32 protein-coding genes (1 of these 32 only partly in view) are annotated in these 46,460 nt (G+C 71.2%); 7 read left to right on the top strand and 25 right to left on the bottom strand.

The window, feature by feature from the left end; all coding sequences use genetic code 11:
* Position 1: 1 nt before the first annotated feature.
* The 6 genes from BKI49_RS28320 to BKI49_RS28295 all read right to left on the bottom strand — a co-directional run bounded on the left by BKI49_RS28320 (position 2) and on the right by BKI49_RS28295 (position 10,096).
* Positions 2 to 1,537 carry an RNA polymerase sigma factor gene (locus BKI49_RS28320; protein WP_095937102.1) on the bottom strand — a complete coding sequence of 512 codons (1,536 nt, stop codon included), beginning with the start codon at positions 1,535 to 1,537 and terminating at the stop codon, positions 2 to 4.
* 416 nt (positions 1,538 to 1,953) lie between these two features.
* Positions 1,954 to 2,841 carry a FadR/GntR family transcriptional regulator gene (locus tag BKI49_RS28315; protein ID WP_095937092.1) on the bottom strand — a complete coding sequence of 296 codons (888 nt, stop codon included), beginning with the start codon at positions 2,839 to 2,841 and terminating at the stop codon, positions 1,954 to 1,956.
* Positions 2,842 to 3,003: 162 nt separating this feature from the next.
* Positions 3,004 to 4,803 carry an ABC transporter ATP-binding protein gene (locus BKI49_RS28310; RefSeq protein WP_095937091.1) on the bottom strand — a complete coding sequence of 600 codons (1,800 nt, stop codon included), beginning with the start codon at positions 4,801 to 4,803 and terminating at the stop codon, positions 3,004 to 3,006.
* A gap of 125 nt (positions 4,804 to 4,928) precedes the next feature.
* The gene (locus tag BKI49_RS28305; RefSeq protein WP_028802298.1) at positions 4,929 to 5,687 is read right to left on the bottom strand and encodes an NUDIX hydrolase; all 759 of its coding nucleotides are present in this window, start codon (positions 5,685 to 5,687) and stop codon (positions 4,929 to 4,931) included.
* A gap of 130 nt (positions 5,688 to 5,817) precedes the next feature.
* Positions 5,818 to 7,950, bottom strand: coding sequence for a glycogen debranching N-terminal domain-containing protein (locus tag BKI49_RS28300; RefSeq protein WP_257004991.1), 2,133 nt, complete (start codon positions 7,948 to 7,950; stop codon positions 5,818 to 5,820).
* A gap of 502 nt (positions 7,951 to 8,452) precedes the next feature.
* Positions 8,453 to 10,096, bottom strand: coding sequence for a DUF4192 domain-containing protein (locus BKI49_RS28295; protein WP_257004990.1), 1,644 nt, complete (start codon positions 10,094 to 10,096; stop codon positions 8,453 to 8,455).
* Positions 10,097 to 10,571: 475 nt separating this feature from the next.
* Between BKI49_RS28295 and BKI49_RS28290 the strand changes: the two genes are divergently transcribed.
* Both BKI49_RS28290 and BKI49_RS28285 read left to right on the top strand, forming a co-directional pair.
* Positions 10,572 to 12,776 (top strand): RecQ family ATP-dependent DNA helicase, encoded by a 2,205-nt coding sequence (locus BKI49_RS28290; RefSeq protein WP_257004989.1) that lies wholly within the window; start codon positions 10,572 to 10,574, stop codon positions 12,774 to 12,776.
* Between the two features lie 223 nt (positions 12,777 to 12,999).
* Complete coding sequence (locus tag BKI49_RS28285) at positions 13,000 to 13,623, top strand: hypothetical protein (RefSeq protein ID WP_095937088.1); 624 nt, start codon at positions 13,000 to 13,002, stop codon at positions 13,621 to 13,623.
* Between the two features lie 560 nt (positions 13,624 to 14,183).
* Here BKI49_RS28285 and BKI49_RS28280 read toward each other — a convergent pair.
* The 3 genes from BKI49_RS28280 to BKI49_RS28270 all read right to left on the bottom strand — a co-directional run bounded on the left by BKI49_RS28280 (position 14,184) and on the right by BKI49_RS28270 (position 16,355).
* Complete coding sequence (locus tag BKI49_RS28280) at positions 14,184 to 14,810, bottom strand: hypothetical protein (protein WP_095937087.1); 627 nt, start codon at positions 14,808 to 14,810, stop codon at positions 14,184 to 14,186.
* Between the two features lie 68 nt (positions 14,811 to 14,878).
* Complete coding sequence (locus BKI49_RS28275; protein WP_095937086.1) at positions 14,879 to 15,580, bottom strand: ribonuclease HII; 702 nt, start codon at positions 15,578 to 15,580, stop codon at positions 14,879 to 14,881.
* 151 nt (positions 15,581 to 15,731) lie between these two features.
* Positions 15,732 to 16,355, bottom strand: coding sequence for a TetR/AcrR family transcriptional regulator (locus BKI49_RS28270; RefSeq protein ID WP_095937085.1), 624 nt, complete (start codon positions 16,353 to 16,355; stop codon positions 15,732 to 15,734).
* A gap of 172 nt (positions 16,356 to 16,527) precedes the next feature.
* On the opposite strand from BKI49_RS28270, the gene BKI49_RS28265 reads away from it, so the two are divergent.
* Positions 16,528 to 18,075 (top strand): MFS transporter, encoded by a 1,548-nt coding sequence (locus BKI49_RS28265; protein ID WP_095937084.1) that lies wholly within the window; start codon positions 16,528 to 16,530, stop codon positions 18,073 to 18,075.
* A 339-nt stretch (positions 18,076 to 18,414) separates the two neighbouring features.
* Here the strand turns inward: BKI49_RS28265 and BKI49_RS28260 are convergent, their stop codons facing one another.
* The 4 genes from BKI49_RS28260 to BKI49_RS28245 all read right to left on the bottom strand — a co-directional run bounded on the left by BKI49_RS28260 (position 18,415) and on the right by BKI49_RS28245 (position 22,894).
* Complete coding sequence (locus BKI49_RS28260) at positions 18,415 to 20,157, bottom strand: DUF4153 domain-containing protein (protein WP_373557598.1); 1,743 nt, start codon at positions 20,155 to 20,157, stop codon at positions 18,415 to 18,417.
* A gap of 425 nt (positions 20,158 to 20,582) precedes the next feature.
* Positions 20,583 to 21,512, bottom strand: a complete 930-nt coding sequence (locus BKI49_RS28255; protein ID WP_095937083.1) for an ADP-ribosylglycohydrolase family protein — start codon at positions 21,510 to 21,512, stop codon at positions 20,583 to 20,585.
* 12 nt (positions 21,513 to 21,524) lie between these two features.
* Positions 21,525 to 22,184, bottom strand: a complete 660-nt coding sequence (locus BKI49_RS28250; RefSeq protein WP_028802307.1) for a histidine phosphatase family protein — start codon at positions 22,182 to 22,184, stop codon at positions 21,525 to 21,527.
* A gap of 104 nt (positions 22,185 to 22,288) precedes the next feature.
* Positions 22,289 to 22,894 (bottom strand): YdbC family protein, encoded by a 606-nt coding sequence (locus tag BKI49_RS28245; RefSeq protein WP_028802308.1) that lies wholly within the window; start codon positions 22,892 to 22,894, stop codon positions 22,289 to 22,291.
* Positions 22,895 to 23,049: 155 nt separating this feature from the next.
* Here BKI49_RS28245 and BKI49_RS28240 point away from each other — a divergent pair, with 155 nt between their 5' ends.
* Positions 23,050 to 23,583 (top strand): TerD family protein, encoded by a 534-nt coding sequence (locus BKI49_RS28240; RefSeq protein ID WP_095937082.1) that lies wholly within the window; start codon positions 23,050 to 23,052, stop codon positions 23,581 to 23,583.
* 163 nt (positions 23,584 to 23,746) lie between these two features.
* Here BKI49_RS28240 and BKI49_RS28235 read toward each other — a convergent pair whose 3' ends face one another.
* The 3 genes from BKI49_RS28235 to nrdR form a co-directional block, all read right to left on the bottom strand.
* The gene (locus BKI49_RS28235; RefSeq protein WP_257004988.1) at positions 23,747 to 24,709 is read right to left on the bottom strand and encodes a hypothetical protein; all 963 of its coding nucleotides are present in this window, start codon (positions 24,707 to 24,709) and stop codon (positions 23,747 to 23,749) included.
* A gap of 404 nt (positions 24,710 to 25,113) precedes the next feature.
* The gene (locus BKI49_RS28230) at positions 25,114 to 28,014 is read right to left on the bottom strand and encodes a vitamin B12-dependent ribonucleotide reductase (protein WP_095937081.1); all 2,901 of its coding nucleotides are present in this window, start codon (positions 28,012 to 28,014) and stop codon (positions 25,114 to 25,116) included.
* A gap of 150 nt (positions 28,015 to 28,164) precedes the next feature.
* Positions 28,165 to 28,719 (bottom strand): transcriptional regulator NrdR, encoded by a 555-nt coding sequence (nrdR, locus tag BKI49_RS28225; RefSeq protein ID WP_095937080.1) that lies wholly within the window; start codon positions 28,717 to 28,719, stop codon positions 28,165 to 28,167.
* Positions 28,720 to 29,238: 519 nt separating this feature from the next.
* Between nrdR and lexA the strand changes: the two genes are divergently transcribed.
* Complete coding sequence (gene lexA / locus BKI49_RS28220) at positions 29,239 to 30,015, top strand: transcriptional repressor LexA (protein ID WP_095937079.1); 777 nt, start codon at positions 29,239 to 29,241, stop codon at positions 30,013 to 30,015.
* 197 nt (positions 30,016 to 30,212) lie between these two features.
* Here lexA and BKI49_RS28215 read toward each other — a convergent pair whose 3' ends face one another.
* From BKI49_RS28215 to BKI49_RS28185, 7 genes are all read right to left on the bottom strand, one after another.
* Complete coding sequence (locus BKI49_RS28215) at positions 30,213 to 30,659, bottom strand: anthrone oxygenase family protein (protein WP_095937098.1); 447 nt, start codon at positions 30,657 to 30,659, stop codon at positions 30,213 to 30,215.
* Positions 30,660 to 31,087: 428 nt separating this feature from the next.
* Entirely contained in the window at positions 31,088 to 33,064 is a 1,977-nt protein-coding gene (locus tag BKI49_RS28210; protein WP_095937078.1) for an ATP-dependent DNA helicase, read from the bottom strand.
* Positions 33,065 to 33,152: 88 nt separating this feature from the next.
* Positions 33,153 to 35,165: an IucA/IucC family protein gene (locus tag BKI49_RS28205; RefSeq protein WP_257004986.1), complete on the bottom strand. Its 2,013-nt coding sequence runs from the start codon at positions 35,163 to 35,165 to the stop codon at positions 33,153 to 33,155.
* A gap of 57 nt (positions 35,166 to 35,222) precedes the next feature.
* The gene (locus BKI49_RS28200; RefSeq protein ID WP_095937077.1) at positions 35,223 to 36,116 is read right to left on the bottom strand and encodes a GNAT family N-acetyltransferase; all 894 of its coding nucleotides are present in this window, start codon (positions 36,114 to 36,116) and stop codon (positions 35,223 to 35,225) included.
* 39 nt (positions 36,117 to 36,155) lie between these two features.
* Positions 36,156 to 38,231: an IucA/IucC family protein gene (locus tag BKI49_RS28195; protein WP_373557597.1), complete on the bottom strand. Its 2,076-nt coding sequence runs from the start codon at positions 38,229 to 38,231 to the stop codon at positions 36,156 to 36,158.
* Complete coding sequence (locus BKI49_RS28190; RefSeq protein ID WP_095937076.1) at positions 38,228 to 38,629, bottom strand: hypothetical protein; 402 nt, start codon at positions 38,627 to 38,629, stop codon at positions 38,228 to 38,230. Before BKI49_RS28190 ends, BKI49_RS28195 begins: the two co-directional genes overlap by 4 nt.
* A gap of 524 nt (positions 38,630 to 39,153) precedes the next feature.
* Positions 39,154 to 40,599, bottom strand: coding sequence for a diaminobutyrate--2-oxoglutarate transaminase family protein (locus tag BKI49_RS28185; protein WP_257004994.1), 1,446 nt, complete (start codon positions 40,597 to 40,599; stop codon positions 39,154 to 39,156).
* A gap of 502 nt (positions 40,600 to 41,101) precedes the next feature.
* On the opposite strand from BKI49_RS28185, the gene BKI49_RS28180 reads away from it, so the two are divergent.
* A complete protein-coding gene (locus BKI49_RS28180; protein WP_095937074.1) occupies positions 41,102 to 42,331 on the top strand; it encodes a trypsin-like serine peptidase in 1,230 nt (409 codons plus the stop codon).
* Positions 42,332 to 42,517: 186 nt separating this feature from the next.
* Positions 42,518 to 43,693: a trypsin-like serine peptidase gene (locus BKI49_RS28175; protein ID WP_095937073.1), complete on the top strand. Its 1,176-nt coding sequence runs from the start codon at positions 42,518 to 42,520 to the stop codon at positions 43,691 to 43,693.
* A 224-nt stretch (positions 43,694 to 43,917) separates the two neighbouring features.
* Here BKI49_RS28175 and hflX read toward each other — a convergent pair whose 3' ends face one another.
* Entirely contained in the window at positions 43,918 to 45,411 is a 1,494-nt protein-coding gene (gene hflX / locus BKI49_RS28170; RefSeq protein ID WP_095937072.1) for a GTPase HflX, read from the bottom strand.
* Positions 45,412 to 45,580: 169 nt separating this feature from the next.
* Positions 45,581 to 46,460 carry the 3' portion of a M1 family metallopeptidase gene (locus BKI49_RS28165; protein ID WP_095937071.1) on the bottom strand. It continues 617 nt past the right edge of the window, so 880 of the gene's 1,497 nt are visible here — the last part of the coding sequence; the start codon falls outside the window, past its right edge — the gene reads right to left on this strand; its stop codon occupies positions 45,581 to 45,583.

Genomic DNA, 46,460 nt, shown 5'->3' with positions numbered 1-46,460 from the left:
CCTAGTCGAGGTAGTCGCGCAGCACCTGGGAGCGCGACGGGTGACGCAGCTTCGACATCGTCTTGGACTCGATCTGGCGGATGCGCTCACGCGTGACGCCGTACACCTTGCCGATCTCGTCGAGGGTCTTCGGCTGACCGTCGGTGAGACCGAAACGCATGGAGACGACGCCGGCCTCGCGCTCGGACAGGGTGTCCAGCACGGAGTGCAGCTGCTCCTGCAGAAGCGTGAAGCTGACCGCGTCGGCCGGGACGACGGCCTCGGAGTCCTCGATGAGGTCACCGAACTCGCTGTCGCCGTCCTCGCCCAGCGGGGTGTGCAGGGAGATGGGCTCGCGGCCGTACTTCTGGACCTCGATGACCTTCTCGGGGGTCATGTCGAGCTCCTTGGCCAGCTCCTCCGGGGTGGGCTCGCGGCCCAGGTCCTGGAGCATCTGGCGCTGCACGCGCGCGAGCTTGTTGATGACCTCGACCATGTGCACCGGGATACGGATGGTGCGGGCCTGGTCGGCCATGGCGCGGGTGATCGCCTGACGGATCCACCAGGTGGCGTACGTGGAGAACTTGTAGCCCTTGGTGTAGTCGAACTTCTCGACCGCGCGGATCAGACCGAGGTTGCCCTCCTGGATGAGGTCCAGGAAGAGCATGCCGCGGCCGGTGTAGCGCTTGGCCAGGGAGACCACCAGACGGAGGTTGGCCTCCAGGAGGTGGTTCTTGGCGCGACGACCGTCCTCGGCGATGATCTCCAGCTCGCGCTTGAGCTTCGGGGCGAGCTTGTCCGCGTTGGCCAGCTTGTCCTCGGCGAACAGACCGGCCTCGATGCGCTTGGCGAGCTCGACCTCCTGCTCGGCGTTGAGCAGCGGGACCTTACCGATCTGCTTGAGGTAGTCCTTGACCGGGTCGGCGGTGGCACCGGCAGCGGCGACCTGCTGCGCGGGCGCGTCGTCCTCGTCCTCGTCGGACAGGACGAAGCCCTGGGCACCGTCCTCGGTGGGCTCCTCGGCTCCGGGCTTGCCCGGGGTCTCCTCGGCCGCCTCGTCGTCGATCAGCTCGACGTCGTCCTTCTTGGCGGTCGTCTTCTTGGCCGCCGTCTTCTTGGCGACCGTCTTCTTCGCGACCGCCTTCTTGGCGGTCGTCTTCTTGGCAGCGACCTTCTTGGCGGACGCGTCCTCAGCCGGATCGTCGGCGGCGGGCACGGCCGGGGCGGCGGGGGCGGCGGCCTTCTTGGCGGTCACCGTCTTCGCGGCCACCGTCTTGGTGGCGGTGCGCTTGGCCGGACTCTTCGCTGCGACGCTCTTTCGGGTGCGCTTGGGCTCCGCGGCACTGACCATCAGCGTCACACCCTCTTCCTCGAGGATCTGGTTGAGGCTGCGCAGTACGTTCTTCCACTGAGTGGCCGGAATCTGGTCAGCTTCGAAGGCCCGACGCACGTCATCGCCGGCGATCTGCCCCTCAGCCTTTCCCCGCTCAATGAGCGCCATGACAGAGACGGATTCGGCGATCTCCGGCGGGAGCGTACGGGATGTGCTGGCCGACACGAACAACCTCTCGGAACGTTGAAAAACGGCTTCCGGCCCCGTCCACTGCGGACAGGAACCGACGACCGCCGACTGGGGATGGGCCGACGGCGCGGGCGGGGGCCGGGAAGAGGCACAGCGCCGCAAGCGGCGTCTGTATTCCCTCCTCGGCTGTCACCTCTTAGGTCATCGCGCTGTTCCGAGGAGCGTTACGCCCAATCTGCGTGGCCCGAGTCACACCCCGTAAGCGGTCAAAAGCTGCCAGATACGGTCAGACGAGGTCAGCCGATGGTCCGCGACCACCTCGCGCCGCCGGACCTCGCCGGATCCGGGAGGGATCCGGCGAGGTCCCGATGGGCGAGGGGGTCCGCCGACCGGGCGATGCCGCTCGAGGGCGCACGACGCACATCGCCGGCCGCGCCGCCCCCGGTGCGCGATCAGTGTTCGCGCGGCGCGGGCACCACACGCTCCACCTCGGGGTGGACGGTGAGCAGTTGGCGCATGGCCGTCTCGGCCGCCGCGCCGTCGCCCGAGGCGAGGGCGTCGACGATGCGGGCGTGGTGGCCCAGGCTGGAGTCGTTCGGCCGGTCACAGCCGGTGACGGGTCCGCCGGAGACCTGGAGCGCGGCCGACACGATCCCGGAGAGGTGCTCCAGCATCCGGTTGCCCGCGAGCTGGATGAGCAGCGAGTGGAACTCGGCGTCGGCCCGGGAGAAGGTGAGCGAGTCGCCCTGCCCCATGGCGTGGCTCATGATCTCGACCATGTCGCTGAGCCGCTGCTGCACCTCCTCACGCCCGTGCCCGGCGGCGAGGCGGGCGGCGAGCGGCTCGATCGTCCAGCGCAGCTCGCTCAGCTCGCGCCGCTGGTCGTCGCGCTGCGGACCGAAGGCGCGCCATTCGATGATGTCCGGGTCGAGGAGGTTCCAGTCGCTGACGGGGCGCACCCGCGTGCCGACGTTCGGGCGGGCGCTGACCAGTCCCTTCGCCTCCAGGACGCGGAGCGACTCGCGGACGACGGTGCGGGAGACCTCGAACCGCTGGCCGATCTCCTCGGGGACGAGCGGCCGGTCCGCGCCCAGGTCGCCGGAGACGATCATCTGTCCCAGTTGCTGGACGAGTTGGCCGTGCAGCCCGCGTCCGCGGCTTCCGGCGGCGCGCCGACCCACGCGGCCGAGCTCGGGGTCCGCGCTCTCCCACGCGGGTGCACCCACGCGGTCGACACCGGGGGTCTCGGCGTAGGGGTAGCGGTCGATTTCGCCCGGTCCGGCGAGGCCGGAGTCGGCGGAGCGGGCGGCGGTCATCATGGTCTGCGCAAGGGTACTCACGTGACCTTTGTCGGCGTCGCCTCCAACTCCCTTGAGGTCTTTGGTGAAAAGCACACGAAAGGGTGATCGCTCACCCCGTCGCAATTGACGCCTTATCGGAAAGAAATGGGCGTTCTTCGGGGAGTTGTGCGCACACCGGGAACGGAAGGGCGCGGACGGTCGTCATCGGACCCTGCTCCGCAGCGTGGTGAGCAGATATGCGCAGAGCAGGGCGGCGAGCGACAACATCAGGGCACCGCCCACGGGTTGGGCGACCATCCGCACGCCGGCCGTCAGGAAACGCTCGCCTCCGAACGGCCACTGCATCATCACCAGCTCACGCAGCCTCAAGGGGAATCCGGCGGCGGTCCGCACGGACGGCCCCTCCCAGACCTTCTGTACGAGCGGTACGACGAGGACCGGTACGGCGAGCACCGCGGCCAGCCCGGCGGTCGTGGACCGGAAGAGACCGGCGGCCAGCACCCCCGCCCAGGCACAGCCCACCACCAGCCCGGTCCAACTCACGGTCAGGGACAGCCAGTCCGCGGGGATCGCGGTGAGCTCCCGCCCGTAGACGAGGTAGAGCATCTCGAGGTCGCACCCGACGGTGAGGAAGGCCAGGGCCAGTGCGGTGACCGAGGCGAGCAGAAGTTTGGCCGCGAGCAGCCCCAGACGGCGGGGGACGGTGCCGCGGTGCGTGGCCAGCGCGGGGTGACGGAACTCCTCGCCGAAGGCCACCGCGCCCAGCAGCCCGGCGCCGAGCGCGGCGGGCGGCAGGGGAAATTCTCGCGGCCACGCGGCCAGCAGGCGCGGCTGGGGCGTGTGGCCGATCCTGGCCAGGATGACGGACAGGAGGGCCGAGGTGACGAGAACCGCTGCCGCGGTGAGGTAGCCGGTACCCACCCCCGCGGCGCGCCGCAGTTCGTAGCGCAGCGGACGAAGCGGGCTCGGGGCCTGGCGTACCGCGATGGGAGGCGGCAGGGGGGAGACGGCGTTCGAGGACGGCGTCCCGGCCGGTCCCGAGGCGTCGCCGTCACCCACGACGCCTCCCCCATCGCCGCCGGGGCCGTCGCTGCCGCCGCCGTCGCCCTCCGCCTGCGCGCGGACCGGCTTCATGTCGCCGATCTCGTCGGCGAGTTGATGGACGAGGATGCCGTGCCGGAAAGCCGTTTCGCCGACGTCGGCGCATGTGCTGCCGTACACGGAGAGCCGGTTGCCGTCCTCCCGCACGACCTCCACGGAACGCTGGGCGGAGCGGGCCTCTTTGGTCAGCAGCGCGCCGAGCCGGGCGGCGTGCGGGCTGCGGACCGCAACCCTGGGCCGGAGCCGGGTGCGGGCGAAGTCCGCGACCTCCTGGTCGGCGACGACCCGGCCCTGCTCCAGCGTGACGATCCGGTCGGCCGTGCGTGCGGCCTCCTTGGGGTCGTTCGTGGTGAACAGCACCGTGCCGCCCTGGGCGGCGTGGGCGCGCAGAATCCCGTGCAGCCAACGGGCTTCACGGGCGGAGAGCCCGTCGGAGGGTTCGTCGAGGACGAGCGTGTGCGGATCCGACAGGAGCGCGCACGCAAGCCCGAGGCGGCGGTCCATGCCGCGCGACAGGGTGCCCAGGCGCTCGTCACGGAGGCCGGCGAGCCCGACGACTTCGAGCACCTCGTCCGCGCGGCGCACGGGCACCCCGGCAGCCGCGCACAGCATGCGGAGTTGGCCGCTCACCGTGCGCGCCGGGTGGCCGGGCACCTCGCCCATGAGCACGCCGACCTCACGCGAGGGGTGGGCGATGCGATGCAGCGGCCGGCCCCTGAAGCAGGCGACGCCGCGGCCCTGTTGGAGTTCGAGCATGAGCTTCAGCACCGTCGTCTTGCCCGCACCGGGGGCCCCGAGGACCGCTGTGACACGGCCCGCGAGCGCCTCGAAGGACACGTCGTCGACGGCGGCCCGAAGCTCCTTACGGGGGTTGCTGGTCAGTCCGATGGCCTGGATCACTCACAGCAAGATAGCGTGACAATTCGGGTTTTCCGGGCACCTTGCGGCCTGTCTCGAGCGGGGCTCGACAACTCGCACCGCCACCCCCTCGCCGCGGCGCCCCGACCTGCTTCTCCAGGCCGCGCTCAGACCTCGGGGCGCAGCATCGGCGGATTGAGCAGCGTGGCGCCGCCCGCGCGGAAGAGCTGGGCCGGGCGACCGCCCTGGCGCGTGGTCGTACCGCCCGTGGGCACCAAGAAGCCGGGCGTGCCCGTCACCTTGCGGTGGAAGTTGCGCGGGTCGAGTGCCACACCCCACACCGCTTCGTAGACGCGGCGCAGCTCACCCACGGTGAACTCGGTCGGGCAGAACGCGGTCGCCAGCGACGAGTACTCGATCTTCGACCGGGCACGCTCGACGCCGTCCGACAGGATCTGCGCATGGTCGAAGGCGAGGGGCGCCGCCTGCTCTCCGTCCCGGCCGTAGCCGCCCTGCTGCAACAGTTCCTCGACGGGTGCCCAGCGGGCGCTGTTGGCGTCACCGCCCGCCCGGGGCGCGGGCAGATCGGGGGCCAGGGCGAGATGGGCGACGCTGACCACCCGCATCCGGGGGTCGCGCTTGGGATCGCCGTAGGTGGCGAGTTGTTCCAGATGCGCGCCGTTGTCCTGCGCGGGCGCGGACGGGTCGTGGGCCCGCAGCCCGGTCTCCTCAACCAGCTCGCGCGCGGCGGCCTGCGCGAGGTCCTCGTCGGCCCGTACGAAGCCGCCGGGAAGCGCCCATCGCCCCTGGAACGGCTGCTCGCCCCGTCGTACAGCCAGCGCACACAAGGCATGGCGGCGCACGGTCAGCACGACCAGGTCCACGGTCACGGCAAAGGGCGGAAAGGCCGACGGGTCGTAGGGCATGCCGCGATCATAGTCGTCTGCCTGACGATAAACACCTCCTTCGTCAGCCGCGTACGCGGTTGATCCACTTCCGTCCGGTACTACGTCGATCGGCTCGCGGCGGTCTCCGTGCAGGAACGTGACCGCCGTGTCATACCCCCAACTGCAGTCCATCGGCCGCCTCCTCGACCATGGCGAGACCGAGCCGGCTGACGCGCACGGAGAACGGGGCGCCGGAGACCCGCAGCCCCGACAGCACGATCTCGCCCAGCGGTGCGCACCGGATCGGTCGCAGCGTCACCGCCCCGGCCGGGGCGTCCGGACGGATCCCGGCGAGCGAGGCGAGCAGCAGCACGCCGGCGCCGGCCGCCGTGGCCGCCGGACGGGAGGCCGCCGGATGGGGCACCGGGGTGCTGCCCTCCGTACGCTGCTCCCCCGCGTACATCTCGGGCAGCCGGTGGCCGAACGTCTCGGCCGCCGCCAGTACCCCCCTGAGCAGGGAACTCGCCTCCTTCTCGTAGCCCGAGGCGGCGAGCCCCGCGACGGCGATCGCCGAGTCCTGGACTCGCACGGCACCGGCACGGTGGCCGAACGCGTTGTATCCCGGCTCCTTGGCGCCCAGGCCGCGCAGCCCCCAGCCCGAGTCCATGGCCGGGCCGCCCAGCAGCCGGGCGAGCTGCTCGGTCCGCACCTTGTCGAGCAGTCCCGGGGCCAGCTCCCCCGACCCCAGGAGGCCGGTGTCGAGGAGGTGCGCCGCAGCCGAACCCAGGTACGGCACCAGGCGCCCGTCCCGAGTGCGGGCCGCGGCCGGTCGGCCGCCGCCCAGGTCCTCGATCCAGAACTCGTCACGGAACGCGGTCCGCAGCCCCTGGGCCCATTGCCGCAGCTCGGGGGCGCCCGGCCGGCCGACTTCGTCGAGGAGGTCGGCGCCCAGCAGGGCCGCACGGTGTGCGTGCACCTGTGTCTCACAGCGCAGCGCCCCGCCGGGGTGCGGGTCGGACAGATAGACGCCGTCGCCGACCATGGTCCGCAACCACTTGAGGCACTGCTCGGCCGTGGGCAGCAGCTCCTCCACCTCATGCTCCGGCAGTCCCCAGCGTCGGGCCTCGGCGAGGAGCACGGGAAACATCAGGGTCGCCTCTGTCGCCGTGCAGCCGGGCGGCAGATGCGGTCCCGCGTCCCGGCGGGGCCCGGGAATCAGGCCGGACCGGCCTCCCGGACCGGCGAGTTGGGTTCGGGCCAGTGTCCGCATGGTGCCCGCGGCCAGACGCGTACCGAGCGGAAGCGTCATCCGCGCCGCGACGATCGCCTCGGCCGGTGCCAGGCCGCACCGCCAGGGAGCCCCCGCGGCGAGATGCACGTCGGCCGGATACTCGGGGTCCCGCAGCAGCAACGCCTGGAGATCATCGACGCATGTGCGCAGGAGTGCCCCGGCCCTGGGGTCGTCGCCCCCCGCACGGGGCGCGGCGAACGGCCCGGGGCCACGTCCCGTTGCCCTGATCGATCCCGCTCCGTCCGGCCGTACGCGCAACTCCAGGCTCCGGGTCGCACCCGGCGGCAGTTCGAGCTCCCAGCGCAGCAGTCCGGCGGCGGCCAGCGCGTCGGTGGGCGGGGGGTCGGCGGTGACGGCCGAGTGTCCGGTGGCGCAGGACCAGCGCAGGCCGGAGTCGTGGACGCTGGCGGGCAGTTCGGGCCCGGACCGGCCGAGGGCGACCGAGCCGAGTTCCGCGAGGTCCGTGCCAAGGGCGACCTCGACGGGCAGACGCAGCGTGCGGGCGGCAGCGCTCTGCAAGGTGATCCGCTCGGTGCCGTCCGCGTACCGCGTCCGCTCGACGATCACATCCGGGTCGGGGCCGACGTCGGGGGATACGCGCAGTGTCCCCACGAAGCGCGCCATGTCTGCCCCGAGCATCCGCGCCTGCACGGCGAGCGGTTCCCGGCCCGCGACCCGTACCTGGCAACGGGAGAGCAAGCGCCGCCCCGCTCGGTAGAACCCCTCCAGCCCGCGCCCCGTCAACTGCCCCTGCTCCCTGGAGATCACCAGTCCCGGCAGCGCGACACAGATCAGGGCCGTATGAGCAGGCGGCAGGTCCCCCGCACCGCGCGGCACGGCGTGCGCTGCCTGGAGAGCCGTGGGCCCGCACGCTCCCGGGCGGGAGGACGAGGCACCGCCGCTTCTGGCGAACGGGGTGGACGCGTTGTCCCCAGGGCTGACGGGCCTTGCCGTCTCGCGCGCGGGCGGACGGTCTTCGCCGGAAGCCGGGGAGGGGATGGGCAAGGTCATGGACAGTTCCTCCGCGCTCGGTGCGCCTTGAGCGCGCTCGGCGCCGGGTGGGGGACTCCGTGGGGATCGGGGGCACAGGGGCGGCGGGGCCCGGCCACGGCTTCCGCCACTCAGGTGAACGGAACGCCCCCGCCCCAGGTCACGCCTTCGGCCGGGGAAGCCGACCGAATGGCGGTGTGCCCTACGGACCGGGCCAACCGAAAGGCGGTGTGCCCTACGGACCGGGCCAACCGAAAGGCGGTGTGCCCTGCGGACCGGGCCAACCGAATAGCGGTGCACTCGAGACCGACCGAATAGTGGGGCGCCGACGGGCAGCTCGTGCGGCCTGCCCGCCGGTCCGACCCAGGCGCCGCACCCCGGGCGACGCGTCCCAATCGGCGACCACCGTCCCGGCACTCTCGTCCCCGGCGCGCACCTGGCCCCGGCCCGCGCACTCGACCCCGCACCGCACCCGCACCCGCACCCGCTGCTCAGCTGTCCACAAGGGCCGCCCGTGCCTGGTTCAGTCGTCCTCGCCCGCCCCACGACGACCGCTCTCGCGGTGCGCGCGTGGGCGACCGGGAGCCTCGGCCTCCCCGCGTCCCGGTCCCTCCCCGCTGGGCGAGGTCCCGTCCGTGGGCCGACGACGGCGGGCGTTCGCCGCCTGTGCTTTGCGGTGACCCGAACGAGCCACACCGCCGGCGGCCGAGCGTGACCGGTGTCGGCGTCGAGTGGTGGGGGCGAGCGCACGGGATTTCGCTTCCGGCGCCTCTGCGGCGCGCACCACCACGCCGGATGCGGCCGGGGCCGGTGCGTATGCCGCGCATCCGGTGGGCTCCTCCCCCTCCCCGCTTTCGGAGGCACGCCCTTCGGAGGCACGCCCCGTGCGCTCCGCACGCAGGCACCGCCGGACGGACTCGGGGTCCAGTCCCTCGTTGCACGCCTGGTGCAGGAGGCGTGCGAAGAGGTAGTCGGGGTCGGCGCCAAGAGCCATGGCCAGGGCTTCGCGGGCCTCCAGTTCGTCGCCCGTGGACCAGGCGACCCAGCCCGCGAGCGTGAGGGGTGCCGCCGCGTGCTCACGGTAGGGGCCGACGCAGCGGCGGGCCAGCGCCCGCCACAGACGCAGCGCCGGGCCGGCCTCGTCGCCCTCCATCCACTGGGCGGCACGGTCGCGAGTGGTGCGGTCCTGGAGACCGAGGATCAGCGTCGCGGCCTCCTCGTGCTCCAGGAGCGAGTCGTCACGCAGGTCCGCGGGGCGTGTCCCCGACACCGGTGGGGTGTCGGTGAGGCGCTTCATGATCCGCCCCGCCAGTTCCAGGGACTGCTCGGCCACCGCCGCTCGGCCTTCCTCGTCCAGAATCCTCGGGACGAGCGCCATGCTCGCGGCGTCGAGCGCGGCTTCCTGCTCCCGGGCGGCCGATGTCTCCCATGGGAGGAGTCGCTCGGTCAGTTCCTTCAGGGATCCGCGGACTTGGAGTCCCGCGTAGGTCGCGGCGGCGGCAAGGACGGACGTCCCGGGCAGCCCCATCGTGTGCCCCTCAGGCGGACAACACCCCTGCCCCGGGCACACGTAGGACCAGAATCGGCCGTCGGAGATGCACAGGCCCTCGACCACGGGGACGTCCAGGCGACCGCACGCCGTCCGCAGCAGTTGCGCGAGCGGGCGCAGACGCTCCACGACCTCTTGCCCGGACTCCCCGCTCTCCGGTTCACGGCAGAGGAAGAGAACCATGCTCTCGGGCCGGGCGCCCCTGCGCTCGCTGCCCTTCACCAACCCCTGTGCCAGTTGCTCGGCGGCGGACGGCCAGTCCTCCGCGTGGCGGGGGATGCCGAGCCGGGCGCGCCCACCGAAGCGCCCTCGCCGGTCCCGGTCGTGCAGAGCGACCAGGACGATGCTGTCCTCGGGACGGTAACCGAGCAGATAGGGCAGGGCGTCGGCCAGCTCCGCGGGGGTGCGCAGCGTGACCTGGTGCTCCCCGCCGCCAGGACCGGACCCGTGGACGGCTGCGGAGACTCCGTGACCGCCGAAGTGTTCGGAAGCGCCAAGCCCCACGAACCGACCTGATCCCGCCTGCTTCAAACCTTCGCCTTCGCCCTCGCCCTCGCCCTCGCCTTCGCCCTCGCCCTCGGCCTTGCTATCGCTCTCGCTGTCGAGTCGATCCGACACGGCACCGCCCGACCATCGAGCGGCGGGCCCTCCGACTCCCGCGTCCTTCTCAAGCGCGGCACCGCCCGCGTCAATCGCAGCGCCGCCCGGGCTCCCGCACCGATCGGTCACCTGGCCGCGGCTCCCTTCTCCGTCCGGGCCCCGCTCGGCGTCGTCGCCTCCCGCTCGACCGTCGCCTCCGTCACACCCCACCCGCACCACGGGCTCGGCCCCCGCCGCGGCACCCGTGCGCGCTTCGCGTCCCGCGGGCACGGTGTACTCGGCCTGTCCACGGCATGCGCCGCCGAGCCCGCTGATGTCCTCGTCGCCGGACCTGCCGGTCGCTTCGTCGTGATTCGTCATGCCGTGACCATCCCGCGGATGCCGAAATTCCGCTTGAGTCTGTGGATAACCATGAGCATGGCCACGACAGAAGTTGTCCACAGCTCGTCCGGCTCGTTCGCGCGATGTCCGACCCATCGGGTTGCATGGGGCCATGACCAACGAAGACCCGCGACCCACAGCCCCCGACCCCGCGCCTGCCAAGGACGACGAGACCCTGCGCACGGCGGCCGACGCCGTACTGGCCCGACTCGTCGGTGCCCGCCCGGGCGAGGCCCGGCTGCGCGAGGACCAGTGGCGTGCCATCGAGGCGCTGGTGGCCGACAAGCGCAGAGCGCTGGTGGTCCAGCGCACCGGCTGGGGCAAGTCCGCGGTCTACTTCGTCGCGACCGCGCTGCTGCGTGAAAGGGGCGCGGGCCCCACGGTGATCGTCTCGCCGCTCCTCGCCCTCATGCGCAACCAGGTGGAGGCGGCGGCCCGCGCCGGAATCCACGCGAGGACGATCAACTCCTCCAACACGGAGGAGTGGGAGACGATCCAGGCCGAGGTCGCCGCGAGCGAGGTCGACGTCCTCCTGGTCAGCCCCGAGCGGCTGAACAACCCGGACTTCCGCGACCAGGTCCTGCCCAAGCTGGCCGCCGCGACCGGTCTGCTCGTGGTCGACGAGGCGCACTGCATCTCCGACTGGGGTCACGACTTCCGGCCGGACTACCGCCGCCTGCGCACCATGCTCGCCGACCTCCCGCCCGGCGTGCCCGTCCTGGCCACGACGGCGACGGCCAACGCGCGCGTGACGGCCGACGTGGCCGAGCAGCTGGGCACCGGAGCCAGCACCGACGCACTCGTGCTGCGCGGGCCCCTGGACCGGGAGAGCCTGAGCCTCGGTGTCCTGCGGCTGCCCGACGCGGCCCACCGGATGGCCTGGCTCGCCGAGCACCTGCAGGACCTGCCCGGCTCCGGCATCATCTACACGCTCACCGTCGCCGCCGCCGAGGAGGTCACCGCGTTCCTGCGCCAGAGCGGTCACACGGTGGCGTCGTACACCGGCAAGACGGAGAACGCGGACCGCCAGCAGGCTGAGGAGGACCTCCTCGCCAACCGGGTCAAGGCCCTGGTCGCCACGTCGGCGCTGGGGATGGGGTTCGACAAACCCGACCTGGGTTTCGTGGTGCACCTGGGGTCGCCCTCCTCCCCCATCGCCTACTACCAGCAGGTGGGGCGCGCCGGCCGCGGTGTGAAGCACGCCGAAGTGCTGCTCCTGCCCGGCAAGGAGGACCAGGCGATCTGGGAGTACTTCGCGTCGATCGCCTTCCCGCCCGAGGAGCAGGTGCGTCGCACGCTGGACGTGCTGTCACGGGCCGACCGCCCGCTCTCGCTGCCCGCCTTGGAACCGCTCGTGGAGCTGCGCAGGTCCCGCTTGGAGACCATGCTCAAGGTGCTCGACGTGGACGGAGCCGTACGCAGGGTCCAGGGCGGCTGGATCTCCACCGGCAGCCCATGGACGTACGACACCGAGCGCTACGCCTGGGTCGCCAAGCAGCGAGCGGCCGAGCAGCAGGCGATGCGGGACTACGTCACGACGACCGGTTGCCGGATGGAGTTCCTGCGACGTCAGCTGGACGACGAGGGTGCGGCGCCGTGCGGGCGCTGCGACAACTGCGCAGGCGCACGGTTCGAGGCCGCCGTGTCACCCGCGGCACTCGACGCGGCCAACGGAGAGCTCGGCCGCGCGGGTGTGGAGGTCGAGCCCCGGAAGATGTGGCCCACGGGCCTGCCCGCGGTCGGCGTCGACCTGAAGGGCCGTATCCCCGCCGGCGAACAGGCCGCGCCCGGTCGCGCCTTGGGACGGCTCTCGGACATCGGCTGGGGCAACCGGCTGCGCCCCATGCTCGCGCCCCAGGCCCCTGACGGCCCTGTTCCGGACGATGTCGCCAAGGCCGTCGTCGGCGTGTTGGCGGACTGGGCGAAGGGGCCCGGCGGCTGGGCTTCGGGGCAGCCCGACGCACAGCCCCGTCCGGTCGGCGTCGTGACCGTGGCCTCGCGGCGACGGCCTCAGCTGATCGGGTCCTTGGGGGCTCGGATCGCGGAGATCGGCAGGTTGCCGCTGCTGGGTTCCGTGGAGTACATCGGCGAGGCGCAGCAGATCTCGCGGAGCAACAGTGCGCAGCGGCTCAAGGCGCTCGACGGAGCGCTGACCGTAGCGCCCGAGTTGGCGGCGGCCTTGAAGGAGGCGCATGGCCCCGTCCTGCTCGTGGATGACGCGACGGAGACCGGGTGGACACTCGCCGTGGTCGCGCGCATGCTCCGCAGAGCGGGAGCCCAGGGGGTGTTGCCCCTGGTCCTGGCCGTTCAGGCGTGACGCGCGCATCGCCGCCCGAAACCGTGGGCAAGGATATAGGTCACACATAGCCCGAAAACGGTCTGCCGTCCCAATTGCTCGTTGCCGCAACCAAGTTCGACAGGAAGAATTGAAGTCCGCTCCCCGCACGGCTCGCCCGTGGTCCGGTAGGGCTCTGCTGCGGCGTGCGCTCCCCCAAGTCCGACCCCGCCCGCTGTGTGGGCGCGTAGCCGAAGGGAGGACCGTGACCTTCGGATTCGCTCCGTCCTCGGCGGCGTCCATGTCGACGTCTGCCGACCCGTCCACCAACCCACTGGCCCGGATGCTCGAACCCGCCGAGTGGGCCTCCGCGGGGATTCCGCTGCTGCGCAATCCCCGGGAGGTCGTCAGCGGGCTGCACGCCAGGCACCGGCCCAGGCCTTCGACCGCGATCGTGGCCGTCCTGGATCCGGAAGAGCGGCTGAGCGCGAGTGCCTCGTTCATCCGGCGCCCGGCTCCGGCCGACGGCTGGATGTTCCGCAACGCGCTGCTGTCGCAGCTGCGCCGGGTCATCCCGCACGACCTGCGCCGCCGCACGCCGGTACGCACGGCCGTACTGATGTACTGCCGTGACGGCGACGCGCGTTGGACGGAGGAGGACGGGGCCTGGATGTGGGGGCTGCGGGACGCCTGCACGCTCCACGGGCTGCGCTGCGGGGCGTACATCACCCTGACCCGCGACGGGTGGCAGGTGCTCGGCGAGGGCCGTGGCGGACGCCGCCCCAACGCGGACTCGCCGCCGGAGCCCTTCGCGCTGTCCGAGGTGCCACCGCTGCCGCGCACCGGAGGCGCCGCGTCGGAGGTCCTTCGCAGGGCAGCCGCCCGCTGAGCCACGGCGCCCCTGTGGGCGCCCGCTTCGGGCGGGGGAGCCCGGAGCACCGGTAGGCAAAGGAGTGGCCGCAGTCGTCGACAGGCACGACGGTGGCCACCTCTCGCCCGTCGAGTGCGGGAGGGGTTCGGCCGATCCGTCGGCCGAGGCTCATGACCACACCGCGGTCAGCCCAGGTGCAGGTGCACGACCATCCGTCCGAGGGCGCCACCTCCACCAGGAGACACCAGGATCAGTCGCGGACGCCGCGGGACGACCGAGCCGCCCTCAGGGATGTGCGGTGCTCCAGAGGCCAGAGCAGGCGCACACCGAAGAACGAAGACGTACGCCGAGGACGCACTCCGTTCGCGGCGGCACACGGCGAGCCGTCTGCCAGACACCGGCCGGCCACGACAGCGCACCCAGGGTGCGGCGCGCGGCACAGCCCGCCACGCGCGCGCGGGTACGCCGAAATGACCGCCGTACAGGTCTCACCGCGACCAGGGCTGCCGTACAGGTGCCGCCGCGGCGGCACCCTCAGCGTCCCTCCGAACGATTCCCGGACCGTGTCCGGAAGTCGGTCAGACGCCCGCGCCCAGCACCGAGTTGATCTGCTGCGGGTCGCCGCAGACGATCAGCAGGGCACCGGCCCGGCCGTGGGCCAGGGGCAGCGCGGTGGCGGCAGCGGTGTCGGGACCGCCGTTGACCGCGACCACGACCACGGGACGGGACGCGGCCCGGCCCACGACGGAGGCGTCGGCGTAGAAGACGTCGTCGCCCGCGTCGTGCTGCGTCCAGTACGCGGCCTCGCCGAAGGAGAGCTCGTGCGCGGCCCACGGGTGCGGGTCGCCGGTGGTGATCACCAGCACCTCACCCGGAGCGCGGCCCGACTCCAGCAGCAGGTCGACGGCCTCTTCGGCGGCGTCCAGCGCACCCTCGGCCGAGGCCGGGATCAGCTGGATCTGCGGGGCGACCGCAGCGGCTGCGGTCTTCGGGGCGGACGGTCCCGGCGTGGGCACGGCCGACTCGCGCGGCGTGCGTTGCGCCGGCATCGGCCGGACAGGACCCGGACGGCCGGGACGCGGCGGTGCCGCGGGACGGGGGCCGGGTACGGGGCGGGGGGTCTGCGCGCTGCGGCCGGTGGCCGGAGTGACGCGGGGACCCTGGGCACTCTCGTGAATCTGAGGCTCCTCGGGAATGAGAGGCATGAGCTGATATCTATCAAACGCCGGTGCGACTCGCGTCGGCGGGTGGCACATGAGTGCGGGCGGAATCGTCAGAAATCGAAGCCGAGCTGGCCCTCGATCTCCGGAACGCTTCCGTCCGCCCAGCTGCGGACCTTCTTGAGATGCCGCCACTGGGGCAGCGCATCAAGATACGCCCATGACAACCGGTGGTACGGGGTGGGCCCCCGCTCCTCCAGCGCGGCCTTGTGGACCGGCGACGGGTACCCGGCGTTGGCCGCAAAACCGAAGTCTGCATGGTCGATACCCAGTTCGGCCATCATTTTGTCGCGCTGAACCTTGGCGATCACCGAAGCGGCCGCGACGGCGACGCACGACCGGTCGCCCTTGATCACCGTACGGACCCGCCAGGGAGTACCCAGATAGTCGTGCTTCCCGTCGAGGATGATCGCGTCGGGACGGACCGGCAGGGCTTCCAGGGCGCGCACGGCGGCAAGGCGCAGCGCGGCCGTCATGCCGAGGTCGTCGATCTCCTCCGGGGAGGAGTGCCCGAGGGCGTACGACGTCACCCACTTCTCCAGTTCCGCCGCGAGCGCGGTCCGCCGCTTGACGGTCAGGAGCTTGGAGTCGGTGAGGCCCTCGGGCGGCCGGCGCAGTCCGGTGACGGCGGCGCAGACGGTGACGGGGCCGGCCCAGGCACCGCGTCCCACCTCGTCGACACCGGCAATGATCTTCGCTCCGGTCGTTGCGCGGAGGGAGCGCTCGACGGTGTGAGTGGGTGGTTCGTACGGCATGGCGCCCTCAGCCTACGCCGCCCGGAGCCCCTCGCGACACCCAGGTTTGTCCGAGCGACGCGGGGGTCGCCACGACGGTCGCCCAGCCGTCCGAGCGGGCCTCCCCGGGAGCGTCGGACGGAAGCCTCCCCGGCCGCCGCCGAGGGGCGGTTCAGACGGCCCGGCCGCCCAGCAGCGGGACCATCAGCTGGTCGATCATCTCCGACAGGTCCTCGTCGCTCCATTCGCTCGCGCACACCTTGGAGCGGTACATCATCATCGCGGGGATGGCATCGAAGACGTAGGAGTTGGCTGCGTCGGGACGCACCTCTCCCCGCTCGATTCCGCGGTCGATGACCTCTCGCAGCAGATGCATGGTCGGCTCGACGACCCCGCCGATGATCACCCGGTGGAAGCGTTCGGCCTGCGCCGCGTCGCATTCGTAAAGGACCGATCGCAGCGCGAATCCGGGCTGCGAGAACATGGCGTCACGCACCCGCCGGCACAGCTCCAGCAGGTCCTCCCGGACACTCCCGAGGTCGGGTGCCTCGGTCTGGTTCGGCAGCCCGGCCTGGAGCGCGTCGGCGACGAGATCCTCCTTGGACGGCCAGCGACGGTAGACCGCGGCCTTGCCGGTCTGGGCGCGCGCCGCGACGCCCTCCATCGTGAGCCCGTTCCAGCCGACCGTGCCGAGCTGCTCCAGCGCGGCCTCCAGGATCGCGCGTTCGAGTACGGCACCACGCCGACGCGGAGAGGCCGCCTGAGCGGGGGCGGCCGTCCAACGCGAACTAACCATCTGACTGTCTCCGTTGTGCAGGGGGGAGCGGGTTTTCGGGGGGTTTGAGCGGTCGAGTTGACGCCACGTGGCAGCGACTTCAGTGAACGCTTGCGTTCACTGTCGGGGACTCACTACCGTTGACGCGACAGTGAACGCGAGCGTTCACTAACGCACTTGTGGGGGACCCATAGTGACAACCTCTCAGTTGATACAGGAATCAAAGCCAGGAGCGGCCCGCCGGGAGGGGCACCCCGGTATCGCGCTCACCGTCATCGCGGCCTGCCAACTCATGGTGGTACTCGACGCGACGATTGTGAACATCGCGCTCCCGCACATTCAAGACGCGCTCAACTTCAGCACGACCGATCTGACATGGGTGATCAGCTCGTACACCCTCACGTTCGGTGGCCTGCTGCTTCTCGGCGCCCGCGCCGGTGACATCCTCGGCAGGCGCCGGGTCTTCATGACCGGCATCCTGCTGTTCACCTTCGCCTCGCTGCTCGGTGGACTCGCCCAGGAACCTTGGCAGTTGCTGGCCGCCCGTGCCCTGCAGGGCGTCGGTGGCGCGATCGCGTCACCGACCTCGCTGGCGCTCATCACCACCACGTTCCCCGAGGGCCCGGAGCGGAACCGGGCGTTCGCCGTCTTCGCCACGGTCTCGGCCGGCGGCGGCGCCGTCGGTCTGCTGGCCGGCGGCATGCTCACCGAGTGGCTCGACTGGCGCTGGGTCCTCTTCGTCAACGTGCCCATCGGTGTTCTGATCGCGGTGCTCGCACCGATGTACATCAGCGAGTCCGAACGCCACCCCGGACGCTTCGACATCGCGGGTGCCCTCACCTCGACGGCGGGCATGGCGTCCCTGGTGTACGGCTTCATCCGCGCCGCGGAGGAGGGCTGGCGGGACAGCCTCACCATCGGGTCGTTCGGCGCGGCCGTGGTGCTGCTGGTGGCCTTCGTGATCGTCGAGACGCGCGCGAAGGAACCCATCACCCCGCTGAAGATGTTCGCCGACCGCAACCGGTCGGGCACGTATCTGATCATGCTGAGCCTGGCCGCGGCGATGTTCGGCATGTTCTTCTACATCGTGCTGTTCGTGCAGAACGTGCTCGGCTACAGCCCGATCTCCGCCGGTGTGGCGTTCCTGCCGGTCACGGTCGCGATCGCGGTCGGCGCGGGTCTGTCGCAGCGGTTCCTGCCGGTGCTCGGCCCCAAGCCGTTCATGGTCGTCGGCTCGTCGCTCGTCGCACTCGGGCTCCTGTGGCTGACCTTCATCAGCTCGGACAACTCGTACGTCGGCGGGGTGCTCGGCCCGATGCTGCTGTTCGGCTTCGGCATGGGCCTGAACTTCGTGACGCTGACGGTCACCGCGGTCTCGGGTGTCGCCCAGCACGAGGCGGGCGCCGCATCGGGTCTGCTCAACGTCACCCAGCAGGTCGGCGGTTCGCTGGGTCTCTCCATCCTCACCACGGTCTTCGGCTCGGCCAGCCGTGACGAGGCGGAGAAGCAGATGCCGAAGTTCCTGACGGACGGCTCGGCCGAGCAGAAGGCGGAGTTCGCCAAGACCCATCAGCTGCCCGCGCCCTGGGGCCACGAGGTGCTCGCCCAGGGCATCTCGACCGCCTTCATCCCGGCAGCCGCGATGGCCCTGCTGGCGCTGATCACCGCGGCGCTGGTGATCAGGGTCCGCAAGAGCGACCTGGAGGCCCTTTCCGGTTCGGCAGGACCGGTCGCGGGCTGACGAGGGGCCGCGGAGGCCGGGCCGGGTCCCGGGGGTCCGACAGCGAGGACTCCGGCCCGGCCGTCCGCCGGACGAACGGCGAACCGCGGCCTCCGGTGCATGTCACCGGAGGCCGCGGGCGTACCTCGGATACGACACCTCCGGCGCCCATCCGGTACGTCGTCGGCCCTCAGCGGGCGCGTCGACGCCCTCCATCACGTACGACGTCTGGGGCCCGCATCCGGTACGACGCCTTCGGCGAACTTCACGCCTCCTGGGCGCCCCTGCCTGAGGCCGCCCTGAACCCTTCCGCCCGGCCGGCCCTCCTGGCCTTCTCCGCCTTGCGGGACCCAGCCCCTCTCAGCGCAGGTACATGACGTCGTCGCTCACCCGGCGGCACGCGGACCAGTCCACGTCCGTCGCCGGCGGCCGGTCACGCAGGATGTCCCGGGCGCGGGCCTCGCCCCAACTGGTCGCGTACCAGGGGTCGTCGCTCTCGCCCAGGTCGTTCGCGATCGGTCGCAGCGCGCACGAACGCAGGGGCTCCTTCAGCTTGTCGAGCGCCGGTACGGCGTCGGCGGACAGGCTTCCCGCGTAGTCGAGGTCGAACTTGCCCGTCTCCTCGTAACGCTGGACATTGCGCTCGGCGATCAGACCGTCCGGCGACATGAGCCCGAAGGCCAGCACTCCCACGGCCGCACTGGCCGCGACCGCGCGCGGCAGCCATCGGGCGCCCCACACGCCGGCCGCCATGATGAGCACGATGACGACGCCGAGCCACACCTCCACGGCCAGCACGGAGACCCGCAGCCGCGTCAGGCCGTAGGCCTCCACGTACATGTCCATGCGCCGCACCGCCGAGGCCACGACCACGATCGCCAGGGCGCACAGGGTTCCCAGCACGCCCCGCACGAGGGTCCAGTCGCGGGCGTCGCCGCGGGGTGCCCAGCGGAGCGCGAAGACCACGACGAGCAGGGTCAGGAGGGTGACCAGCAGCAGCTGCCAGAACCCCTGACGTGCGTACTCGGAGTACGTCTGACCGGTCTTCTTCAGGACGGCCTCGTAGCCTCCGAAGAGCACGGCGAGCTGCACTGCGTTGAAGGCGGCGAAGAGCGCCGTGAGCACAACCAGCGGGAGGGCCCACTCGACGCGGCCGCGGGGGCGACCGGCGGGCACCTGGACCCGGTCCCACTGGACGGGTGCGGCCGCCGTGTGGGCCGCCGCGAGCGCGCCGACCACACCGAAGGCGAGGAGCACCAGGTGCCACGGGCCGCCGGAGACGGACGCGTCGGGCATGAGGTCGCCCAGCAGATTGGCGAAGGCCGCGTCGGCCCCCGCGAAGAGGGCCCCGAAGACCAGCAGCAGGACCGCGGTGACCACGAGCGCGCGCAGCACCGCACCCACACTGCGGCGACGCCCGCCGAACCGTTCACGCACTCCGCGCCAGCCCCAGGCCGGACCGGTGACCAGGGAGTTGAACATGCCGATGGGGCCCAGCAGGACGGCGGGCCAGGTACGGCCGCCGTGCAGGGCGAGCGAGCCCAGCGCGATCGCGCTCACGACGGCGAGGAACGAGGGCCAGTCCGCGTCACGGAGGGCCGGAACAACGAGCAGCCCGATGCCGCCGACCGCCCAGACCACCGTCCAGGCGCGCATACGTCGTCCCGCCGCCTGGGCGGCGAAGTAGGCGGCGACAGCGGCCGGGACGGCGACCAGCAGGAGATTGACCGCCAGACCGTCGCCTAGCAGGAGCATGCTGAGCAGCCCGGTGGCCAGCGTGGCCCACAGCGTGGCCGTACGCACGGGGGCGGGCTCCCTCACCTGAAGGTCGGCCGTCCAGGGAGTGGGCGACGGCGGCACGGCCCAGTCGGCGCCCCCGCCCGCGGCTCCCCTCCCGTCGCCTTCCCCGTAGTCGTCCCCGCCTTCGCCGTCGCCGTCGTCCGCGTCCGAGCCCGTGTCCTCACGGTCGGAAGGGTCGTCTGGACCGGTGGCCTTCGCCGTGGTCACGGGAGGCTCCGTCGACGCCGCCCGATCCCTGACGTCCTCTGCCTCCCTCGCTTCCTTCGCCTCCGGCGCTCCCGGCTTCGGCGGCCCCTGCTCCATCGGCTCGGGCGTGGACGGTATGTCGGACACGGGACCCCCTCCCAACCGGCAGCGGACAGCCCACGGCACGCCGTTACGGCGGAGGCTGACGACCGGTGTCTTGATTCGGCGCTCGCCCGCGATGATCAACGGGCCGCGTGGCGGACAGGGTATCCACGGGCAAGGCGCCCGTCGGTGCGGCGACGTGGCTGTAGCAAGCCTGTGACAGATACGGTCGGCGCCCGGTGACGCCACGGCACGGCCCCGGTGACTCCGCAACTCCGCAAGCCCCAGCGGTACCCCGTGGCTCCGCAGCGACCCGCTCAGCAACCCCGGGCACCGCGCCGGACGGCACCACAGCTCTGGCCCTGGCCCTGGCCCTGGCCCTGGCCCTGGCCCTGGCCCTGGCCAATGGTGCCGGCACCGGAAACGCCCCGCTGACGGACCTACGCGCCGCCCGCCGCGGCCCCGTACGCGGCCCCCGGCACCCAGTCCGGCAGGGACTCCGTGCCCTCCACCCAGGTCGCGGGGGGCGCGCCCGCCTGCCCGGAGGCGATCACGCCGCCGACGATGGCGCACGTGGTGTCCACGTCGCCGCCCACCTGGGCGGTGCCCCAGAACGCCTGCTCGTAGTCGCCCAGGGACCGGGCGGCCGACCACAGCGCGAACGGCACGGTGTCGTGCGCCGACGTGCGCCGGCCGCAGCCCAGGACGGCCGCCACGGTCCCGGCGTCCCCGTAGTCGAGCATGTCCCGGGCTCGTCGCAGACCGGCGCCGACCGCGCTGCGCGGGACGAGCGCGACGACGCCGTCGAGCAGGGCCTCGGGGCTCGGGGGTCCCGTCGGGTCGGCGACCAGTGCGGCGGCCGCGGCGACGGCCATGGCGCCGACCACGGCCTCGCGGTGCTGGTGCGTCGGGTAAGCCGAGATCTCCGCCTGGTGGGTGGCCTGCTCCGGGTCGTCCGCGTACCAGGCGCCGAGGGGCGCGATGCGCATCGCGGCGCCGTTCCCCCAGGAGCCCTGGCCCTTGAACAGGGCGGACGCCAGCTCACGCCAGTCGCCGCCCTCCCGGACCTGTCGCAGCAGCCGGTTGACCGCGGGGCCGTAGCCGCGGTCGAAGTCGTGGTGCTCGGCGAACGAGCGGGCCAGTTCGTCCTGGTCGATACGGCGGTGCGCGGCGAGCACGCTCACCACGGAGCAGGCCATCTCCGTGTCGTCGGTCCACTGCCACTGGTGGGGCGGCAGCTCACGGCGCTTGAGCAGCGGGTAGTTCGCGGGCACGAAGAACTGCGAGCCCAGCGCGTCTCCCACGGCGAGTCCGCGCAGGCTGGCCAGGGCGCGGCCGAGGCGCCCTTCGGTCGAGGAGTCAGCGATCATCGCCCTGCCACTCTATCCGGTGGCTCCGTACGACTCAGGGTCACGCCACCGCTCGAAAGGTCGGTCAAGCGTGTACTTGCCGTCGTCTCCCAGAACGAGCATGCGTGTCTCCCCGTTCCCCGGATTGGACAGCGACTCGAATTCCGCCACCGTCCAGTGGAACCAGCGCATGCAGAACAGCCGCATGGCCAGGCCGTGGGTCACGATGAGCACGTTGGGCGGGTGGTCGGGAGCCTCGAAGCTCCGGTAGAGGCTCTCCAGGAAGCCGCCGACCCTGTCGTACACGTCGGCACCGGACTCGCCCTGCGCGAAACGGTAGAAGAAGTGCCCGTAGGCGTCGCGGTACGCCTTCTGCAGGCGGACGTCGTCGCGGTCCTGCCAGTTGCCCCAGTCCTGCTCGCGCAGCCGCGGCTCCTCGCGCACCCGGACGAGCGCGGGGTCGAGGTGGAAGGCGCGGAACGTCTCGTGCGTACGACGGTACGGCGACACGTAAACGCTTACGCGCTCCTGCCCGAACAGCTCCCGGAGTTTCTTGCCCGTCTCCTCCGCCTGCTGCCAGCCCTTCTCGGTGAGCGGCAGGGCGTGGTCGGGTTCGCGTTCGTACACGGTGTCATCGGCATTGCCCACCGACTCGCCGTGCCGGACCAGAACGATGCGCCGTGGTCGTGCCATGCCAAAACCCTAGATCGTGTCACCGCGGATCGAGCAGCCGTACGGGCTCCATACGGCGTAGGTCACACAGCTTCCCCACGCGATGACGACGTCCGGGAGCCTTCTCAGACCGTCCAGGCGGGCTCCAACTGCACGATGTCGCCCGCGAGAGCCGCGACGTCGGCCTCGATCTGGGCGCGCAGCGCGAGCCGTTCCACCCGCTCCGCGCGGTACTTGCCGTGCTCCGCGGCGGACTGCCACATCGACAGGACCAGGAACTCGCTGCCCGGCGCCTCGCCGAAAAGGCCCCGCACCATGCCGGGCGAGCCCGCCATCGCGGGATTCCAGACCTTCTCCTGCATCAGTGCGAAGTGCTCGGCCCGTTCCTCGTGGACCCGGCAGTGCGCGACCCGCACCAGATCGGCGTCGCTGAAGCGCGGCTCGAAGCCGGTCTTCACGTCGAAGCGGTGATCGAACAGCTTGACCTGGGAGTCCTTGAAGGTGCCCGACTGGGCGGCGGCGAGCCGGTCGTGGGAGCGGGCCATGAAGGAGTCGTAAAAGGCACGGCTCTCCCAGAAGGCGAAGATGTGCGCGACGCCGGACCGGCCCGTGCTCCATCCGCCACCCTGTCCCCGGAAACCCGGCTCCCCCAGAAGCCCCGCCCACTTTCGCTGCCCCCGTTCGAAACCGCGGCGGTCGACCACGGTGCAGCGAATCCACTTGACCAGCACCGCGCCATCGTAAGGCCACGGAGCGTGGCGCCGGTCACGCTCCGGCGGAGTACATCCGCGCGAGCGCCCCGGCGCGCGTGGCACGATGGACAATCGGCACTGCCGGCAGGGCAGTTGGGCCGAAGAGCAGTTGGGGAACGGGGAGGGGAGATCCGGTGAACGGCCTCAACAAGGGCATCCGCAAGGTCGAGCTGGCGGTGAAATGGGATCCGAGTCCCGTGGGTGAGCCCGCGACCGATCTCGACATCATCGCGGCGACCTACGCGGCGGACGCGCCGAGCAAAACACCCGAGTACGTAGTGCATTTCGACAGCCGGTCGCCGGACGGCACCATCTATCTGAACCGGGACAGCAAGGACGGCAAGGGCTTCGGCTGGGACGAGGTCATGACGCTGGAGCTCGACCGTCTCAACAGCCGCTACGCGCGCGTGGTGGTCGGCGTCCTCATACAGCAGCGTGCCGGCCACAAGAGCTTCGTGGGGGTGCTGAACCCCGGTTTCCGGATGCGGGAGAACTACACGGTGCTCGCGGAAGGCGACTTCGCGGACGTCCTCGGGTCCACGGCCGCCACCCTCGGGGAGTTCGTGCGCGACGACGCGGGCGGGTGGACCTTCCACCCCGGCGTCCGCGGCTACGACACGGACCCGGCGACCTTCACCAGGGTCATGGGCAGCGCCCAGGACGCCTGAGCCGCCCTCCTGGGGCCGTCGCGCCCCTTACGGGCCGGGTTTTCCCGAAGTGCGCTCCTCCCAGGGCAGTGAGAAGCCTGAAGGGCGGCACGGCTGCGGGCCGTGCCGCCCTTCAGGGGTCGTCCCACTCAGCGGCGGACGTGCCCTTCAGGGGTCGTCCCGCTCAGCGGCGGACGGAGGACTCGCTCGGCCGGCCACGGCGAAAGGCCCTCAGTTCGAGCTCCGGCGCCACGGCGACGGCCAGAAATGCCAGGCGGGCATCCTCGGCGGCGAGACCCGCCCGTGCCGTCTCGCACCATTCCTCCTGGTCGAGCAGGGCGAGGTAGGAGGACCGGATCCGCTCCCGACGCGTCCCGGAGCCGGGCTCCCCGGACCCGCCGGGAGTCTCCTCGGTCAGGTACTGGGCGATCGTCGCCGCCGCGAAGTAGCGCTCGACAGTCGGCCCGAGCTGCCCGAGCAGACGAACGTGCGCCTCCAGCACTGTGTTCGCGTGCGCATAGCGGCGCAGCGAGGTGCCCATGCCTTCGGAGTACGTCATCGCGTGGAGAAGCCGGGTCGTGTGGTCGACCAGTTCCGCGTCGCAGCCGGACGCCGCGAAGACCTCGTGGAGACGGGTCACTTGCGCGACCCGGCCCACGAAGTAGCCGTTGAGGAAGTCTCCGTCGGCCGCTCTGCGCAGCAGCCAGGGCCGGACGGCCGGATGCGCGTCCACGAGTCGGCACAGAGCCTCCACCACGTAGACCCGCCCCCAGCCGGTCACCCGCTCCGCCAGCCAGATCAGCGCCTCGGCACCGTCGGGCAGGCGTTCCAGAGCCCGCGCCGCGAGCGGGCCGAAGGTGCAGGAGAGCAGTCCGACGGTCTGGATCAACGGGATGTCGTCCACGGTGCCGACGACGGAGAGCAGGGCCAGCCCCACCGTGACGGCGCAGGTATCGGTCCCGTGCCGCGCCAGCCAGCGGCCGGCCTGCCGGGCGCGGACTTCGCCGGCCGCCCTGGCGGCCGCGGCGATGTGCTCGTTGTGGTGGATCGGTACGTGGATGCCCTGGAAGCGGTCGCTCAGCGCGCTCGGCAGGGCTGCCGGTCCGGCGAAGTGCTCGTCGAGGATCCGGGCGACGTCGGCTCCCACGAGCTTCGTGTCCCGCGGCCTCTTCGGGGGTGGTTCGCGTCGGCGCCGTTCCTCGTCGGGATACGGCTCGCCATCACGCGGGAGCGGTTCGTCCGGCGTCTGCTGGTGAAGCCGGAGCGCATGACGGAACAGCGTGGTCCGCGTTCCGGGCAGTCCAGGCCCGGTCGTCTCCCTCATCGGCGGACGGAGGACTCGATTCTCTTGATCATGGGCCGGAGCATGTCACGACGGCCGGAGCCGCGACAAGCCTGTTGCCCGGTCGCCGCACGAGGCGCCGCAGCCTGCTGCACGGCCGCCGCACCAGGCCACGCGGCCAGGCGTCGTCACAAACGCCGAGGGCGGTGGAGCCGAGAACCGGCTCCACCGCCCTGCACAGGCAATTCACGCCTCAGCGGCGCCCAGGATCAGCTGCAGCCGCTGGTCGAGCCGCAGCCCTCGCAGATGTAGCAGGATCCGGCCCGCTGCATCTTCGTGCCGCAGGAGAAGCACAGGGGGGCGTCCGCCTGGATGCCCAGCTGCATCTCGACCAGTTCGGCACTGGTGTGCGCCTGCTTCGGGGCGGGCTTGGCCGCCTCGACCTCGGCCTTGGGGGTGGCGACGGCCTTCAGCTCCTGCGCGCGCGGCGCGGACTGGGCCAGCCCCTCCACGTCGACGTCGACATCGTCGATGGTCGGCTCGTAGGAGCCCGTCTCCAGGTGGCGCTGACGCTCCTCGGCGGAGTGGATGCCGAGCGCGGAGCGCGTCTCGAAGGGCAGGAAGTCGAGCGCCAGGCGGCGGAAGATGTAGTCGACGATCGACTGCGCCATCCGCACGTCCGGGTCGTCCGTCATGCCGGCCGGCTCGAAGCGCATGTTCGTGAACTTCGAGACGTACGTCTCCAGGGGCACGCCGTACTGGAGGCCCACGGAGACCGCGATCGAGAAGGCGTCCATCATGCCCGCGAGGGTGGAGCCCTGCTTCGACATCTTCAGGAAGACCTCGCCGAGACCGTCGTCCGGGTAGGAGTTGGCGGTCATGTAGCCCTCGGCGCCGCCCACCGTGAAGGAGGTGGTGATGCCGGGACGGCCCTTGGGGAGGCGCTTGCGGACCGGGCGGTACTCGACGACCTTCTCGACGGCCTCGCGGATCGTCGCCTCGGTCTTCGCGGTCACCTCGGCCTTCTCGTCCTCCTTCTTCTTGGCGGAGAGCGGCTGGCCGACCTTGCAGTTGTCGCGGTAGATCGCGAGCGCCTTGACGCCCATCTTCCAGGCCTCGAAGTAGACCTCCTCGACGTCCTCGACCGTCGCCGTCTCCGGCAGGTTGACGGTCTTGGAGAGGGCGCCGGAGATCCACGGCTGGATCGCGGCCATCATGCGGACGTGGCCCATCGCGGAGATGGAGCGCTCGCCCATGGCGCAGTCGAACACCTCGTAGTGCTCGAACTTGAGGCCGGGAGCGTCGATCACATTGCCGTGCTCGGCGATGTGGGCGACGATCGCCTCGATCTGCTCCTCCTGGTAGCCCAGGCGACGCAGGGCCTGCGGCACGGTGCCGTTGACGATCTGCATCGAGCCGCCGCCGACCAGCTTCTTGAACTTGACCAGGGCGAGGTCGGGCTCGAGGCCGGTGGTGTCGCAGGACATCGCGAGACCGATGGTGCCGGTCGGGGCGATGACGGACGCCTGCGCGTTACGGAAACCGTTCTTCTCGCCGAGGCGGACGACGTCCTGCCAGGCCTCCGTGGCGGCGGCCCAGATCGGGCTGTCCAGGTCGTCCATGCGGACGGCCGCGGTGTTGGCGTCGGCGTGCTGCTTCATGACGCGCTGGTGCGGGGTGGCGTTCTTGGCGTAGCCCTCGTAGGGGCCGACGACCGCGGCGAGCTCGGCGGAGCGCTTGTACGACGTACCCGTCATCAGCGACGTGATCGCACCGGCGAGGGCACGGCCGCCGTCGGAGTCGTAGGCGTGGCCGGTCGCCATCAGCAGGGCGCCGAGGTTGGCGTAGCCGATGCCGAGCTGACGGAAGGCGCGGGTGTTCTCGCCGATCTTCTGGGTCGGGAAGTCCGCGAAGCAGATCGAGATGTCCATCGCGGTGATGACCAGCTCGACGACCTTCGAGAAGCGCTCGACGTCGAAGGACTGGTGTCCCTTGCCGTCGTCCTTCAGGAACTTCATGAGGTTCAGCGAGGCGAGGTTGCAGGACGTGTTGTCCAGGTGCATGTACTCGCTGCACGGGTTCGAGCCGTTGATACGGCCGGACTCCGGGCACGTGTGCCAGTGGTTGATCGTGTCGTCGTACTGGATGCCCGGGTCGGCGCACGCCCAGGCGGCCTCGGCCATCTTGCGGAAGAGCGCCTTGGCGTCGACCTCCTCGATGACCTCGCCGGTCATGCGGGAGGTGAGCCCGAACTTGCCGCCCGACTCGACGGCCTTCATGAACGTGTCGTTCACGCGGACCGAGTTGTTGGCGTTCTGGTACTGGACGGACGTGATGTCGTCGCCGCCCAGGTCCATGTCGAAGCCCGCGTCACGGAGGGCGCGGATCTTCTCCTCCTCCTTGACCTTGGTCTCGATGAAGTCCTCGATGTCGGGGTGGTCGACGTCGAGGATGACCATCTTGGCCGCGCGGCGCGTGGCGCCACCCGACTTGATCGTTCCTGCGGAGGCGTCGGCACCGCGCATGAAGGAGACGGGACCCGAGGCGTTGCCGCCCGAGGAGAGCAGCTCCTTGGAGGAGCGGATGCGGGAGAGGTTCAGGCCGGCGCCGGAGCCGCCCTTGAAGATCATGCCCTCTTCCTTGTACCAGTCGAGGATCGACTCCATGGAGTCGTCGACGGACAGGATGAAGCAGGCGGAGACCTGCTGGGGCTGGGGCGTGCCGACGTTGAACCAGACAGGGCTGTTGAAGCTGAAGATCTGGTGCAGGAGGGCGTACGCCAGCTCGTGCTCGAAGATCTCGGCGTCAGCGGGCGAGGCGAAGTACTTGTAGTCCTCACCGGCCTTCCGGTAGGTCTTCACGATGCGGTCGATGAGCTGCCTGAGGCTCACCTCGCGCTGCGGGGTGCCGACGGCACCGCGGAAGTACTTGCTGGTGACGATGTTGACCGCGTTCACCGACCAGAAGCCGGGGAACTCGACGCCACGCTGCTCGAAGTTGACCGAGCCGTCGCGCCAGTTGGTCATGACGACGTCACGACGCTCCCACTCCACCTCGTCGTACGGGTGCACGCCGGGGGTGGTGTGAATGCGCTCGATGCGCAGTCCCTTGCTGGCCTTGGTGCCCTTGGCGCGGGAACCTCGTGCCGGACCGCTCGCCGTCTCTGTCATGCCGCCTCCCTGTATCGGGCTAAAACGCCCTGAAGTGCCTCGTTCTTCCCGTGGCACGGTGTGTGTCTGGTGCTGCGCGCGTCGCTGTGCGGCCGCCCGCAACGGGTCTGTGGTCGCCGCCGACGGGGCCGATCCGTGTCGGCCCGTCCGTCAGTCGGCGGCGGTGGCGGGCACGGGGACCTGGACGGCCCCTCCGGACCCGCGGTCGTCTTCCGGGCGCTCCGCGTCCGTGTCTTCGTCGTCCACGGCGGGGCGCTGCCTCATGCCTTCCCTGAGTTCCGCGATGGCGGCCTCGAAGTCCTCGAGCGAGTCGAACGCCCGGTAGACGGACGCGAACCGCAGATAGGCGACGAGGTCGAGCTCCTGCAACGGGCCGAGTATGGCCAGCCCCACGTCGTGCGTGGTCAGCTCGGCGCTTCCGGTCGCGCGCACCGCCTCCTCGACCCGCTGGCCGAGCTGGGCGAGTGCGTCCTCGGTGACGGGCCGGCCCTGGCAGGCCTTGCGCACGCCGTTGATGACCTTGGTACGGCTGAAGGGTTCGGTCACGCCGGAGCGCTTGACCACCATCAGCGAGCACGTCTCCACGGTCGTGAAACGACGGGAGCAGTCGGGACACTGGCGGCGCCTGCGGATCGACGTGCCGTCATCGGTCGTACGGCTGTCGACGACGCGGCTGTCGGGGTGCCTGCAGAAGGGGCAGTGCATGGCTCCAACCCTCCTTCACAGCACGACTCATAGACCTCGGGAGACCTCACGGGCCCCTCGAAGCAGCCCCAAGCATAGGCGATTCCCGTGGGCCCGAAGACCCGGGGGACCACAACTTCTGGGTCGCTACCGCAATCCAACCACTACATGTGGGGCTCGGTCCGTAAATTCACACACGACGCGCGTGTCGCACACGTAATGGCATGTGCCGCATGGACATACCCATCACGGACACCCGGGGGATAGCGTGGGCGACGCACGGAAGGGGGGCCGGTCCCCGGCCGACCGGGTACCGGATGGCACACTGGTCGGCGCCCACATCGGCTGTCGCGGTCTTCGCCCCCGGCGGTGAAGAGTACAGCAATGGGCCCTTTTGTCCGCCAGGCACTGTGCGAGCCATACACCCGGATTCATGATCACGTCAGCTACTTCGCGGTTTTTCACTCGAACGTGTGTTTGGCGCAACCTTTCGAAAGCAACTACCGTTGTCCAGCAGGGAGACCATCGAGAGGGGCCGACGTGACCACGACCGCAGACAGTGCCACCATCACTGCCCAGGACCGCTCCCAGGGCCGATTCGAGCCGGTGCATGCGATGAACGAAGCCGCGAATCATGAGGGACCCAAGCGCTCCCTGCCGGGTCGACCTCCAGGCATCAGGGCGGACAGCTCCGGGCTCACGGACCGACAGCGCCGGGTCATCGAGGTCATCAGGGACTCCGTGCAGCGGCGCGGCTACCCGCCGTCGATGCGGGAGATCGGCCAGGCGGTCGGCCTCTCCAGCACCTCCTCGGTCGCGCACCAGCTGATGGCACTGGAGCGGAAGGGCTTCCTGCGCCGCGACCCGCACCGCCCGCGCGCGTACGAGGTCCGGGGCTCCGACCAGGCGTCGGTGCAGCCCACGGACACGGCGGGCAAGCCGGCCGCGTCGTACGTCCCGCTCGTCGGCCGCATCGCCGCCGGTGGCCCCATCCTCGCCGAGGAGTCGGTCGAGGACGTCTTCCCCCTCCCCCGGCAGCTGGTCGGTGACGGCGAGCTGTTCGTCCTCAAGGTCGTCGGCGACTCGATGATCGAGGCCGCCATCTGCGACGGCGACTGGGTCACCGTCCGCCGCCAGCCCGTGGCCGAGAACGGCGACATCGTGGCCGCCATGCTCGACGGCGAAGCCACGGTCAAGCGCTTCAAGCGCGAGGACGGGCACGTCTGGCTCCTCCCCCACAACTCCGCCTACCAGCCGATCCCCGGCGACGAGGCGACCATCCTCGGCAAGGTCGTGGCCGTCCTGCGCCGCGTGTAACACCCCGCCAGGGGCGAGACGGTTCGCCCCACCCATGACCGGGCCCCGGAACCAACTGCGCCGGTTCCGGGGCCCTGTGCGTTCACCGCCTCCGCGGCCGGGGCGCGCTCCTCGCCTGCGCCGCCGCGGGTGGACGCGTCCGCCGCGCGCGAGGCTTTCGGCGAGTTCACCGTCCCCCGCCATCGGCCGTCGACTCGTCACGCCAGGCCGACGACCATCAGGACGAACGCCGCGACGATCACAGCGACCCGCACATAGTGGAACCGGTCCCAACGGCCGACCTGCTGCTTCCAGTCCGCCGGAACGCTCTCCCTGGTCCACTCGGCGACGCGGGAGTTGATCGGGACCAGCAGGGCGATGGACATCAGCACGCTCAGCACGAGCAGCGCGGTCGCCGTGACCACGAGGCCCGCCTCCGCGTCGCCCCACGCCGAGGCCGCCCAGACGGCACCCAGGGCGACCGACCCGATGTACCAGAACGGCATGACCTTGCCGAGCACCCGGGCGCCGTCACTGCGGGCCGCGAGACCGCCGTCGTTCGGCAGCCGGTCAAGGATGGGATTGACGAAGGCCGCCACCGCGAACTCCACGCCCACCATCAGGCCGACGACGACCACGGTGACGATGGCCAGTATGTGCTGCATGTCCACTCCCGAAGTTCTCCGCGATTTTTTCTAGCACTGCTAGGTGATGAGGCAATGCTAGACATAGCGTCGCTTGAATGTCTAGCGCTGCTAGAGGAATGGCATGCGAGAGCGTCGGCAGGTGGAGCTCCGGTGGGCCGGTGCGCGCGTGGGGTGGGGCGGCAGGACGCGACAATGCCCCGGCCGACGAGGCGTGGGGGCTGCGGGGGGGGGGAGGCGACCATCGGTCGGTGGAAGACGATGCGGGTGCCCACCGGGCGGCCGGTCGTAGGTGCACGGGCGGCCGGGCGGCCGCTGGTCGGCAGGAGCGCACAGGGGCCCACCGGTCGACCGGAGGGCACGTGGGTGGCCACCCTGTCGGCAGAAGGCCCGCGGACGGCCATCGGCCGGTGCGTGGGCCGCCGCCGTGTTCGGCGGCCCACCCCGTGTTACGCCTCTTCCGCCTTCTGGGCCGCCTCGTCGATCGCGGCGAGCGACCTGCGGACCTGATTGCGATCCGTCGTGTACCAGAAGTCCGGCAGCGACGCCTTCAGATAGCTGCCGTAGCGCGCCGTGGCCAGGCGCTGGTCCAGTACGGCGACGACGCCACGGTCCCCCGTCGCCCGGACGAGGCGGCCCGCGCCCTGGGCCATGAGGAGCGCGGCATGCGTGGCGGCGACCGCCATGAAGCCATTGCCGCCGGCGTCCTCGACGGCCTTCTGGCGGGCGCTCATCAGCGGGTCGTCGGGACGCGGGAAGGGGATCTTGTCCATGACGACCAGCTGGCAGCTGGGTCCCGGGACGTCCACGCCCTGCCACAGGGACAGCGTGCCGAACAGACAGGTCTTGGGGTCGGCCGCGAAGTTCTTGATCAGCTCGCCGAGCGTCTCCTCGCCCTGCAACAGGATCGGGTACTCCGGGATGCGCGACCGCAGTTCCTCGGCCGCGAGCTGGGCCGCCCGCATCGAGGAGAACAGCCCGAGCGTACGTCCGCCGGCGGCCTGGATCAGGTCGGTGAGCTCGTCCAGCATGTCCCCGCGGTCACCGTCCCGCGCGGGGCGTGACAGGTGCTTGGCGACATAGAGGATGCCCTGCTTCGGGTAGTCGAACGGCGAGCCGACGTCGACGCCCTTCCACTGCGGGAGGTCGTCGCCCTCCGTGCCCTCGGGGGAGAGTCCCAGCGAGGCCCCGACGCCATTGAAGTCGCCGCCGAGCTTCAGCGTCGCCGAGGTCAGCACGACGGAACGGTCGGCGAACAGCTTCTCCCTGAGCAGCCCGGACACGCTCATGGGAGCCACCCGGAGCGAGGCACCGAAGCGGTCGTGGCGCTCGTACCAGACCACGTCCCACTCGGAGCCGTTGGTGATGCGCTCCGCCACGTCGTGCACGCTCTCCACGGACGCGAGGGCCTGCTTGCGCACGGCGTCCTCGTCCTGGACGGACTTGTCACGGGTGCCGCCGATCGCCGAGATCACCGTACGCGCGGCATCGCGCAGTGCCATCAGGGCATACCCGAGGTCCTCCGGGATCTCCTCCAGGCGTCCCGGCAGTGCCAGCTCCATGAGGCGCTCGAAGCCCTCGGCGGCGGTCTGGAGCTGGTCCGCGGCCTTTTCGTTGACGAGTTTGGCGGCACGGCGGACCGCGCGGTTGACCTGGCCCGGGGTGAGCTCCCCCGTGGCCACGCCGGTGACGCGGGACACCAGTTCATGGGCCTCGTCGACGATCAGCACCTCGTGCTGCGGGAGCACCGGCGCGCCCTCGATGGCGTCGATCGCGAGCAGCGCGTGATTGGTGACGACGACCTCGGCGAGCTTGGCCCGCTCGCGCGCCATCTCGGCGAAGCACTCCGCTCCGTACGCGCACTTGCTCGCGCCCAGGCACTCGCGGGACGACACGGACACCTGGGCCCAGGCGCGGTCGGACACGCCGGGCGTGAGGTCGTCGCGGTCGCCCGTCTCCGTCTCGTCCGACCAGTCGCGCAGCCGGAGCAGGTCCTGGCCCAGCTTGCTGGTGGGCGCGGCCGCCTCGAACTGGTCGAAGAGGCCCTCCTCCTCGTCCTGCGGCACTCCCTCGTGCAGGCGGTGCAGGCACAGATAGTTCGACCGGCCCTTGAGCATGGCGAACTCCGGCCGGCGGCGCAGCAGCGGGTGCAGCGCGTCGACGGTGCGCGGCAGGTCCCGCTCCACGAGCTGCCGCTGGAGCGCCAGGGTGGCGGTCGCCACGACGACCCGCTCCCCGTGGGCGAGGGCCGGCACCAGATAGCCGAGGGACTTTCCGGTGCCGGTGCCCGCCTGGACCAGCAGATGGGAGCTGTCGTCGATGGCGTCGGCGACTGCTTCGGCCATGGTCACCTGGCCGGGGCGCTCCGTGCCGCCGACGGAGGTGACGGCGGCATGCAGGAGTTCGGGGAGTGAGGGCTTCGTCATAGCGCTGCCACCCTACGGGGCTCCACTGACAATCGGGCGATCACGGCGACCGCGACGGACGTGATCGAGACGGGTACGGGATGTGTGATCAAGGCTGGTGCAGGGGGTTCGGGACGGTGCCGTGGACGGCGGCGTGCGGGCGGTCGGGGCGGTCACGGTAGCCGTCGAGGTGCAGCCGGTTGCGGTTGAGGCAGAGGCGCTCGATACGGGGCGTGAGCAGGTCGAACATCTCGTAGCGGTCCTTCAGCTCCGGGAACCGCGTCTGATGGCGGACGATCTCCGCGCGCACGAGAGACCAGAACTCGTCCTCCGGGACGCCCAATTGTTCTTCGCAGAGTGGTGCGAGGTAGCGGAACACTCCCACGAAGAGCCCGGAGTGGATGAACTGGATCAGGAACTCGGGCGGCTCGGCGAGCAGCACCCGTCGTACTTCGTCGGGCATGGACGTGTGCTCGGGAAGCGGCTCGGCGCTCACGTTGACGTCGTCCACGAAGTCCTTCACGGCGAGCCGGACCGGTACGTCGTGGTCGTCGAAGACAACGATCGTGTTCTCTCCGTGTGGGCTGAACACAGTGCCGTACCGGTACAGGAAGTGCAGCAGCGGCGGCAGCAGTGCGCCGAAGAGGCGGCGCAGCCAGGCCTTCGGCGCGAGCCCCGAGCGCCCGACGAGCTGTGCGGTGAAGGCGCGGCCCTGCGGGTCGGTGTGCAGCAGCGCGGCCAGTGTGCGGGCGCGTTCGCCCGGGGCGAGCCGACGGGACAGCGGCTCGCGCCAGATCGCCCCGAGCAGTTCCTTGTACTGGTAGGGCACCTCCGGGAGGCCGTCGTAGACCGGATGCCCGACGGTCACAGAGGCGACCTCGCCGAGGAGGATCACCCCGCAGGTGTCCCGCAGGAACGGGTCGGTGTCGCGCAGGCTGTGCATCCAGGAGGTGACGGCGGGGGCCGCGAGCGTCCGTTCCGTCGGCAGGCCCCGCCACACCAGGGTGTTGAGGACGGATAACGGCAGCTTCAGGGCGTGCCGGTCCGGGCGCGAGACGTTGAGGAACGTACGGATCGACTGCTGCGGCAGGCGCAGGTCGCCGTCCGAGTGCAGGGGCACGATCCGGTCCGCGGCGACCTCGGACGTGAACAGGGGCAGCACGACGTCGTCCCACTGCCAGGGGTGCACGGGCAGGTAGAGGTAAGACTCCGGGGTGAGCCCGTGCGCGCGGAGGACGCCGTCGAAGGACTCCCTGACGGTGGGGGCGAGCTCGTGCGCGTAGAGCTGTTCCGCGGTGTCGAGGCCCGGAACGCCCCGGTAGGCGGCCAGCGAGGTGTGCACGGCGATCCACGGCAGGGCCGCCGCCTTCCGGGCCTCCGGCGCCCAGTCGCCCGCGTCCCGTGCGGAGAAGCCGAGGCGGCCCTTGTTCAGCACGAGCCACGGGTGCCCGGTCTGGTGGCCCTCCAGTTCGGCGTACCCCAGCTCGGCCAGCTCGGCAGCGGTGAGAGCGTCGTGGTCGAGGCGCGCGTCGGCGGCGAGGGTGGTGCTCATCTCGCGGACGGCGTGGCCGAGCGTCGCCCCGTCGAGTCGCAGCACCCCGCGGGCACGGGTGAGGAACCGGATCGGGTCGGTGAAGGGCCGCGGTTCCCCGTCCCGCTCCGTGAGAGTGAGTGAGTCGGGGTCCACCCGCCAGCTGCCGTACGCGGTACGGCGGGCACGGAAGGACAGAGTGCCCCGGTCGTCGAGGGGGAGGGAGTAGCGGGAGTGGAGGGAGTGGGGGTTGCGTAGGCCGGTGGTCGCGGCCCGGTGTCCTTCCCCTGGCTCGGCCTCGTGCTCATGGGACTCCGGTACGTCGCCGCGCTCCCGCTCTCGCCCGGCGTCGGGCTCCAGTCCGTGCCCTGGCCCGTGGCCGCGCTCTGGCCGGTGGCCGAGCTGGGCCGCGGGCGCGGCCTCCGGCTCCGGCTCCGGCTCCGGCTCGATGATCCCCTCGTACGCGAACTCGCCGATCATCTTGGCGAGCAGCCGGCGGCCGGCCCGCTCCCATCGGTCTTCGCGCAGCTCAGGCGGGTCGTACAGGGAGGGCGTCGCTGCGGAGGCCGGGTTTGCGGAGAAATTCGGCACGGGGACTCCTCGACAGGGAACCGGAACGGGACGAGCGGTGTACCAAGAGTGACGGCGCTACAACAGATCGCGCAGGGCCCGGTCTCGGACCATGAGCGCTGCCCGCTTGTCGGGCAGGTCGACCTCGGCGGAGAAGCGGAAGCCGGCGCTCAGGAAGGCGGAGACGGAGGGGGTGTTGCGAAGGTCGGGTTCCGCGACGACACGCGCGCAGGAGGGGCGGCAGTCGAGCGCGTGGTCGGCCACGGCTCTGAGCAAGGCGGAGCCGAGCCCTCGCCCACGATGGGCGACGCCACCGATGAGGAGGTGAATTCCGGTGTCGTGCGGTCGGGAGGGGTAGTGGCGGGCCAGGGGATCGAGATCCGCGCGGTAGATCTCCCAGTAGCTCATCGGAGTGCCGTCCAGCAGTCCGAGGCAGGGCACGCTGCGCCCGTCGCCGTCGAGTTGGAGGCGCAGATGTTCTTCGGTGACGGCCCCGGGCCCGGCGAGCTTCCAGAATTCGGCCACGACCGGGTCGTTCATCCAGCGGGTGATCAGGGTCAGGTCGCGTTCGACTCGCACGGGGACGAGCTGGAAGACGCCCACAGGGGTGCTGGTCGGCCCCCAGCCGCCCACACGATCGAGCAGGTCGTCGTCCGCCGACGCGACGTAAGTGCTCTCCGTCGCACCGCCCTGCGCGATGCCTGCGCCACCGCCCCCGCCTCCTACGGCTCCGTCCACGGCCCCCGGGACGGATCCGCCCCGCCCGTCGGCTGTCTCCGCGAAGTACGCGAGGAGCTCGTCGGGGAGGCGCAGGTCGAGGGTGTCCTCGACGTCCGCGCTCACGCAGGGGCCCAGGTCGGAGTCCGAGGGCGGACTCGTCTCGGTGCCGGATTCATAGACGGATGCGTCGGCCCGTCCCGGGACGGGCGCGGGTGCGGTGTCGGCGTCGGTGCTCGCGTCGGTGGGAGGCACGGCGACGCTCCTCTCAGGAGACGGGGTGGGACATGTTCCTCAGGAATGAAGGGGGTTGGAGATGGTGACGTAGACGGACTGGGTGTCGACGGGCCCGACGAGCTCGTCGAGGCCGTGCAGTCGGGTCAGCAGGTTGGCCTTGCAGCGCAGGACCGGTGATTCGAGCAGCCGGGCGGGAAGGGGGGTGCGCAGCCGGGCGGGTCCGGTGACCACGTCGGCGAGGAAGCGGCGGAAGGCGGCGAGCAACAGCCTCTCGTCGGCGAGGTGCTGGGACCCGAACGCTCCGATGAGGCCGAACACGTTGTTGATGCCGAGGTAGTAGGCGAAGCGTTCGTCGGTGACCTCGTCGGAGACGAAGGTGTCGCTGTGGGTGCCGATGCCGGACAGCCTCGCGTCGAGCTCCGCGCGCCGGGACTCGCGGAAGTAGTAGCCCTGGTTGTCGCGGTAACGGCCGCCCCGGGGCCAGCCTTCGGGGTCGAGGAGGAGCAGCGTGTTCTGCTGGTGCGCCTCCAGGGCGATGCCCGCCTCGCTGTCCAGCCAGAGCACAGGGCGTACGACGTGGTGCAGGTAGCGCAGGAACCACTCGGTGGCGACGGCGCCGCGGGGACGACCGGTGCGCCCGGCGAGCCCGGTGATGATCTCGCTGAGCCTGGACCGCATCGAGGGCCGGTCCGCGAGCGTCCTGCCACTGCCGGGCAGCACGGCCGGCCGGGGTGACACCAGCCCGGCGATGCAGCCGGCGTCGTCCGTCGGGCGGAAGGGGTTGTGGCGGATCACGACGTCGAGCCCCGGCAGCGGGTTGCCGTCCGGGCCGTCGACGGCGAGCCAGGCCGGGTCCCGCACGATGTCGAAGCCGGGGTGGGCGGCCTGCCACTGCTCGGACAGACCGCCGCGCAGCAGGCGGTGGACCTCCACTCCGCGGTGGAGTTCCTTGCGGAGGTTCTCACGGCGGGAGTTGGTGATGCGCAGGCCCAGGGACAGTTTGAGCATGGCCGGGGCGTCGGAGCGGTGGACGGTGCGGACCGAAGAGGTGGGGTGCCATGGGGCGCCCTGCGCGCCGAGGTCCTTGAGCAGGCCGGCGTCCATCAGTTCGGCGGTCTCGCGCCGGTGCCGGACCTCGCGCATCTGCCAGGGGTGCAAGGGCAGGGCGGCGGCGTACCCGGCGGGCAGCGGGAGCTCCGCGCCCGCCAGTCGCAGGGTGAGCTGCTCCGCGGACACGGGGCGGCCGCGCTCCGTCCATGCCGAGTCGGTGGCGAGCACGGAAGGGGCGATCGCCATCCAGTGCAGGGGGAAGGAGCCGCGCAGTTCGGGCGAGTAGAGCCGGGCCTCGGCCTCGGAGAGCCCTTCGCGGCCCTTCGGTGTGGGGTGCAGCGGATGACCGAGCAGGAGCGCCTGCTCGGCGGCGAGGAAGAGGTGGGGTGCGTCCGCGGGCCGCTGTCTGCGGTCGCTGATGAAGGCGGCGGTACGGTGCACGGAGTCGGCGACCCGGCCGACGAGGTCGGCTCCCGCGAGGCCGGGGCCGTACTCCGCACGGGTGCCGTGTCCGGGCTCCCTGGTTCCGTCAGCTGCTCCGGTTCCGTCGGCCCGCCCGGCTGATCCGGTACCCGAGGCTCGCCCGGCTGCTCCGGCTCCTTCTCCTTCGGCTCCCCGGGCCGCTCCGGTTCCGTCGGCTGCCGCGGCCGCCGTGGCCGTTTCGCGGGTGATCAGGGCGGCTACGGTCACCGCGTCCGCGGGCGGTGCTCCCTCGGGGGCGCCGGCGAGACAGGGCAGGCCGAAGCGGTGCCAGCCCGTGGCGGACCAGTAGTGCACGGGGACCATGAGGCTCGTGCCGCTGCCGGGGAGGGGAATGCGGAGCGTGCCGTCGTCAGGCGCGGCCAAGTCGTTCTCCCGCACCCAGCAGCGCAGCAGGTTCTCGACCGCCGCCGCCTGCGCAGCGGTCTGCGCGTCAGGGTGTTCCAGCAGATCGGCGGTGGCGCCACGCAGACGCTCGGACACCCTGACACCCTCCTTCTGCCGGGGCACCGTTTCGGCTCCTGGCATCGGCGGGGTCTGTGTGCCGCGGACCGCGCGCTCGTTGCTGTCGGGGCGGCCGTGTGGTGCGGGGGTGGCGTTCACGGGAGTTCCTTGTGGGGTCGTTCGGGCTCGTGCGGCGACGAGTCGGTCGCTACGGGTAGGTGGGCTTTCGGCTTTCCTGGCCGGTTCGGACGGGGCCGGCTCCTCCGGGACGGGCTGGTGGTCCGGGCTGGGCCCGCGGTCAGGCTGAGGCAGAGGTTCCGGTCGGACTGGTCGTCCTGCACGGGCTGGCCGTTCAGGCCCCGCTGGTCGTCCCGCTCGGGCTGGCCGTTCAGGCCCCGCTGGTCGTCCCGCTCGGGCTGGCCGTTCAGGCCCCGCTGGTCGTCCCGCACGGGCTGGCCGTTCAGGCCCCGCTGGTCGTCCCGCACGGGCTGGCCGTTCAGGCCCCACTCGTCGTCCCGCACGAGCTGGCCGTACAGGCCCCACTCGTCGTCCCGCACGAGCTGGCCGTACAGGCCGGGCTGGTGATGGCGTCGGGCCGGCGCCCGGGCTAGTAAGGGCACTCGGCCTTCGTGCTCGGACCCCGAGTTCGGACGATGGGCGCGGGCCCCGCCCCACTGCTGCCCCACTGCCGTCCCACCACGCTTCGCCCGCCGCACCGCGAACACTCCACCGACCGACCGGAGCGAGTGCTCCAGCGCCGACTGGACCGGACGCCCGACGTCTGACTGGGACGCGCACCCCACGCCATGGCGGGCCGAGCACCCCACGGACGGGTAGGCCGGGCGACCCAGGCGAGGGCGGGACGGGCGGACCGCGTCGAGGCGGGACGGGCGGACCGCGTCAGCGCGGGACGGGCTGCCCAGCCTGCTCTGCCGGTTCGTCAGGCCCTGCCGGTTCGACCGACCCGCCCGCGCCCGCCGCATGCTCCGGACACACCCGTCGCACCGGGCGCCCTGGACGCACCGCCCGCTCCCGCGCCCCGGTCCCGGCCCCGCCGAGCACTTCCCGCCGCCCCCGCCCACTATGGGCTCCGCCACCGCCCCACGCCCTCGTCGCGCGGCATGCCCTCCATGCGTGGCGGGCACACGCCCGGCGGACCGCATGCGTCGCCGGGTGGTCCCTCCTCGTCTCGGCGACCGCCGATGGGTGCGCGGACCGCACCCTGCCCCAGGTCCCCTCGCACGACGGCTGCCACGGCGTCGGCGAGGCGGTCGAGGACCGCGGTGACCTGTTCGTCGCTGATGGTGAGGGGAGGAAGGAGGCGCACCACGCTGGAGTGGCGACCGCCCAGCTCGACGATGAGCCCTCGGCGCAGACACTCCCGCTGGACGGCGGCGGCGAGTTGGGGTGCGGCGGGCCGGGGGCCTCCTACGGTGTCCGGGGCCGCTTCGGGGTGCACGAGTTCGACGCCGATCATCAGGCCCCGGCCGCGCACGTCGCCGACGCAGGGGAAGTCATCGGCGAGCACGCGCAGTTGGGCCAGCATGTGAGCTCCCACGGTGCCCGCGCGCTCGGCGAGACCGTTCTCGCGGACGTGGGCGAGGGTCGCCGCACCCGCGGCCATGGCGAGTTGGTTGCCGCGGAACGTGCCGGCGTGGGCGCCCGGTTGCCAGACGTCGAGTTCGTCGCGGTAGACGATCACGGCCAGCGGCAGGCTGCCGCCGATGGCCTTGGACAGCACCATCACGTCGGGCGTGATCCCGCTGTGCTCCACGGCCCAGAAGGTGCCGGTGCGGCCCACTCCGGTCTGGACCTCGTCAGCGATCAGAGGGATGGACCGTGCCGCCGTGATCTCGCGCATTCGCCGCATCCAGCCGTCGGGCGCGGGAATCACCCCGCCCTCGCCCTGGACGGGTTCGAGGATCATCCCGGCGGGATGCGGTACGCCCGACTTGGAGTCGTCGAGCACGGACTCGGTCCAGCGCGCGGCGAGTTCGGCGCCGTGGTCGCCGCCGACACCGAACGGGCAGCGGTAGTCCTGCGGATACGGCAGGCGTGCGACACGTACGTCGGTCGCGCCCCCGGATGCTTCGAGCGCCCCCGCGGTCATCCCGTGGTAGGCGCCGGTGAAGGCGAGCATGCCCGCCCGGCCGGTCGCCGTGCGCACCAGTTTGAAGGCCGCCTCGACCGCGTCCGTCCCGGCCGGTCCGCAGAACTGCACCCGGGCACGGTCGGCGAACTCGCGGGGCAGTGTGCGGAACAGCTCCGTGGTGAACGCGTCCTTCACCGGGGTGGCGAGGTCGAGGACATGCAGCGGGGCCCCTGAGTCGAGGACCTTTCTGATCGCCTCCAGGACCACCGGATGGTTGTGCCCCAGGGCCAGGGTGCCCGCGCCGGAGAGGCAGTCGAGGTATCGGCGTCCGTCGGCGCCTTCGATGGTCAGGCCGCGGGCCCTCACGGGAACGATCGGCAAGGCACGCGCATAGGTGCGGGCCGCCGACTCGCGCGCCGATTGGCGCCGCAGAATCCCCTCGTGCGCCGCGCGCGCCCCCTCGGACGCTCCGGGAACAGCTTCGGGCGCCGTGTCGGAGGTTCCGGGCACACCGGCCCGCTTCCCCTCGGACGGCCCAGTCGCTCCCACCGGCACCACCGCAGACTCGGTCACGGCCACTGGTACAGGTCCTCCCGCTGTCCACAGGCGAGTTGGCGAGGGGTTCTGAACACAGGCGGCAGGCCCCCCGTACGTATCAACGACGCGGCGCGTCCGGGGAAGCGGGTGAGTCGAAGATCCTTGCCGTGACGGAACCGTTGCCGTTCCGTCGGATGTCCCCCACAGCGACCGCATAAGGTGTGGTGCCGTTCAGCCTTATCGAACGATCAAGGTCGATCGGCTCCCCGAGGTCCCGAACCGGGGCTCCGGTTCGGCCGATCCGTACGAAGCCGCACGTACGCACGCGTACGACGGACACGACGACGTACGCACCGCACCAGCAGCGCACAGTTCTCTGACGTCCAGGGGGAGTTACACCATGCGATCCATACGTCCGCCCTTCGCCGCCCGTCGAGGGAGGGGCGCGCGCCGCAGAACCTCCCCCGTGCTGGCCGCGATCGGCCTCACCGCGGCGCTGGCACTGACCGCCACCGCCTGCAACTCGGGGGACGACAAGGCAGGTGGCGAGCCCAGCGCGGCCGCGACCCAGGGCGGCGACGACAAGATCAAGATTCCGGACGACATCAAGAACAAGCTCAAAGAGCACGGCATCGATGTCGACAAGTGGAAGAACGGCGCCTGGAAGAACTGGGACAAGGACGACTGGCTGCGCGAGGCGGACGACTACATCAACCCGATCATCAAGGGTCTGTGGGACCCGGACCGGATGCGTGGGGCCGACGACCCCGACAAGGACAAGGGCGTCGACGACAGCGACCTCTCCGGTGACCAGGGTGTCACCGACCCGACCCCCGCTCCCGTGACGGCCCAGGCCGTGAAGCCCGTGTACCACGGCAGCGTGCCGGTGGCCGGCAAGGTGTTCTTCGACTCCCCCGAGGGCACGATGGTCTGCTCGGCGACGGTGGTCGAGGACCCGGCGCATCCGGGCAAGTCCAATCTCGTGTGGACCGCGGGCCACTGCGTGCACGCCGGCAAGAAGGGCGGCTGGTACCGCAACATCGCCTTCGTGCCCTCGTACAACGACTCGGGGATGACGTCCGCGCAGTTGGAGAAGGCCGGCCGGCAGCAGGTCGCGCCGTACGGCGTGTGGTGGAGCGACTGGGCGCAGACCTCGGACCAGTGGATCGAGCAGGGTGGCTCCACGGGCGGCCAGGGTGCCCCGTACGACTTCGCCGTGCTCCATGTGACGCCGGAGAAGGGCAGCGACGGCAAGTCCCTTGAGGAGACCGTCGGTTCCGCGCTCCCGGTGAACTTCAACGCTCCGGCCGTGCCGAAGGTGTCGAGCATCACGGCGACGGGCTACCCGGCGGCGGCTCCGTTCGACGGTCAGAAGCTGTTCCAGTGCACGGACAAGCCGGGGCGGCTGTCGGTCGCGCAGGCCGACCCGACGATGTACCGCATCGGCTGCACCATGACGGGTGGCTCGTCCGGCGGCGGCTGGGTGGCCGCGGGATCGGACGGCAAGCCGGCGTTGGTGTCCAACACCTCGATCGGCCCGGTCAAGTTCGGTTGGCTGGCGGGCCCGCGCCTGGGCAGTGTGGCCAAGGGTGTGTACAACTCGGTGAGCGAGAAGTTCGCCGGGCAGTGACGCGAAGGACGTAGCGGCACTCGGACGGACGGCGGTGGGCCGGCTCACGGGAACTTCACCGGCTCACCGCCGTTCGTCCCCGGCCGCACGGGCACAGTGGGGTGTCGCGTCGGGCGGGTTACGCGCACGGCCACCCCACACCTGACCAGCACATGACACATCAGCTCCAACGGGGGTTTCAGCACCATGCGTTCCACTCACCGGCGAAGGCGTCTGCTCGCCGTCACCGGACTCGTCGCGGCCCTGGCGCTCACCGCCACCGCCTGCGAGTCCGGTGACGACAAGGCGAGTGACAAACCGAGCACGCCCGTCAGCCAGGGCGGCGACGACAAGATCAAGATCCCGGGTGACATCAGGGACCGGCTCAAGGAACACGGCATCGATGTCGACCAGTGGGAGAACGGCGGCTGGAAGAACTGGGACAAGGACAAGTGGCTCAGTGAGGCCAAGGACTTCGTCAACCCGGTGATCGACGGGCTGTGGAAGCCCGAGCGGATGAAGTCGGCCAAGGACCCCGACAAGACGATCTCCGCGAAGGACGCGGCCGCCGACCAGGGCGTCAGCGACCCCGACCCGGCACCCGTCGACGCCAAGGCCGAGAAGACTCCGTACCACGAGTACGCCGCCCCGGTCGGCAAGGTGTTCTTCGACTCCCCCGAGGGCTCGATGGTCTGCTCGGGCACGGTCATCAAGGACGTGAACCACCCGGGCAAGTCCAATCTCGTGTGGACCGCCGGGCACTGTGTGCACGCCGGCGGCAGCGGCGGCTGGTACCGCAACATCGCCTTCGTGCCCTCGTACAACGACCAGGGCAAGTCCGAGTCCGAGCTGGGCAGCGCCACGGCCTCGGAGATCGCGCCCTACGGCCAGTGGTGGGCGGACTGGGCCTCCACGTCGAACCAGTGGATCTCGGGCGGTGACGAGACGGGCGGCGCGGGCGCGCCGTACGACTACGCCGTGCTGCACGTGAAGCCGGAGCAGGGGAGCAAGTCCCTGGAGGAGACCGTCGGCAACGCCCTGGCGGTGGACTTTTCCGCACCGTCCGCCCAGGACGTCGACGCGATGGGGGCCTGGGGCTACCCGGCCGCACCGCCGTACAACGGTCTCGACATGTTCAAGTGCGTCGACCGGCCGGGCCGCCTCTCGCTCGACCCCGCGCTCCCGACGATGTACCGGATCGGGTGCACGATGACCGGCGGTTCCTCCGGCGGCGGCTGGTTCCGCGTGGTCGACGGCGAGACGAGGCTCGTCTCCAACACGTCGATCGGCCCGTCCGACAACACCTGGCTGGCGGGCCCGCAGCTCGGCAAGGGCGCCGAGGCGCTCTACCAGAGCATGAGCGAGGAGTACGGCGGCCAGTAGGGCACCCGTCACGCGCGGCGCCGGCGGACCACCACGGCACACGGCGCCGGCGGACCACTTCGTCACGCAATGCCGGTGGAACCGCCGTCGCACGCGACGCCGGCGGGCACCGCACCGTCACCGGCAGCACCGCACACACCGGGAACGACGAAGGCCCGCCCCCTGCGAGAGGGGGCGGGCCTTCTTGCTCGTCGGTCTCCGGCGTCACGGAGCCCGGAGTGCGACTACAGCGCCGGTGCCGGAACGTACGGCGCGAGGTCCGCCGCCAGTTCCTCGTGCACGCGCGCCTTGAGCAGCGTGCCCTCCGGGGTGTGCTCCTCGGAGATCACCTCGCCCTCGGTGTGCGCGCGGGCGACCAGCTTGCCGTGCGTGTACGGCACGAGCACCTCGATCTCGACCGAGGGGCGCGGCAGATCGTTGTCGATGAGCGCGAGCAGTTCGTCGATGCCCTGACCGGTGCGGGCCGAGACCGCGATGGAGCGCTTCTCGATCCGCATCAGCCGCTGGAGCACCAGCGGGTCCGCCGCGTCCGCCTTGTTGATCACCACGATCTCCGGCACATCGGTGGCGCCGACGTCGCGGATGACCTCGCGCACGGCGGCCAGCTGCTCCTCCGGCGCGGGGTGCGAACCGTCCACCACGTGCAGGATCAGGTCGGAGTCGCCGACCTCCTCCATGGTGGAGCGGAACGCCTCGACCAGGTGGTGCGGCAGGTGCCGTACGAAGCCGACCGTGTCGGCCAGCGTGTACAGCCGGCCGCTCGGGGTCTCCGCGCGGCGCACGGTCGGGTCCAGGGTCGCGAACAGCGCGTTCTCGACCAGGACGCCCGCGCCCGTGAGGCGGTTGAGCAGCGAGGACTTGCCGGCGTTGGTGTAACCGGCGATGGCCACGGAGGGCACCTTGTTGCGGCGGCGCTCCTGACGCTTGATCTCGCGGCCGGTCTTCATGTCCGCGATCTCCCGGCGCATCTTCGCCATCTTCTCGCGGATACGGCGGCGGTCCGTCTCGATCTTGGTCTCACCGGGACCACGGGTGGCGAGGCCGCCGCCCTTGCCGCCGCCCATCTGACGGGACAGCGACTGACCCCAGCCTCGCAGTCGCGGCAGCATGTACTGCATCTGCGCGAGCGCGACCTGTGCCTTGCCCTCTCGGGACTTGGCGTGCTGGGCGAAGATGTCGAGGATCAGGGCCGTACGGTCGATGACCTTGACCTTGACGACGTCCTCGAGGTGGATCAGCTGGCCGGGGCTCAGCTCACCGTCGCAGATCACGGTGTCGGCACCGGTCTCCACGACGATGTCGCGCAGCTCGTAGGCCTTGCCGGAACCGATGTACGTGGCCGCGTCGGGCTTGTCGCGGCGCTGGACGACGCCGTCGAGCACGAGCGCTCCCGCGGTCTCCGCGAGGGCGGCCAGCTCGGCGAGCGAGTTGTCCGCGTCCTGAATGGTCCCCGTGGTCCAGACGCCGACGAGTACGACGCGCTCCAGGCGGAGCTGCCGGTACTCGACCTCGGTGACGTCCTCCAGCTCGGTGGAGAGGCCCGCAACGCGGCGCAGTGCCGCGCGCTCGGAGCGGTCGAACTGCTCGCCGTCCCGCTCTCCGTCGATCTCGTGGCTCCAGGCGACGTCCTCTTCCATCAGGGCATCGGCCCGAAGACCTTCGGGGTAGTTCTGCGCGAAGCTCTGCGCGTCCTGGGAAGGGGAAGAAGAGGAGGTCATTGGATCCTTACGTCGATGGGAACACTTGTTCGGCGGACGTCGTCCGTCATAGGGGAGAACGTCCCCGGCCACCGGGAGATTCCCGGATTCCGCCGGGCGAACCCCCAAGGGGCCGGGCCGGCGACTCGAAGATGGTCGCACGGGACGGCCCGTCTCGTCACGCGAGTTATCAGGCACCCTTGCGCGCCTTCGGCGGGTCGCTCTTCCAGTCCTCGTGCCCCGGCATCGGCGGGGTCTTCGTGTCGTACAGCCATGCTTTGAAGAACCCGCTCAGGTCACGGCCGGCGACGGCGGTCGCGAGGGTCACGAAGTCGTCCGTCGAGGCGACGTCGTCGCGGTGGACGCTCACCCAGGTCCGCTCCAGGCGCTCGAAGGCGGAGCGCCCGATCTTCTCGCGCAGCGCGTACAGGACGAGTGCCGCTCCGTCGTAGACGCTCGGCCGGAAGATGCTGATCTTCTGGCCGGGGGCGGGCTTCTTCGGTGCTGCGGGCGGGCCTCCGGCGTCGCGCCAGGAGTCGGACGCGCGGTACGCCGCCCGCATCCGCTCCTCCATCGGCTTGTGCGCCTTCTCCTCCGCGTACAGGGCCTCGTACCAGGTGGCGTGTCCCTCGTTGAGCCACAGGTCGGACCAGGCGCGCGGGCTGACGCTGTCGCCGAACCACTGGTGCGACAGCTCGTGCACCATGATCGACTCGACGTACCACTTCGGGTACGCGGGCTCCGTGAACAGCCCCTTCTCGAACAGGGAGAGCGTCTGTGTCTCCAGCTCGAAGCCGGTCTGCGCCTCGGCCATGAGCAGCCCGTACGTCTCGAAGGGGTACCGGCCGACCTTGCCCTCCATCCAGGCGATCTGGTCGGGGGTCTTCTTCAGCCAGGGTTCGAGCTTCTTGGCATCCTTGGCGGGCACGACGTCCCGTACGGGCAGACCGTGCGGCCCGCTCCGGTGCAGCACGGAGGACCGGCCGATGGAGACCTGCGCCAGCTCGGTGGCCATGGGGTGCCGGGTGCGGTACGTCCAGGTGGTGGACCGGCGGGAGCGGTCGGCTCCC

This window comes from Streptomyces sp. Tue6028 (assembly GCF_002300165.1).
Lineage (GTDB): Bacteria > Actinomycetota > Actinomycetes > Streptomycetales > Streptomycetaceae > Streptomyces > Streptomyces siamensis.
This window is presented reverse-complemented; position numbering and strand designations above follow the sequence as displayed.

What these genes read in the sequence shown, in the direction of transcription:
- BKI49_RS28175 (WP_095937073.1), top strand. Translation starts at nt 42,518, where the DNA reads ATGCGTTCCACTCACCGGCGAAGGCGTCTGCTCGCCGTCACCGGACTC.
- hflX (WP_095937072.1), bottom strand. Translation starts at nt 45,411, where the DNA reads ATGACCTCCTCTTCTTCCCCTTCCCAGGACGCGCAGAGCTTCGCGCAG.
- BKI49_RS28260 (WP_373557598.1), bottom strand. Translation starts at nt 20,157, where the DNA reads ATGGAGCAGGGGCCGCCGAAGCCGGGAGCGCCGGAGGCGAAGGAAGCG.
- BKI49_RS28270 (WP_095937085.1), bottom strand. Translation starts at nt 16,355, where the DNA reads ATGGTTAGTTCGCGTTGGACGGCCGCCCCCGCTCAGGCGGCCTCTCCG.
- BKI49_RS28250 (WP_028802307.1), bottom strand. Translation starts at nt 22,184, where the DNA reads ATGGCACGACCACGGCGCATCGTTCTGGTCCGGCACGGCGAGTCGGTG.
- BKI49_RS28300 (WP_257004991.1), bottom strand. Translation starts at nt 7,950, where the DNA reads ATGACCTTGCCCATCCCCTCCCCGGCTTCCGGCGAAGACCGTCCGCCC.
- BKI49_RS28275 (WP_095937086.1), bottom strand. Translation starts at nt 15,580, where the DNA reads ATGCCGTACGAACCACCCACTCACACCGTCGAGCGCTCCCTCCGCGCA.
- BKI49_RS28290 (WP_257004989.1), top strand. Translation starts at nt 10,572, where the DNA reads ATGACCAACGAAGACCCGCGACCCACAGCCCCCGACCCCGCGCCTGCC.
- BKI49_RS28215 (WP_095937098.1), bottom strand. Translation starts at nt 30,659, where the DNA reads ATGCAGCACATACTGGCCATCGTCACCGTGGTCGTCGTCGGCCTGATG.
- nrdR (WP_095937080.1), bottom strand. Translation starts at nt 28,719, where the DNA reads ATGCACTGCCCCTTCTGCAGGCACCCCGACAGCCGCGTCGTCGACAGC.
- BKI49_RS28280 (WP_095937087.1), bottom strand. Translation starts at nt 14,810, where the DNA reads ATGCCTCTCATTCCCGAGGAGCCTCAGATTCACGAGAGTGCCCAGGGT.
- BKI49_RS28210 (WP_095937078.1), bottom strand. Translation starts at nt 33,064, where the DNA reads ATGACGAAGCCCTCACTCCCCGAACTCCTGCATGCCGCCGTCACCTCC.
- BKI49_RS28255 (WP_095937083.1), bottom strand. Translation starts at nt 21,512, where the DNA reads ATGATCGCTGACTCCTCGACCGAAGGGCGCCTCGGCCGCGCCCTGGCC.
- BKI49_RS28180 (WP_095937074.1), top strand. Translation starts at nt 41,102, where the DNA reads ATGCGATCCATACGTCCGCCCTTCGCCGCCCGTCGAGGGAGGGGCGCG.
- BKI49_RS28305 (WP_028802298.1), bottom strand. Translation starts at nt 5,687, where the DNA reads ATGCCCTACGACCCGTCGGCCTTTCCGCCCTTTGCCGTGACCGTGGAC.
- BKI49_RS28230 (WP_095937081.1), bottom strand. Translation starts at nt 28,014, where the DNA reads ATGACAGAGACGGCGAGCGGTCCGGCACGAGGTTCCCGCGCCAAGGGC.